The sequence below is a fragment of the Streptomyces sp. NPDC006610 genome (assembly GCF_040611575.1).
In the GTDB taxonomy this organism is placed as follows: Bacteria; Actinomycetota; Actinomycetes; order Streptomycetales; family Streptomycetaceae; genus Streptomyces.
Window position 1 is genome coordinate 168,805 of the sequence record NZ_JBEXOP010000004.1, and the last position, 57,671, is coordinate 226,475.

General features: G+C 69.9%; 51 protein-coding genes, 3 tRNA genes and 1 pseudogene (2 of these 55 only partly in view). 23 read left to right on the forward strand and 32 right to left on the reverse strand.

Features of this window, described 5'->3' with window-relative positions; genetic code table 11:
• The 5 genes from ABZY13_RS05210 to ABZY13_RS05230 all read right to left on the reverse strand — a co-directional run.
• On the reverse strand, positions 1-473 hold the 5' end (the start) of the coding sequence (locus tag ABZY13_RS05210; RefSeq protein WP_356627497.1) for an SUKH-3 domain-containing protein. The gene continues 499 nt to the left of window position 1, outside the view; 473 of the gene's 972 nt are visible here — the first part of the coding sequence; it begins with the start codon at positions 471-473; its stop codon lies beyond the left edge, outside the window.
• Between the two features lie 256 nt (positions 474-729).
• Positions 730-1,062, reverse strand: coding sequence for a hypothetical protein (locus tag ABZY13_RS05215; protein WP_356627498.1), 333 nt, complete (start codon positions 1,060-1,062; stop codon positions 730-732).
• Complete coding sequence (locus ABZY13_RS05220; RefSeq protein WP_356627499.1) at positions 1,059-5,678, reverse strand: RHS repeat-associated core domain-containing protein; 4,620 nt, start codon at positions 5,676-5,678, stop codon at positions 1,059-1,061. The genes ABZY13_RS05215 and ABZY13_RS05220 overlap by 4 nt, the downstream gene beginning before the upstream one ends.
• Positions 5,679-6,628: 950 nt before the next feature.
• Positions 6,629-7,090 (reverse strand): hypothetical protein, encoded by a 462-nt coding sequence (locus ABZY13_RS05225; protein WP_356627500.1) that lies wholly within the window; start codon positions 7,088-7,090, stop codon positions 6,629-6,631.
• Between the two features lie 19 nt (positions 7,091-7,109).
• Complete coding sequence (locus tag ABZY13_RS05230) at positions 7,110-7,757, reverse strand: hypothetical protein (protein WP_356627501.1); 648 nt, start codon at positions 7,755-7,757, stop codon at positions 7,110-7,112.
• A gap of 212 nt (positions 7,758-7,969) precedes the next feature.
• Here ABZY13_RS05230 and ABZY13_RS05235 point away from each other — a divergent pair, with 212 nt between their 5' ends.
• Together ABZY13_RS05235 and ABZY13_RS05240 are read left to right on the forward strand one after the other, a co-directional pair.
• Complete coding sequence (locus ABZY13_RS05235) at positions 7,970-8,917, forward strand: LysR family transcriptional regulator (RefSeq protein ID WP_356627502.1); 948 nt, start codon at positions 7,970-7,972, stop codon at positions 8,915-8,917.
• Positions 8,918-9,011: 94 nt separating this feature from the next.
• Positions 9,012-10,406 (forward strand): carbohydrate-binding protein, encoded by a 1,395-nt coding sequence (locus tag ABZY13_RS05240; RefSeq protein WP_356627503.1) that lies wholly within the window; start codon positions 9,012-9,014, stop codon positions 10,404-10,406.
• Positions 10,407-10,710: 304 nt separating this feature from the next.
• Here the strand turns inward: ABZY13_RS05240 and tuf are convergent, their stop codons facing one another.
• The 7 genes from tuf to ABZY13_RS05275 form a co-directional block, all read right to left on the reverse strand.
• Positions 10,711-11,904 carry an elongation factor Tu gene (gene tuf / locus ABZY13_RS05245; RefSeq protein WP_356627504.1) on the reverse strand — a complete coding sequence of 398 codons (1,194 nt, stop codon included), beginning with the start codon at positions 11,902-11,904 and terminating at the stop codon, positions 10,711-10,713.
• A 156-nt stretch (positions 11,905-12,060) separates the two neighbouring features.
• Complete coding sequence (fusA, locus tag ABZY13_RS05250) at positions 12,061-14,187, reverse strand: elongation factor G (protein ID WP_356627505.1); 2,127 nt, start codon at positions 14,185-14,187, stop codon at positions 12,061-12,063.
• Positions 14,188-14,226: 39 nt separating this feature from the next.
• Positions 14,227-14,697, reverse strand: a complete 471-nt coding sequence (rpsG, locus tag ABZY13_RS05255; RefSeq protein ID WP_003998848.1) for a 30S ribosomal protein S7 — start codon at positions 14,695-14,697, stop codon at positions 14,227-14,229.
• Between the two features lie 2 nt (positions 14,698-14,699).
• On the reverse strand, positions 14,700-15,071 hold the full coding sequence (gene rpsL / locus ABZY13_RS05260) for a 30S ribosomal protein S12 (RefSeq protein WP_003948652.1): 372 nt from the start codon (positions 15,069-15,071) through the stop codon (positions 14,700-14,702).
• Positions 15,072-15,382: 311 nt separating this feature from the next.
• On the reverse strand, positions 15,383-15,724 hold the full coding sequence (locus ABZY13_RS05265; protein ID WP_356627506.1) for a hypothetical protein: 342 nt from the start codon (positions 15,722-15,724) through the stop codon (positions 15,383-15,385).
• A 1,010-nt stretch (positions 15,725-16,734) separates the two neighbouring features.
• Positions 16,735-17,421, reverse strand: coding sequence for a hypothetical protein (locus tag ABZY13_RS05270; protein ID WP_356627507.1), 687 nt, complete (start codon positions 17,419-17,421; stop codon positions 16,735-16,737).
• A 38-nt stretch (positions 17,422-17,459) separates the two neighbouring features.
• Positions 17,460-18,425 (reverse strand): peptidoglycan DD-metalloendopeptidase family protein, encoded by a 966-nt coding sequence (locus ABZY13_RS05275; protein WP_356627508.1) that lies wholly within the window; start codon positions 18,423-18,425, stop codon positions 17,460-17,462.
• A gap of 422 nt (positions 18,426-18,847) precedes the next feature.
• Between ABZY13_RS05275 and ABZY13_RS05280 the strand changes: the two genes are divergently transcribed.
• The 16 genes from ABZY13_RS05280 (at position 18,848) to ABZY13_RS05355 (ending at position 32,259) form a co-directional block, all read left to right on the forward strand.
• Positions 18,848-19,240, forward strand: coding sequence for a DUF6668 family protein (locus ABZY13_RS05280; RefSeq protein ID WP_356627571.1), 393 nt, complete (start codon positions 18,848-18,850; stop codon positions 19,238-19,240).
• Positions 19,241-19,262: 22 nt separating this feature from the next.
• Complete coding sequence (locus ABZY13_RS05285) at positions 19,263-19,508, forward strand: hypothetical protein (RefSeq protein WP_356627509.1); 246 nt, start codon at positions 19,263-19,265, stop codon at positions 19,506-19,508.
• Positions 19,509-19,673: 165 nt separating this feature from the next.
• Entirely contained in the window at positions 19,674-19,955 is a 282-nt protein-coding gene (locus ABZY13_RS05290) for a hypothetical protein (RefSeq protein WP_356627510.1), read from the forward strand.
• A 37-nt stretch (positions 19,956-19,992) separates the two neighbouring features.
• Entirely contained in the window at positions 19,993-20,790 is a 798-nt protein-coding gene (locus tag ABZY13_RS05295; RefSeq protein ID WP_356627511.1) for a hypothetical protein, read from the forward strand.
• A complete protein-coding gene (locus tag ABZY13_RS05300; protein WP_356627512.1) occupies positions 20,780-22,003 on the forward strand; it encodes a hypothetical protein in 1,224 nt (407 codons plus the stop codon). Before ABZY13_RS05295 ends, ABZY13_RS05300 begins: the two co-directional genes overlap by 11 nt.
• Positions 22,004-22,060: 57 nt before the next feature.
• The gene (locus ABZY13_RS05305; protein ID WP_356627513.1) at positions 22,061-22,306 is read left to right on the forward strand and encodes a hypothetical protein; all 246 of its coding nucleotides are present in this window, start codon (positions 22,061-22,063) and stop codon (positions 22,304-22,306) included.
• A 41-nt stretch (positions 22,307-22,347) separates the two neighbouring features.
• Complete coding sequence (locus tag ABZY13_RS05310) at positions 22,348-23,367, forward strand: zeta toxin family protein (protein ID WP_356627514.1); 1,020 nt, start codon at positions 22,348-22,350, stop codon at positions 23,365-23,367.
• Between the two features lie 21 nt (positions 23,368-23,388).
• Positions 23,389-24,882 carry an SCO6880 family protein gene (locus tag ABZY13_RS05315; RefSeq protein WP_356627515.1) on the forward strand — a complete coding sequence of 498 codons (1,494 nt, stop codon included), beginning with the start codon at positions 23,389-23,391 and terminating at the stop codon, positions 24,880-24,882.
• On the forward strand, positions 24,879-26,384 hold the full coding sequence (locus tag ABZY13_RS05320) for an ATP/GTP-binding protein (protein WP_356627516.1): 1,506 nt from the start codon (positions 24,879-24,881) through the stop codon (positions 26,382-26,384). Before ABZY13_RS05315 ends, ABZY13_RS05320 begins: the two co-directional genes overlap by 4 nt.
• Positions 26,381-28,129, forward strand: a complete 1,749-nt coding sequence (locus ABZY13_RS05325) for a TraM recognition domain-containing protein (RefSeq protein ID WP_356627517.1) — start codon at positions 26,381-26,383, stop codon at positions 28,127-28,129. Before ABZY13_RS05320 ends, ABZY13_RS05325 begins: the two co-directional genes overlap by 4 nt.
• Positions 28,129-28,515: a DUF4913 domain-containing protein gene (locus ABZY13_RS05330; RefSeq protein WP_356627518.1), complete on the forward strand. Its 387-nt coding sequence runs from the start codon at positions 28,129-28,131 to the stop codon at positions 28,513-28,515. The genes ABZY13_RS05325 and ABZY13_RS05330 overlap by 1 nt, the downstream gene beginning before the upstream one ends.
• Positions 28,516-28,538: 23 nt before the next feature.
• Entirely contained in the window at positions 28,539-29,909 is a 1,371-nt protein-coding gene (locus tag ABZY13_RS05335; protein ID WP_356627519.1) for a hypothetical protein, read from the forward strand.
• Positions 29,910-29,942: 33 nt separating this feature from the next.
• The gene (locus ABZY13_RS05340; protein ID WP_356627520.1) at positions 29,943-30,386 is read left to right on the forward strand and encodes a hypothetical protein; all 444 of its coding nucleotides are present in this window, start codon (positions 29,943-29,945) and stop codon (positions 30,384-30,386) included.
• Positions 30,383-31,450, forward strand: a complete 1,068-nt coding sequence (locus ABZY13_RS05345; RefSeq protein ID WP_356627521.1) for a tetrahydrofolate dehydrogenase/cyclohydrolase catalytic domain-containing protein — start codon at positions 30,383-30,385, stop codon at positions 31,448-31,450. The genes ABZY13_RS05340 and ABZY13_RS05345 overlap by 4 nt, the downstream gene beginning before the upstream one ends.
• An 82-nt stretch (positions 31,451-31,532) precedes the next feature.
• Positions 31,533-31,697, forward strand: a complete 165-nt coding sequence (locus ABZY13_RS05350; RefSeq protein WP_356627522.1) for a hypothetical protein — start codon at positions 31,533-31,535, stop codon at positions 31,695-31,697.
• 256 nt (positions 31,698-31,953) lie between these two features.
• Positions 31,954-32,259, forward strand: coding sequence for a hypothetical protein (locus ABZY13_RS05355; protein ID WP_356627523.1), 306 nt, complete (start codon positions 31,954-31,956; stop codon positions 32,257-32,259).
• Positions 32,260-32,298: 39 nt separating this feature from the next.
• On the opposite strand, the gene ABZY13_RS05360 is transcribed toward ABZY13_RS05355, so the two are convergent.
• The 12 genes from ABZY13_RS05360 to ABZY13_RS05415 all read right to left on the reverse strand — a co-directional run bounded on the left by ABZY13_RS05360 (position 32,299) and on the right by ABZY13_RS05415 (position 47,142).
• Positions 32,299-32,841 carry a DUF1707 and DUF4190 domain-containing protein gene (locus ABZY13_RS05360; protein WP_356627524.1) on the reverse strand — a complete coding sequence of 181 codons (543 nt, stop codon included), beginning with the start codon at positions 32,839-32,841 and terminating at the stop codon, positions 32,299-32,301.
• Positions 32,842-33,004: 163 nt separating this feature from the next.
• A complete protein-coding gene (locus tag ABZY13_RS05365; protein WP_356627525.1) occupies positions 33,005-36,904 on the reverse strand; it encodes a DNA-directed RNA polymerase subunit beta' in 3,900 nt (1,299 codons plus the stop codon).
• Positions 36,905-36,998: 94 nt separating this feature from the next.
• Positions 36,999-40,484, reverse strand: coding sequence for a DNA-directed RNA polymerase subunit beta (gene rpoB, locus ABZY13_RS05370; RefSeq protein WP_356627526.1), 3,486 nt, complete (start codon positions 40,482-40,484; stop codon positions 36,999-37,001).
• Positions 40,485-41,075: 591 nt separating this feature from the next.
• Positions 41,076-41,465 (reverse strand): 50S ribosomal protein L7/L12, encoded by a 390-nt coding sequence (gene rplL, locus ABZY13_RS05375; RefSeq protein WP_356627527.1) that lies wholly within the window; start codon positions 41,463-41,465, stop codon positions 41,076-41,078.
• A gap of 114 nt (positions 41,466-41,579) precedes the next feature.
• A complete protein-coding gene (gene rplJ / locus ABZY13_RS05380) occupies positions 41,580-42,110 on the reverse strand; it encodes a 50S ribosomal protein L10 (protein ID WP_356627528.1) in 531 nt (176 codons plus the stop codon).
• A gap of 295 nt (positions 42,111-42,405) precedes the next feature.
• A complete protein-coding gene (locus ABZY13_RS05385; protein ID WP_356627529.1) occupies positions 42,406-43,254 on the reverse strand; it encodes a DUF1396 domain-containing protein in 849 nt (282 codons plus the stop codon).
• 48 nt (positions 43,255-43,302) lie between these two features.
• The gene (locus tag ABZY13_RS05390) at positions 43,303-44,154 is read right to left on the reverse strand and encodes a hypothetical protein (protein WP_356627530.1); all 852 of its coding nucleotides are present in this window, start codon (positions 44,152-44,154) and stop codon (positions 43,303-43,305) included.
• 170 nt (positions 44,155-44,324) lie between these two features.
• Positions 44,325-45,050 (reverse strand): 50S ribosomal protein L1, encoded by a 726-nt coding sequence (gene rplA / locus ABZY13_RS05395; RefSeq protein WP_356627531.1) that lies wholly within the window; start codon positions 45,048-45,050, stop codon positions 44,325-44,327.
• 77 nt (positions 45,051-45,127) lie between these two features.
• A complete protein-coding gene (gene rplK / locus ABZY13_RS05400; RefSeq protein WP_003992325.1) occupies positions 45,128-45,562 on the reverse strand; it encodes a 50S ribosomal protein L11 in 435 nt (144 codons plus the stop codon).
• 173 nt (positions 45,563-45,735) lie between these two features.
• Entirely contained in the window at positions 45,736-46,599 is an 864-nt protein-coding gene (gene nusG / locus ABZY13_RS05405) for a transcription termination/antitermination protein NusG (RefSeq protein ID WP_356627532.1), read from the reverse strand.
• Positions 46,600-46,676: 77 nt separating this feature from the next.
• Entirely contained in the window at positions 46,677-46,964 is a 288-nt protein-coding gene (secE, locus tag ABZY13_RS05410; protein WP_356627533.1) for a preprotein translocase subunit SecE, read from the reverse strand.
• A 105-nt stretch (positions 46,965-47,069) separates the two neighbouring features.
• A tRNA-Trp gene (locus ABZY13_RS05415) sits at positions 47,070-47,142 on the reverse strand.
• Positions 47,143-47,423: 281 nt separating this feature from the next.
• Here ABZY13_RS05415 and ABZY13_RS05420 point away from each other — a divergent pair.
• The 3 genes and pseudogenes from ABZY13_RS05420 to ABZY13_RS05430 all read left to right on the forward strand — a co-directional run.
• A complete protein-coding gene (locus ABZY13_RS05420) occupies positions 47,424-48,650 on the forward strand; it encodes a pyridoxal phosphate-dependent aminotransferase (RefSeq protein ID WP_356627534.1) in 1,227 nt (408 codons plus the stop codon).
• A gap of 127 nt (positions 48,651-48,777) precedes the next feature.
• Positions 48,778-49,818: an adenosine deaminase gene (locus ABZY13_RS05425; protein WP_356627535.1), complete on the forward strand. Its 1,041-nt coding sequence runs from the start codon at positions 48,778-48,780 to the stop codon at positions 49,816-49,818.
• A gap of 21 nt (positions 49,819-49,839) precedes the next feature.
• Positions 49,840-49,926: pseudogene (locus ABZY13_RS05430) on the forward strand (epimerase); the annotation flags it as partial.
• Between the two features lie 74 nt (positions 49,927-50,000).
• On the opposite strand, the gene ABZY13_RS05435 reads toward ABZY13_RS05430, so the two are convergent.
• The 8 genes from ABZY13_RS05435 to ABZY13_RS05470 form a co-directional block, all read right to left on the reverse strand.
• Positions 50,001-51,056, reverse strand: coding sequence for a UDP-N-acetylmuramate dehydrogenase (locus tag ABZY13_RS05435; protein WP_356627536.1), 1,056 nt, complete (start codon positions 51,054-51,056; stop codon positions 50,001-50,003).
• 351 nt (positions 51,057-51,407) lie between these two features.
• Positions 51,408-52,796: a DHA2 family efflux MFS transporter permease subunit gene (locus ABZY13_RS05440; protein ID WP_356627572.1), complete on the reverse strand. Its 1,389-nt coding sequence runs from the start codon at positions 52,794-52,796 to the stop codon at positions 51,408-51,410.
• Between the two features lie 243 nt (positions 52,797-53,039).
• A complete protein-coding gene (locus ABZY13_RS05445) occupies positions 53,040-53,618 on the reverse strand; it encodes a TetR/AcrR family transcriptional regulator (protein WP_356627537.1) in 579 nt (192 codons plus the stop codon).
• Positions 53,619-53,828: 210 nt separating this feature from the next.
• A complete protein-coding gene (locus ABZY13_RS05450) occupies positions 53,829-54,257 on the reverse strand; it encodes a MaoC family dehydratase (RefSeq protein ID WP_356627538.1) in 429 nt (142 codons plus the stop codon).
• 4 nt (positions 54,258-54,261) lie between these two features.
• Positions 54,262-54,714: a MaoC family dehydratase N-terminal domain-containing protein gene (locus ABZY13_RS05455; RefSeq protein WP_356627539.1), complete on the reverse strand. Its 453-nt coding sequence runs from the start codon at positions 54,712-54,714 to the stop codon at positions 54,262-54,264.
• Between the two features lie 247 nt (positions 54,715-54,961).
• Positions 54,962-55,126, reverse strand: coding sequence for a 50S ribosomal protein L33 (rpmG, locus tag ABZY13_RS05460; RefSeq protein WP_003948671.1), 165 nt, complete (start codon positions 55,124-55,126; stop codon positions 54,962-54,964).
• Between the two features lie 88 nt (positions 55,127-55,214).
• Positions 55,215-55,287, reverse strand: a tRNA-Met gene (locus tag ABZY13_RS05465).
• A gap of 46 nt (positions 55,288-55,333) precedes the next feature.
• A tRNA-Thr gene (locus ABZY13_RS05470) sits at positions 55,334-55,406 on the reverse strand.
• A 262-nt stretch (positions 55,407-55,668) separates the two neighbouring features.
• Between ABZY13_RS05470 and ABZY13_RS05475 the strand changes: the two genes are divergently transcribed.
• Both ABZY13_RS05475 and ABZY13_RS05480 read left to right on the forward strand, forming a co-directional pair.
• Positions 55,669-56,910, forward strand: coding sequence for an amidohydrolase family protein (locus tag ABZY13_RS05475; RefSeq protein ID WP_356627540.1), 1,242 nt, complete (start codon positions 55,669-55,671; stop codon positions 56,908-56,910).
• 134 nt (positions 56,911-57,044) lie between these two features.
• A protein-coding gene (locus ABZY13_RS05480) for an SDR family oxidoreductase (RefSeq protein WP_356627541.1) crosses the window boundary here: on the forward strand, positions 57,045-57,671 show its 5' portion. The gene runs 30 nt beyond the window's last position; 627 of the gene's 657 nt are visible here — the first part of the coding sequence; the start codon lies at positions 57,045-57,047; its stop codon lies beyond the right edge, outside the window.

Consider the following 57,671-nt stretch of genomic DNA (forward strand, 5'->3'; position numbering starts at 1 on the left):
CGAGCGGCGTCGATCCACAGGCTCGACATCGTGGCCTGCAGGCTCACCAGCGCATCCAGCGCCTGCTCGGTGGTCGCACCCAGCAGTTCCACGCGCCCCCTCGCGAGATACAGGGCCCCGCTCTCCGCCATGCCCAAGTGACTCGCCCCGTTGTCCGCCCGGCCGACGGGGAACAGGACCGTGCCGGCCTCCTCGCTCAGCCTCACGAAGGTGGCGTCCTCCCACTCCGCTGTGAGCGGGTCGAATCGGACGGCAGACTGTGTTGTGATCGCGTCTGCGGGCCACCCGTAGGTCACCAGTCCGCCGAACTCGGCGAGAAACCGGCGGGCCGCCTCGTGCGCCACGAAGCCACCGCGCTCACGCAGGATGTGTTCCCAGGTGTCCGTCCGCACCGAACGACCGGGTTGCCATCCCGCCCTCCTCAGCACGCGCTCGGTCTCCTGGGACCAGCCCTGTGACTGCTCAGAACTCATGCGCTACACCGCCCGAACACCCAGATCGTCGAGACTTCTTGGCAGGAGGCACACGGTGGCTTGGGGGTGCCGTGCACCGGAATTCCTTCCGCGCGGACATTCACAGCAGACACCACGCCGCCCCGCGGGTCCACGCCTGCCTTCACGGCGTCCGACAGTGCCTCCGCCTCCCCGCACTTCCGGTGATGCTCGCGTCATGATCACCCATGGCGGCATCCCCTGATACGAGCGCCGGTCCCGGCTTGTGACTCCGGGCTCATTCCTTGAGCGTCCAGGCAGGCGAGTCGGGCGCGGGTGCAGGGCGGACCTTGAGCTCCGAGAAGTCGATCCGCTCATCGTCGTCCTCGTCGCCGGACGGCAGACGGCCGACCTCGTCCGGGAAGTAGTACAGGCCGTAGGCCCAGTACTCCGGGAACTCGTGGCACATGAGATCTGGATAAGGCTCGATATCGGCTCCTTCATATGCCGCGTTGATGCGCGCCACCGCTTCGGCCCGGGAGATTCCGAACCTTGAAACCATTTCGTCAGCAATGTGTCGGAAATATTGAAGCATACCCTCGTCGAGGCGCATAAGGAATTCTGCTGTCATGACGTTGGAGGCCCCACTCGCCGATGGATGGAATTGGAGAACAGTTGCGCCGCGCGCTCGCCGAAGATGGCGATCTGGTGGCCGTTGAGCACGGGTGGCTCACCCTCCCGTAGGAAGCCGTTCAGGTTCCGGAGCATCGGCCCCTCCACCAGTTCGTAGTTGTGCATGGCGCCCCCTTGGCGGTGGTGCCGGATGAAGTCGGCCACGTCGTCGCCGGGGCCATTGAATATCCTGCTGCTCAGATTGTCCAGCTCCGCCTTCGGCACCCTGAAGTGAATGACAGCAGGTACGCCGCCTTTCCGCTCGGCCAGCTTTTTTGCCCAGTCCAGCGCCTGCCGTGGGTTATTGGTGACATAAAAGCCACCCCGGCCGAAGTCCATCTTGCGAGTCGACGCGTGGATATCGATGCCGTTGGCCAGAATGTTGTCGGCGTGCTGACCGAGCGTGCCGTGGTAGAGATCCACCATGCAGGGTGCTTTCAGCCCCAGCGGATCCTTCCACTGCAAGGGGTTCTTCACATACGCGTAATGGTTGGGGGCCGGTGTAAGTCCCAGCGGATCCGGACTGAGATAGCGCGCGGTACCAGGCTCGTAATAGCGGTGGTGGTTGTAGTGAAGCCCGGTTTCCGCGTCGAAGTACTGGCCCGGGAACCGGAGCGGGCAGTCGACGCGGCGGTCACCGGCCGGTTCCAGTGGAACGCCCCAGAGCGTCGTCGACTGCGTCCAGGCGATGTTTCCGTCCGCGTCGATCAGTTCCGTCGGCGTACCCAGGAGGTCGGTGACGATGGCGTAAAAGCGCTCGTCGATCTCGTGCTGGGAGGTGTCCGGCCCGACGGGACCGGTCTGGCGTACCCGCTGGCTGACGGGGGTCGGGCCGTTCCAGTCCCAAGACGTGCTGACGGTTCCGTCCGTCTGCTCGGCAAGGTCATCCGCGTCCCAGAAGAAGGACACCTGCTCGGTGATCGTCGTGCCGTCGTCCGCCAGCAGTTGCTTCGCCACTCGCCGGCCGACGGGGTCGTAGACGTAGTGCCAGTGGCGGCCGTCCGGCGTCAGGACGTCCGTGAGCTGGTCCTCGGCGTTCCAGGTGTAGCGCCACTCGCGCCTGCCGCCGGACAGCAGCCTGGTGACCCGCCGGACGACGCGTCCCTGACCGTCGTATCGGTAGAACGTACGGCCGGCCCGCTCGACGAGCGTGCCGGAGTAGCTGCGGTCGCCGCGATCGGCGTCCTCCTCGCGCATCGGTGCCGAGGTGTTGAAGGCGGTGAGGTTGCCAAGGGCGTCGTACTGATAGGTCTCGTCCCAGCCGGCCCCGCCCCGCGCGGCCGTCACCCTGCCGGCCCGGTCGAGAACGAAGGTCCGCTCGCCGTGCCGGGAGTCCGTCACGGCCGTCAGGGCACCGTCGATGCGATGCTGGAAGAGGCGTTGCCTGGTCTCTCCGGCGCGCGTGGCGACACTCTGCGTCGTGCGCAGCAGCTCCGCGTCCCGCTGATGGGTCAGGCGCGCGGCATCACCGAGCACCCGCTCGATCTCGCGGCCCGCTACGTCGTATTGGAAGTCGAGCTGATGGCTGCCTGTGCGCTGCACCATCGCGCGCCGCTCCCACTCGTACGTCCACCGAGTGGTCGCGCCGCTCGGCGTCCGGCGGGCGGTGCGCCGCCCAGCGATGTCGTACTCGGTCCTGACCTCCTGGCCGTTCCACGCCTCGGCAAGGAGCCGGCCCGCCGGATCGTGCTCCCGACTTAGTTCGACCTCCGCATTCCGTGCGCGGACGAGCCTGCCGAGCGGGTCGTACTCGTACGTGGTGGTGGTGCCGTCGGCTTCCATGGCGACGACGTTGCCGAGTGCGTCGTGACGGAACCTGGTGGTCTCGCCGGCACCGTTGGTGCGTTCGGCCAACTGACCCGCCGCGTCGTAGCGGTAGGTCAGCGTGCGGCCGTCGTAGTCCGTCTCGGAGACGAGTCGGCCGACGCCGTCGTATGCGTACCTCCAGGTCTGTCCGGCAGCGTTGGTGACGCTTCTCAGTCTCAGCTCGGTGTCGTACTCGAAGCGCTCCAGCGTCCCGTCCTCGTTCTCGCGCAGGGTGCAGAGATCGAAGTGGGTGTTCTCGTACCTGGTGCGGCGGCCGTTCGAGGAGCGGTACTCCCGGGGGTTGCCCTCGGCGTCGTACGACCAGTGCTCGACGGTCCCGTTGGGGAGGTGGCGCCACGAGATCTGGCCTTCCAGGGTCCAGCCGACGCGCGTGACCTGCCCGAAGGTGTCGGTGAGTTTGGTGATACGGCCGAAGGCGTCCCGGACGAATGTGCTGGACGCCCCCAGTGCGTCCGTGGTGGCGACGACGAGGCCGGCGGCATCGTTGACGATGGACTGCCGGCGGTGGCCGAGAGCGTCGGTGATGCCGGTGACTCCGCCGTGCTCGTCGAAGGTGAAGGACGTGGTGGCGCCCAGCGGGTCGACGACCGCCACACGGTTGCCCCGCTCGTCGTAGACCGACTTCCAGGTGCTGCCGTCCGGCTGCGTCACCCTGGTGACCTGACCGTGCTCGTCATACTCCCTGCGGACCAGGCCGCCGTTCGGGAGCACGATCTCCGTGACGTTGCCGTCCCCGTCGTGCCGGTAGCGGGTGGTGCGGCCGAGCTGATCCGTGAGCTCCACGAGACGCCCGGAGTCGTCCCACTTCCGGATTACCGTGTGCCCCAGCGGATCGGTCTCCCGCACAGGCCGGTAGTCCTCATTGAAGGTGTAGACGATCGAGTGGCCGAGGGAGTCCGTCGCCACGGTGGTGCGCGTGTCGTCGTCGTACATGTACGTGTAGGCGAGCACGCCGCTGTCACCGCCCGTGCGGACACAGCGACCTGTGTCGTCGTACGTGTAGCGGTACCAGTCGCCGTTCCTGCTCTGCCAGCCGGTGACGCGCTGCTGGTCGTCGTAGCTGTATCGCTGAGGTACGGAGGACGAGTCGACGACACCGGTCAGACGACCGAGTTCGTCGTACTCGTAGGCCAGCAGCTGCGGCTGGTCCGGGGCACTGAGGAGGGTCAGGGCGGTTACCCGGCCGGAGGCGGTGGTGACGCCGATCCGATACCCACCGTGATGGACCAGCTCGCTCGGCGACCCGTCCGCCCGGTAGTGCACCTCGATGGTGTTGCCGTTGCGGTCCAACACTCCGGCGAGCGGGAGTTCCGCGTCCCGCCCGCCCGGTACTCGCCTGAAGCGCAGTGTCGTACCGCTCTCGGGCTGCCACACGTTGACGTCGGCGTCGGGGGAACCGTTCCAGCTGAGTGGCCAGTCGGGGCCGAGGAGCGGCCTCATCGGCTCACCAGGTTCGGGAATCGCGTAGTACAGCACGATCCCGTCGGCCCCGACGAACCGGATGCCGTCCTCGTCGAGCAGCAGGCGCTGGTCCAGGGTGGACGTCCAGCCGGCCCCGAACCAGCCGCCCGCCTTCACTCCGGTGCGGTGGCTGCGTTCGAGTACCAGAGGCAGTACTCCGGGCATGGCCACGTCGGTGATCGACATGACCATCTGACCGGTGGCCATGTCGATCGGATCACCGCAGGTGAACAGGTTCTTCATCGACCGGCCCAGCCCTTTGAGCCGCGGGCCCAGTCCCTTGAGGCCCATGGCCATGCCCTTGAGGCCGGTCTTTCCGAGGGCTTTGAGGCCCCTGGCGAGGCCGCCGAGGGTGGTCAGCCCCTTCATCCCCGGTATGCACTCCAGCGCGGCCAGACCCACGTCCCACAGGGACGCCTGGCCTTTCGAATATTTGTAGAGCGTGTCGGCGAGGACGACGAGCGCCGCGACCAGCACGATCGCACCGAGGATCGGGCCGCCGACGATCATCACGACGATGCCCAGAACCGCGACGACGACCTTGCAGACCGCGACGATCGTGTCCCAGTTGTCGACGAACCAGTCGCCGACCTCCTCCCACCACGACCGGTTCTGAATCCCCGCGTCCGACGCCTCGTCGATCTTCCGCTTCGCCTCACGGGCCGCCTCGTCACGCATCCTGCGCGCGTCCTCGGCCATCTTCTTCGCCGCGGCCAGCGCGTCCTGCGCGGCCGAGACGTCCGACTGAGCCGCCGTCTGCGCCGACTTGGCGTTCTGCACGTCACGGGTCGCGGCCCGGACCTTCGCCTCATCGGGCTTGTCACCGTCGGTCTTACGCCCGGACGGGTCGTCCTTGTACTTGTCGGCTTCCCTGCCGGCCCGGGTCACCCACGACTCGGCGGACGCCAGCCTCGACTTCGCCGCGGACAGATCCTGCTGCGCCTCCCGCGCCTTGACCAGCGCCCGGTCCGCCAGCGCCTGCGCCCGCTCCAGCTCCGGCCAGAACGCCGCCAGCGCGTCCCCGCACAGCTCGTACGACTTCCTCAGCTTCTTCAGGTTCTTCGGAACACCCGAGAACTGCTCCCTGAACACGGCCGCGGACTTCCCCGCCCACTCCAGCACCGTGTCGTCGTCCGCCATCCCCTTGACCAGGCGCAACGCCTCGGACACGTCGTCGGCGAAATCGTGCAGCTGCTTGGCCAACGACCGCACACGGACCGGATCCCCCGGCGTCGGATCCTCATCCAGATCCAGCGGCTCCCAGTCCCGCGGCCGATAACCCGCCATGCAACAACCCCCGTCACCTGCTCAGCGCCCACCAACAGCCGTGTGCACCCGAAAACTTACAAGGCGCGGCAGACTGAAGGCGGGCCGGCTGCGGGGAGCGGCTCGTAGCGCCTCACGGCCGCGCTCCATATACGGTCCCCAGCGGTATATGAAGATGGTCACGCGAGGCCTTCACGTCCAAGTCCCTGGTCGGCATCGACGACGACAAGCCAACCTTCGCCCAGCGGCACTCGGCACCAGGACCAAACGGGAGACCATCGACCGCGCGCTGACCATAGCGTCCGCAATCAGCGCCGACGACCACGCGCGTGCCCTGCGCTGGCTCCGGGAGAACGCCGACGCGTTCGTGGACTTCGATGTCCTCGCGGATCGAGAACAGGCGGGCCCGTGACGTGTCTGGCGGACGCCTCCGCCGTATGGCGGCTGCTGCGCGGGCAGCTCGGCTCTCCCTGGCCCGACCGCGTGGCACGAGGGCTGGTCGCCATCTGCCCGCCCGTCGAAACGGAGCTGATGCCCGGCCTCCGCTCCGACCGGGACTACGAGCCCTTCTTCACCATGCTGGGCCAGACCTTCGGCTGGGTTCCCGCGCTGGACGACCCTTGGGCAAAGGTCGTCGAGGTGCAGCGGGACTTGGCGAAGATCGGCCATCATCGCGGCCCCTCCCCCATCGACATCCTGATCGCCCTGACCGCCGAGCACCATCGCCTGACCGTCCTCCACGTCGATGACGACGTCGCGGCCATCGCCAGAGTGCGGCCGAACGTGCTCATGGTTCGGGGCGAAACACCAGGCAACGGACCCCGGGGCGAACCTCTCGCAATGCCGAACCGATCAGCGGGTCGGGTTCTGTCGCGATGGGTGCGCTGCACCTGTCGGCGCGTCTGCCCCCATCGGGCACGGGGTGCGGTCGGCCGCTCGCCGGCTACGAGTCCGTTCGCCCGTCGACCGAGTCATGAACGCCTGCGCCGCAACGCCCGCCGGACCCACCCGACCGTCTCCCCGGCGTTCATGCGCCAGACCTCCAGCCTGTTGCGCACCGTCGAGACGACCATCCACCCCTTGAGCCACAGCGGCAGCCGGTTGAAAGGCACATGGTCGAGGACGTCGTCGACGGCGTTCACGGCGATGCTCCTACGGCCCGGACCTGCCGCCCGCAGCGAGGCGTACAGCTCTGGCGTCAACTCGCCATGGCGCCGGGCCGCGACACCCGCGGCGGTGTAGGCGAACCCGCGTTCGGCCGCGTCCGGCAACTTCATGGCCCGGACGATCCGTGGCGACGCCTCCTCCAGGGAGCAGTTGAACGCCAGTCCGATCACCGCCGTTCCCAGACGCCGCTCGCCCCGCTCGTACGCCGCGTCCCACTCGGCCGGGTCGTCGATGCCCAGCAGTCCCTCGCCGCTCTCCCAGTTCACCGAGAGCCTCCCCCTCCCCTCACCCCGTGAACCGAAACGTCGACGTCACCGCGTCGAAGATGTCGAAGAAGGACTCCGCGAGGTCCAGCACCTGGCTGCTCCCCGCCACCAGCGCGACCTTGCCGTCCTGGCCCGGCACCGGGATGAACGTCTGCATCAGCACCGCGCGGACGGTGCGGTTGAGGGCGTCGTCCGGGACGGGGATGTCCTCGATGCCGTACGTCCGGGCCGCCGGGCCCACCCCGGGGATGTCGACGGTCGTCACCTTGCGCCAGGAGTCGCCCTCCTTCTTCGCCTCCTTGGCCGAGAGGCCGGCGGCGATGGCGGCCGGGTCCGTCGACAGCGGCTCGCCGTCCCGGGTGCGGCCGCCGACCAGCGACACCGTCACCGATCCGGTGATCGGCGTCCCGCCGCCGAAGGTCTCCGCCATGCAACCGCAGTACAGCGCCCCCGACTTCCAGGCGTCCGCCGCAGCCTTGCGCAGGAAGGTGAGGTACGTGTCCCGGTGCGGGGCCAGCTCCGGGTGCTGTTCGACGCGTTCGTTCACCATGCGCCGGATCGAGTCGTCCCGCGACTCCGGGCGCACGTCGAACTCCCACCACGATTCCGGCACCTTGATCCGGAATCCGCCGCGCTCGATCGTGAGCGCCTCCATGTAGCGGGCCATGATGTCGCTTCCCCGTTCATCCGTCGGACGGTGCATTCGTTCACGCGGGCGCGTCCAGCACTCAGTGCGTGCACACGCGTACACGCCAGCACGTCATCGCGCGCCGGGGTCATCGTGCCACCGCCGCCGGACACGGCCTTCCGCACACCCGGAAACGCACTGGTCTGAACCAACCCCTTGCCCCCACCCCTCCCCCGCCGCAAGCTCCTGACATGGAGCTGGAGTTGCGGCATCTCAAAACGGTCCGGGCGATTGCCGACGCCGGCAGTCTGACCAGGGCGGCGACGGTCCTCGGGCTCGCGCAGCCCGCGTTGAGCGCACAGCTCAAGCGGATCGAACGCGCCCTCGGCGGCGCCCTGTTCGAGCGTGGCCGGCACGGTGTGCGGGCCACCGCTCTCGGCGAGCTCGTGCTCGAACGCACCCGCATCGTGCTGCCCGCGGTCACCGAACTCCAGCAGGAGGCGGCCCGATTCGCGCGCACGCCCCGCACCAGCGGGCGGTTCCGGCTCGGCGGCACGCACGGTCCGCTGCTCGGGGCGCTGGTGGACCGGCTCGCGGACACCGCGCCCGACGCCCAGGTCACGACCTGCGCCTCCTGGTCGGAGCGCGAGCTGGCCGACCTGCTCACCGAGGGGCGGCTCGACTACGCCCTCGCCGGGACGTGCGGGTCCGCGGCGCCGCCCGGCGGGGAGCACCTGGTCTGGCGGGAGGTCGCCGTCGATCCGGTGTTCGTCATGCTGCCCGACGGACACCGCCTGTCCGGCCACCGCGAGCTGGACCTCACCGACCTCGCGCACGAGGAGTGGGCCTGCGTCCCCGGCGACGGCTGTTTCGGGGACTGCTTCGCCGCCGCCTGCGCCCGCGCCGGGTTCACGCCGCGGCGGATGTACGAGACCGACACCTCGTCGCTCGTGCACCTGGTGCAGGTGGGCCGTGCGGTCGGGCTGTGCCGGGCGACGTTCCCGGACACGCCCGGCATCGTCACCCGCCCGCTCACCGGAACGCCCCTGGCGTGGCGGCATCTGCTGGGGTGGCACGCGGCCACGCAGCAGCCCGGCGCCGCGGGCGGCGTCCTCGCCCAGGCCCGGCTGGCCCACGCGAGCGTCGCCGCCCGCAGCGACACGTACACCGCCTGGCTGGCCGCCCACCGGGTTCCATAACACCGGGGAGGGGGGTCGGCCGACGTCTTACGGGCGTCGCGCGACGCCTCCTACGGTTTCGGCACCTCCCCACCCGAGACCGAGGAGATCCCCCATGCTCCAGCGACACGTCCGAGCCGCCAGAGCCGCGGGCGCCGCCGCGGTGACGACGGCCGCCCTGCTCGTGGCCGGGCTCAGCGGCTCCGCGAGCGCCGGGCCGGCCGTCGTCGGGGCGGCGCCCGCACCCGCCCCGCAGTCCGCCGCCGAGACCCTGCGCGCCGACGCCGCCCCGCCCGCCCTGCTCCGGGCCATGCAACGCGACCTGGGCCTGGACCGGCGGCAGGCGGAGCGCCGCCTCGTCAACGAGGCGGAGGCCGGCGCCACCGCGGGACGGCTGCGGGCCGCGCTCGGCGGGGACTTCGCGGGCGCCTGGGTGAGCGGCGCCGAGTCCGGCAGGCTGACCGTGGCGACGACCGACGCCGCCGACGTCCGCGCGATCGAGGCGAGCGGCGCCGAGGCCGCCGTCGTCGCCCGCTCCCTCGCCGCTCTCGACGCGGACCGGGCCCGCCTGGACAGCGCGGCCGAACGGGTGGGCGCCGCGGACGCGCCGGTCCGGTACGTCGACGTCCGGACGAACACCGTCGTCGTCGAGGCCGTACGGCCCGCCGCCGCCCGCGCCCTCATCAAGGCCGCCGGCGTCGAGGGCGTCCAGGTCCGCAAGATCGCCGAGCGGCCCCGGCCGTTCTACGACCTGCGCGGCGGCGACGCCTACTACATGGGCTCCGGCGGCCGCTGTTCCGTCGGCTTCCCGGTCACCCGCGGCACCCAGCAGGGGTTCGCCACCGCCGGCCACTGCGGTCGCGCCGGCACCAGCACCAGCGGCTACAACCAGGTCGCCCAGGGCAGCTTCCAGGCCTCGACCTTCCCCGGCCGCGACATGGCCTGGGTCGCCACCAACTCCAACTGGACCGCGACGCCGTACGTCAAGGGCGCGGGCGGCCAGAACGTGCAGGTCACCGGCTCGGCCCAGGCGGCCGTCGGCGCGTCCGTCTGCCGTTCGGGCTCCACCACCGGCTGGCACTGCGGCACCGTCCAGCAGCTGGGCACCAGCGTCACCTACCCCGAGGGCACCATCTCCGGCGTCACCCGCACGAGCGTCTGCGCCGAGCCCGGCGACTCGGGGGGCGCGTACATCTCCGGCAGCCAGGCGCAGGGCGTCACCTCGGGCGGCTCGGGCAACTGCAGCAGCGGCGGGACGACGTACTTCCAGCCGCTCAACCCGCTCCTCCAGTCGTACGGGCTCACCCTGAAGACCACCGGCAGCGGCCCCGGCGAGCCCGGTGAGCCCGGTGAGCCGGGCGAACCCGGCGGCACCTGGGCCGTCGGCACCGTCTACCAGGCGGGCGCCACGGTCACGTACGGCGGCGCCACCTACCGCTGCCTCCAGGCCCACCAGGCCCAGCCGGGCTGGGAGCCGCCGAACGTGCCGGCGCTCTGGCAGCGCGTCTGACCGAACCACCGCCGACCGACCGGCCCGGGCGCCTGAGGGGTGCGCCCGGGCCGGTCCGCGTCATGCGTCGGGGCCTCCCCCGCACGCGCACTCGCCCCGCACCCGCCCCGCCCGTCGACCGGTCGGCCCGATCGACCGGTCGGCCCTCGCTCAGTGCCCGCGCCCACCGGCCGCCCTCCCCCCTTCGCCCGGGCTTCACCCGGCCGCACCGGACCCGGACATGCGAAAGGGCCCGTACGACCGGAGTCGTACGGGCCCTCTCAGGCTTTCAGGTCAGCAGACCCAAGAGGCCGAGCAAGCGGACTTACTTGACGATCTTGGTGACCTGGCCGGCGCCGACGGTCCGACCACCCTCACGGATGGCGAACTTCAGGCCCTCCTCCATGGCGACGGGCTGGATCAGCTCGACGCGCATCTCGGTGTTGTCGCCCGGCATGACCATCTCGGTGCCCTCGGGGAGGTGCACGACACCGGTCACGTCAGTCGTACGGAAGTAGAACTGCGGGCGGTAGTTGTTGAAGAACGGGGTGTGGCGGCCACCCTCGTCCTTCGACAGGATGTAGGCCTGGGCCTCGAACTCGGTGTGCGGGGTGACCGAACCCGGCTTGATGATGCACTGGCCGCGCTCGACGTCCTCGCGCTTGATGCCACGGAGGAGCAGACCGACGTTCTCACCGGCCTGGCCCTCGTCGAGCAGCTTGCGGAACATCTCGATGCCGGTGACCGTGGTGGTGGTCTTCTCGGTCTTGATGCCGATGATGTCGACGGTCTCGTTGACCTTCAGGACACCACGCTCGATACGGCCGGTGACGACCGTACCGCGACCGGTGATCGTGAAGACGTCCTCGATCGGCATGAGGAACGGCTTGTCGACGTCGCGCTCCGGCTGCGGGATCGACTCGTCGACAGCCTTCATCAGGTTGAGGACGGACTCGACCCACTCCTGCTCGCCCTCGAGGGCCTTGAGCGCGGAGACGCGGACGACCGGCAGGTCGTCGCCCGGGAACTCGTACTCGGAGAGGAGCTCACGGACCTCGAGCTCGACGAGCTCCATGATCTCCTCGTCGTCCACCATGTCGGCCTTGTTCAGGGCGACGACGATGTAGGGGACGCCGACCTGGCGGGCCAGGAGCACGTGCTCCTTGGTCTGCGGCATCGGGCCGTCGGTGGCGGCGACCACGAGGATGGCGCCGTCCATCTGCGCCGCACCCGTGATCATGTTCTTGATGTAGTCCGCGTGACCCGGGCAGTCGACGTGGGCGTAGTGACGCGCCTCGGTCTGGTACTCGACGTGCGCGATGGAGATGGTGATACCGCGCTGACGCTCCTCGGGCGCCTTGTCGATGTTGTCGAACGGGGTGGCCTCGTTCAGGTCCGGGTACGCGTCGTGCAGCACCTTGGTAATGGCGGCCGTGAGGGTCGTCTTACCGTGGTCGATGTGACCGATGGTGCCGATGTTGACGTGCGGCTTAGTCCGCTCGAACTTCGCCTTCGCCACTGGGGTCCTCCTGTGGAGTGGTTCTGTACGCCTTACTTCATCGGCGCCAGGTGATCTTTGCTGTCAAAACCCGGAACCCGGGGCATTCACCCGGGAATGCGGGGGAATGCCCCGTGAGGCTCCGGAGTCAAGCCTACGGCGTGGACGCGAGGTCCGTTACTCGCCCTTGGCCTTCGCGATGATCTCCTCGGCGACGTTCCGCGGAACCTCGGCGTAGGAGTCGAACTGCATCGAGTAGCTTGCGCGACCCGACGTCTTGCTGCGGAGGTCGCCGACGTAGCCGAACATCTCCGACAGGGGCACGAGGCCCTTCACGACACGGGCGCCCGCCCGCTCCTCCATGGCCTGGATCTGGCCACGGCGGGAGTTGATGTCGCCGATGACCTCGCCCATGTAGTCCTCGGGCGTGGTGACCTCGACGGCCATCATCGGCTCCAGGAGCACGGGGGAAGCCTTGCGCGCGGCCTCCTTGAAGGCCTGCGAACCGGCGATCTTGAACGCGAGTTCGGAGGAGTCGACCTCGTGGTAGGCGCCGTCGAGAAGCGTGACGCGAACGCCCGTCATCTCGTAGCCCGCCAGGATGCCGAACTGCATCGCTTCCTGGCAGCCGGCGTCGACCGAAGGGATGTACTCCTTCGGGATGCGACCACCGGTCACCTGGTTCACGAACTCGTAGGACGCGTCGCCGCCCTCGATCGGCTCGATCGCGATGATCACGCGAGCGAACTGGCCGGTGCCACCCGTCTGCTTCTTGTGGGTGAACTCGACCTTCTCGACCGACTTGCGGATCGTCTCACGGTACGCGACCTGCGGCTTGCCGACGTTGGCCTCGACCTTGAACTCACGGCGCATACGGTCGACCAGCACCTCGAGGTGCAGCTCGCCCATGCCGCCGATGATGGTCTGGCCGGTCTCCTCGTCGGAGTGGACCTGGAAGGACGGGTCCTCCTCGGCCAGGCGCTGGATCGCGACGCCGAGCTTCTCCTGGTCGCCCTTCGACTTGGGCTCGATGGCGACCTGGATGACCGGGGCCGGGAAGTCCATGGACTCCAGGATCACCGGGGACTTCTCGTCGCACAGCGTCTCACCGGTCGTGGTCTGCTTCAGACCCATGACCGCGACGATGTCGCCGGCGCCCACCGACTCGATCTCCTCACGCTTGTTCGCGTGCATGCGGTAGATCTTGCCGATGCGCTCCTTGCGGCCCTTGACGGAGTTCAGCACGGCGGTGCCGGACTCCAGACGGCCGGAGTACACGCGGACGAAGGTGAGCTTGCCGAGGTGCGGGTCGCTCATGATCTTGAACGCCAGCGCCGACAGCGGCTCGTCGTCGGACGGCTTGCGCTTGACGACCGTCTCCGGGTCCTTGACGTCGTGGCCCTCGATGGCCTCGATGTCGACCGGCGACGGCAGGTAGCGCACGACCGCGTCGAGCAGGGGCTGGACGCCCTTGTTCTTGAAGGCGGTGCCGCAGAACACCGGGGTCACCGTGGTGCCCTGGCCCTTGCCGGAGGCGATGGTGATACGGCGGATCGCCGCGTACAGCTGCTCCTCGGAGGGCTCGGTGCCCTCCAGGTACAGCTCCATCATCTCCTCGTCGTTCTCGGCGACGGCCTCCAGAAGCTTGCCGCGGTACTCCTCGGCAGCCTCCGTGTGGGTGTCCGGGATGTCGACGACGTCGTACATCTCGCCCTTGGTGGCCTCGGCCGACCAGACCAGGGCCTTCATCGTCACCAGGTCGACGACGCCCTTGAAGTCCGCCTCGGCGCCGATCGGCAGCTGCATGACCAGCGGCTGCGCACCCAGGCGGTCGGAGATCATGTCGACGCAGCGGTGGAACTCGGCACCGGTGCGGTCCAGCTTGTTGACGAAGCAGATGCGCGGAACGCCGTAGCGGTCCGCCTGACGCCACACCGTCTCGGACTGGGGCTCAACGCCGGCGACGCCGTCGAACACCGTCACGGCACCGTCGAGCACGCGCAGCGAACGCTCCACCTCGACGGTGAAGTCGACGTGGCCCGGCGTGTCGATGATGTTGATGGTGTGGTCGACGTTCTCCAGCGGCCAGTGGCAGGTGGTGGCAGCAGAGGTGATCGTGATGCCACGCTCCTGCTCCTGCTCCATCCAGTCCATGGTGGCAGCGCCGTCGTGGACCTCACCGATCTTGTAGGACACACCGGTGTAGAACAGGATCCGCTCGGTGGTGGTCGTCTTGCCCGCGTCGATGTGGGCCATGATGCCGATGTTCCGCACCCTGGCCAGGTCAAGCGAAGTGGTAGCCATAAGGCTTTCGTCTTCTCTCGGTCTCGATGTGGGTAGCGACTACCAGCGGTAGTGCGCGAAGGCCTTGTTGGACTCGGCCATCTTGTGCGTGTCCTCGCGCTTCTTCACAGCGGCGCCGAGGCCGTTGCTCGCGTCGAGGAGTTCGTTGAGCAGACGCTCGGTCATGGTCTTCTCGCGACGGGCGCGGGAGTAACCGACCAGCCAGCGCAGCGCCAGGGTGTTGGCACGGCCGGGCTTGACCTCGACCGGGACCTGGTAGGTGGCGCCACCGACACGGCGGGACTTGACCTCGAGGGTCGGCTTGATGTTCTCCAGAGCGCGCTTGAGCGTGATGACCGGGTCGTTGCCGGTCTTCTCGCGCAGGCCCTCCATGGCGCCGTAGACGATGCGCTCGGCGGTGGAGCGCTTGCCGTTCAGCAGCACCTTGTTGATCAGGGAGGTCACCAGAGGGGAGCCGTAGACCGGGTCGATGATGACCGGACGCTTCGGGGCGGGGCCCTTACGAGGCATTCTTACTTCTCCTTCTTGGCGCCGTAACGGCTGCGAGCCTGCTTGCGGTTCTTGACACCCTGGGTGTCGAGCGAGCCGCGGATGATCTTGTAACGAACACCCGGCAGGTCCTTCACACGGCCGCCGCGCACGAGCACGATGGAGTGCTCCTGCAGGTTGTGTCCCTCACCCGGAATGTAAGCGGTGACCTCGATCCCGCTGGTCAGACGCACACGCGCGACCTTACGCAGGGCCGAGTTCGGCTTCTTCGGGGTGGTCGTGAACACACGCGTGCAGACGCCGCGACGCTGAGGGGAACCCTCGAGTGCGGGCGTCTTGTTCTTCTCGACCTTGTCCTGCCGGCCCTTGCGGACCAGCTGCTGGATCGTAGGCACTACTTCTCCGGTTTCTGTGTGCCGATGGGTACAGCTAACCTGGAACGTCGCCGACCCACGCGGTCGGGTGTGTCGAATCCCGCGGACTCCCGCCGCTAGGCGAAAAGAAGCGCAGATTACGGTGGCCGGTAGCAGCCCCACGTGCGGTTTCAAGGCACGCACGAGGGCCAGGGCACACCCCAGGCACAAGGTCTGAGCGTACCCACCGCATCGACCTGGGTCAAAAGAAGCGGTTCCCGGTCGACGCACCGGGCTGATCGGCCAGGAATTCGTCACAGACAGTGGCGGATGTTCCGGATGATACCGCCGCCCTAGGCGGAGCCGGCCCTCCGCTCCAGGCGGATCATGCGCGCCCGCACCGACTCCAGCTGGGCCTGGTCCGCCGCGGGCAGGGTCGTCCAGAGGGCGACCAGCTCACGGCCCATGCGGAGGCCCTCGACGGGGTCGGTGACCTGAAGCCAGGCAGCCGCCGCGTTCCGCACGCTCTGCAGCGCCTGGGGGTCGTCGCGGTCCCTGCGGTCACGGGCTATGTCGAGAGAGCCTTCGAAGGCTCGCCGACTGTCGCCGGCGACGAACGCGACGTACGCGCTCAGCTCGCGCAACCGCAGTACCTCGGGCGACTCGCGTCCCAGCCGCTCGGTGGCCTCGGTCACGCTCTGCCGCGCGAGAGTGGCGGCCCATTCGATACGACCGGACTGAAGCGCCTCATGAATCCTTGCCGCCGGACCGGCGACCGGATCATCCGCGAACGGCGCGGGCGAGGGGGCCGCGGGCGGTGCGGACGCTACGGCGGGCTCGGGCGCGGGGGCCTGAACCGGCGCTTGGGCGCGCGCGGGGGCCGGGTCCGGGGCTGGTCCCGGGTCGGGAGCGGGGGCAGGTCCCGGGTCGGGAGCGGGTGCCGGGTGCGGAGCGGGTGCCGGGTGCGGAGCGGGTGCCGGGGCAGGTCCCGGGTCCGGGGCAGGTCCCGGGTCCGGGGCAGGTCCCGGGTCCGGGGCAGGTGCCGGGTCGGGAGCGGGTGCCGGTGCCGGGGCAGGTCCCGGGTCGGAAGCGGGTGCCGGAGCCGGGTCGGAAGCGGGTGCCGGGGCCGGGGCAGTTGCCGGGGCCGGGGCGGGAGCCACGGCTGGGGCGGCCGTCGCCGGATCCGACGGCGGTGCCGCGGCCGGTGCCGAGGTCGGTACCGGGACCCTGGCCGGCCCCGGTACCGAGGGCGGGGTCGTCGGAAGCGGCTCCGCCCTGTCCGCCGGACGGGTGTTTCCGGGCTGTGGTGCGGTCATGGGCGCCGGGGCGGAGACGGATGAGGGCCCCTCTGCCGCCGGGCGGGGCCGGGACACGGGCTCGCCCGGCATCGGCACCGGCCGAGCCAGGAAGCGGCTCGACCCGTCCTCCAGCACCTGCAGGGGCACGATGGCCCCGATCCGCTCGTCGTACACCGTGGCCGACACCGGCTGCCCCGACGTCAGGGCGAGCCGGTACAGGTAGTCGAGGACAGCGTCCTGCGGTTGCTCCCCCACCCCCGCCACGACAGGACGACCGCCTATCTCCGCGTACCCGTCGGCGTGCACCCGCACGTCGACGGCAACGGGCCCGGGAGCCGGCGGCGGAGTCCCTTCCGGAGTCCCTTCCTTCCGCTTTCGACGGTTGAACACGGACATGGGAGCCTCACTCAGTTCTTTCGCACGGGCGGAGACGAAGCGGACGCGGGGGAGGAAACGGAGGGGGACGGCACTGCCGCCACGGTCACTTTCACGTCCGCGACCCGCCAGGGGCCGCCACCCGAACGGGACAACTTGACCGAGGCCATGAGCCGAGGGCCGTCGCCGGTCCAGCCGTCCCGGCCCCGTGCCCTGCCGTCGACGAAGACCTCCCGGTAGGTGACGGACGCGGTGTCGGCCGGTACGTCGCCGTCGTCACCGTCGTCGAAGGTCAGCCGCACCGTTGTCCATGCCTTGTGCTCCGCCCAGACGCTCCACTCGCTTCCCGTGCCGCCGGCCGGTGTGTGCTCGCGTTCGGCGGCGGCGCGTTCGGGGACGAGATAGCGGGAGCCCCGGAGCACCGCGTCCTGCGGCCCCGCGTCGTACGCGGTGTCATGGCTGTACGTGAGGATGGCCCAGGCCCGGGTGACGGAGGTCGGGTCCTGGTCGTCCACCCGCGGCGGGGAGGGGACCCTGGCTCCCTCGTCGAGCGGCTTGCCCCGGGGGACGGGAGCCTTGGGCGTGAAGCTGCCGGAGACCGCCGGGTCCGGCCCCGCACCCGTGCCGTCCGTCTCGTCCCCGAGGCTCTTCAACCCGCAGCCCGTCAGCACGGCCGAGCCGACGACGGCCACGACTGTCACGGCGATGGCCTTCCGCACGATCCCCCTCCTCCTGTCCGCGCCCGTCCGTCGCCCGCTCATTTTCCGATCCAGGGGGCGGGGTCGACGTACTCTCCGTTCACCTGTACCTCGAAGTGCAGGTGGGCTCCGGTGGAGTAGCCCGTGCTGCCGACGAGTCCGACCACCGTGCCCACGCCGACCCGCTGTCCCTTGGCGACGCTGATGGCGGACAGGTGGTTGTAGGTCGTCGAGACTCGCTTGCCCTCGATCGTGCCGTGGGACACGACCACCCGGTTCCCATAGCCACTCGTCATGCCGGCGAAGGTGACGACGCCTTCCTCGGCGGCGAGTACCGGCACCCCGGCGGCGACTCCGAAGTCGATTCCGGAGTGCAGTTTGTAGACCCCGGTGACAGGGTGCACGCGCATACCGAAGGGGGAGGTCACAGGGGGGTTGCCGGACAACGGCATGGCCATCGCCTGTCCGGCGGGGACGGTGCCGGTACCGGGTCCTGAGCTGATCGCCGTGTATTTCGCCATGAAGCTCTTGATCTTGACGACGTAGCCCTGGGTCTCCTGGTACGGGGGTATGCCTCCGTACTCCAGCACCGCACCCGGGCCCGCGTTGTAGGCGGCGAGAGTGAGGTCGAGCGTCGGGCCGCTCGCCCGGCCGCGAGCCTTGTAACCCTCGACGTCCTCGGCCAGGGCACAGTCGTAGCGCCCCTGGGCCATGATCGCATCTCCCGGGTCGAAGGGGTCCACTCGCCCATTGCCGTCGTCGTCCCGGCCCCAGGTGGTCCACGTTCCGGGCATGAACTGTGAGAGTCCCTGGGCCCCCGCGGGCGAGGTCCGCCCATTGATCCAGGCCGACTCGGCCTCGATCTGGGCGGCGATGACGGGCGCGGTTATCTGGGGGCACATGGAGCCGGCCTTCAGCACCCACGGCAGGTACTCCGGGGGTACGTGCTTCGGGTTCAGCGTGCCGCCGGTGACACCCGACATGTCGGGGCCCGTGTCCCCCGCCCCGACACCCACGAACAGCATGACCGGCATGACGACCAACGCGAAGGCACCGCCCGCGAGCCACGCGGCAGTGCTTCCCCCTTTGCCCGACATCGCTCCCCCGTAGACATGATCCGATGTCCCCCACAGGCCGGTACGGCGACCGCCCGACGACATCACATGGCCGATGCAGTCAACACCCTTTGATTCGCAGTACGTTATCGGTGTCGGACGCTACGCGAGAGAGTTGACGGACGTCGACACAGGGGGAGCAGGGACGCATGCAGCAGCACATCACCGAGGGAGTTGAGATCTGGCTCCGCGGGCCGGTGAATCCATCCGCCCCTCCGCTGCCGTCCCCGAATACGGTATTCCTGCACGATTCGTCGCCAAGTTCCGTGCGAGGCGCGGAGGTTGTTCCCGCCGCCTCGCTACCGACGCCCGCTCAGGCCCGACTCACTTGGATGAACGCCCATGGAGGCGCTGGGACTTCCACCCTGGCGCAGATATTCGGAGGTCATGACTCCGGCCTCTCCTGGCCCGACCCCGCAGCCGGGGAACCCGGGAACGTCATGCTCGTGGCCCGTACCCACGCCTCGGGGCTCCAGGCGGTGTCCAGGGTCCTCAACGCCGTTCGCCAGAATGAAGTCCCGGCAGATGTCACCCTCTGCGCGGTCGTCCTCGTCGCGGACGCACCCGGCCGCCTGCCGAAAGAGCTGAACCGCAGAATCAAGGTGATCGGCTCGGCCGTCGCCGTCCACCGGGTGCCCTGGGTGCCGTCCTGGCGGACCGGCGACCTCTCAGGGCCTCTGCCGCGTGAAGTCGCCGCGCTCGGACGAGTCATCACCGGCAACTGACTTTTATGACAGAAGGTTTGAGATGGCAGCGCCAGCACGCGTCGGACCGGAGTCCGACGTCACGGATCCCCTCAACGAACTTCTCGACATGATGGCCTGGCTGGTCAGCGCCGCGTGCGTCGTCGGCCTCCTGATCGTCGGGGCACGGATGGCCATATCGCTCCGATCGGGAAATGGGGAGGAGCACGTGACGCAGTTCGCGACCGTCATGGGGGCCTGCATCATCGGGGCGACCGCAGGTCCTGTCGTCACGTTCCTCCTGGAGTAGGCGGTCTTTCGAGACAGATGTGTTCCGAAACCGGTCACCGACGAGGCCGGAAACGGACGCACAGCGATCTGGCGCTGTCATGATGCAGCGTCAACATGGCTGCACACGCAGTCACTGTCAGGAGAGTGAGCGTAGACCGCTCACTTGCACGGGGGGAGATTCTCCATGTTGAGCAAGCTTCACGGCATCGTCCTCGCCGCCGACGTGCCCACGCCGGGCATGGACGCGCCGGAGGAACTCACGGACAAGGTGAACAGTGTCCTCGGCATCGTCGCCTGGGCCGGAACCGCGGCGGGCGTCGCGGGCGTACTGATCACCGGGGCCATGATGGCGATTTCGATGCGCCGGGGCGAGGGGTCCGAGCACATGGGCCGTCTCGGCATGGTGCTGGGCGGCTGCGTCCTGGTCGCCACTGCCGGCCCGCTCGTCTCCTTCGTCTTCGCCTGACCCCGACCCCGACCCGAACGTGAAGGGAACCCGACTGATGGTGGTTTCGGGAAGGCAGCGCGGCAGCAGCGGGGAGTGGGAGAAGCCCTTCTGGCAGCAGCGGGGCTGGCAGATTTCGGCCGCGTTCCTGATCGCGATGGCCCTGATCGGTGGCGTGGCGCTCCTCTCCGGCGGAGGCGACGACAGCGGGGCGCCCGCGGCCAAGCCGTCCGCGGTGCAGTCGTCCGCGGACGGCGGTGAGACGTCCGCGCCCTCGCAGGCCACCGGTGAGGGCCGGCCTGCCGGTTGCCGTACGGACGACAGTGACCAGGACACTCGGCCGAAGCCGCCGGCCGACGTCCAGTGGCGCCAGCTGAACTCCACGCTGGTCCCGGTGTCGGAAACCGCGGGCCCGGTGAAGTTCGACGGGCCCGCGTGGTCCTGTTTCGCGCACACTCCCATGGGCGCGGTCCTGGCGGCCCACGTCATCCCCAACCAGTTCGACGACTCGAACTGGCGGGACGTCGTGGATCGTCAGATGCCTCCCGGGGCGGCCAGGGACGCGTACATCCGCAAGCGTTCGAAACTGCCCGACGACTCGGTGGTCAAGGCTCCGCCCGGCAGCAGGGGCACCTACGCCGCCTACTCGATCGTCTCCTACTCCGAGGAGCAGGCCACAGTGATGGTCGTGATGCAGATTCCGCGGGGGGGTTACGGTGCCGGCACGGTGACCGTCGTCTGGGACGACGGCGACTGGAAGCTCCGGCCCACACTCTCCGGGTCCCTCTTGGAGACGGCCACCCCCGTGGGCGGTCTGGAGGGTTTCACGGAGTGGGGCACACCTGATGCTTCGTGAGCTGCCCGGCCCCGGCGACATAGTCGACTGCGCCACAGATCTCAGCGGATGTCTGGGCGATGCCACCCGGGGCGCAGGTGAGGCAATAGCCGACTCGGCGGTCGGCGCCTTCGCGAACGCCATCGGCTCGGCCGCCTCCGAAGTGCTCAAGTCACTGAACGGCGTCTGGCTGCAGGCCGGAAGCCCGAGCTCCCTCAACCCCCAAGGGCAGACCGGGCTCAACGGCATCCTCAACGAGACGCAATGGATCGTCGGCTACGTGGCCGTCGCCTCGCTCCTCGTCGCGGCGGCCAGGATGGCGTACGAGCGCAAGGGCCAGCCCATGCAGCAGGCGCTCCTGGGCATGTGGAAGGTCATTCTCGTCTCGGCCGTCGCCCCCTTGATAGCCGGCAAGCTGTACGAGGCCTCGGACGCGTACGCGGCGGACGTGTACGAGAAGGCCCAGCTGGGTGAGAACGCCGAGACGATGCTCGGTTTGACCACTCTCACCAGCCCCGGCCTGATCCTGATCTTCGGCCTGCTGATCATGCTGGCCGGGTTCGTCCAGATCATTCTCATGTACATCCGGCTCGGCGTGCTCATCATGCTGATCGGCACCCTTCCCATCGCCGCCGCGTCCTCGATGACGGGCTGGGGCGAGGGCTGGTGGAAGAAGCATCTCGGCTGGCTCATCGCCTGGCTCCTCTACAAACCGGCCGCCGCACTGATCATCTACTCGGCCACGGCCATGACGCAGGACGACCGCGCCGTTGCCTTGGAGAACACCATCGCGGGCATGGGCATGCTGATCCTGTCCGTGTTCGCCCTGCCCGCCCTGCTCAAGCTGATCGTCCCGGCGACAGCCGCGCTCGGCAGCACCTCGGGCGGCACGGTCGCCATGAACTTCGCCAACAACATCGCCACCGGTGCCATCAACATCGCGAGCGGCGGCATGTCCTCCTCCGGTGGCGGTGGAGGAGGCGGCCGGAACACTGCTTCCCAAGGGCCGGCCGGCTCGCCCTCCACGGGTGCTGGCTCGCCCCCGGGCGGCACGGGCGGTGGCGGCGCGGGGACGGTCGGTGGTGCGGCCTCCGCCGGTGCCGCAGGGGCCACGGCCGGCGCGACGGTCGCCGTCCAGGCCGCTGCGACGGTCGCACAGGCCGGCCTGACCGCGGCGAACGAAGTGACCAACTCCCTCGACGACAACGACGGAAACAAGGGCCACAACCAGTAGGAGCCGATGGGGGAGGCGCATGCCCGGCCTCCCACTCTGCCGAGGAGAGGAAGATCCATGTCCGAGCAGCGTTCCCTGCGCGAGTACCTCCAGCGCTACGCGGCCGGCGAGATCCCGCGCGACGAGATGATCGAAACCGTCGCCGCCTGGGAGTTCGAGGAGTCGGACTGGGAGGAGGGGCACATCGAGCCGTCCCACCAGGACAACACCCTCGAAGTCGTGGCCGGCGCCTCCCTCCTCGGTGACATCACCAGGGAGGACCTGGAGGAGATCCACCGCCGCCGCACGGCCCGCCACGGATGAACGGCGAGTACCAGCCGCTCTACCAGGAGTTACAGCGGCGCATGGGCCCTGGAGGCGATCTCTCCCCCGGCCCCCGGGACACCGTCAGCCACCACTTCCGGGACGGCCTGTGGACCAGGGAGCGGGAACAACTGCACCGGGCGATCCTGGAACAGTTCAAGGACCAGTACCGTGACCGCCCCCGGGACGGCCAGGCCGTCCTGCTCACCGCCGGTGCGCCCGGGGCGGGCAAGGGCGGCGCCCAGGCCGGCCTCGCCCGGTGGCAGGGCCAGGACACCGGGCTGGGGCGGGAACTCGCCCGCGCCCACGGAGTGAACCTCGACCTGTACGTCGTCCTCGACCCGGACCAGTTCAAGGTGGCCCTCTTCGAGCACGGCGGACTGCCCCGGCTGGACGCCCGGGCCATGGCCCTGCCCTTCGGCCGGGAGCTGGCACCCTCCGAAATGGCCTCGCTGATCCATCGTGAGTCCGCGTTCCTCCAGGACCAGTTCGAGGTATGGGCGCGCCGCGAGGGCTACAACCTCCTCTACGACGCCACCCTGAAGAACCTCGACAAGAACATCCGCCTCCTCACCGACCTCCAGCACCAGGGCTACGACCAGCGCGTCGTGCTGTCCGTCGAGGTCCCCCTGGAGCAGTGCCTCGCGCAGAACGCGGCCCGCTGGGAGAGCGGCCGCATCCGCTACGAGCAGGGCCTGGACGCCTACGGCGGCCGGATGGCGCCCGAGGGCACGATCCGCGACCTGTACGCGCAGAGCACCTCGGGCCGCGGTTACTCCATCGGCCGGGAGAACGCCGAGCGCCTTGCCGACAAAGGGCTCGTCACCGCGCTGATCACCTCCGACCGGGGCGACTTCGACCCTGGCGCCGCCGCGCGGAGCCCGCTCGTCCAGGCGCGGACCTTCCAGCAGGGCGACAGCGTCATCCGGATATCGGCGGCCGGGCGCCTGCGCTCGGGGCGGGGCGACGCCGCGCCGCGGCCCACCGCCGTCCCCGGAACGGCTGCCCCCGCCACGCCCCGCACTCCGCGCCGGCCCCCCGGCCCCGGAAGAAGCCTCTGACACACCCCGGAAAGGAAACCCATGTCCTCCGACGCCATGACGCGTCCCACGTACGGGAACTGGCGGCGTCCCCGTCGGCCCGGCCTCGGCCCCCTGGGCCTGCTCGGTACCGTTGTCGCCTTCGGCGGACTCGTGGTCGTCCTGCTCGCCTCGCTGGTCTCGCTCGCCGCGGCCGTCGTCGTCCTCGTCCCGCTGGCGCTGTTCCTCGGCCCGCTGGCGCTGCGCACCGCGGACGGCCGCAACGTGTACCAGCTGCTGGCCGTCCGGATCGGCTGGATGAAGCGCAAGGCCAACGGCTCGCACACGTATGTCTCGGGCCCGCTGTCGCGGCGCCCCGGCGGCCACTTCACGCCGCCCGGACTGCTCTCCCGGGTGAAGATGCGGGAAGGCAGGGACGCGTACGACCGCCCCTTCGGAGTGCTGCACCACCCCGGCCGCAACCTCTACACCATCGTGCTCACCTGCGAACCCGACGGCGGTTCGCTGGTCGACCCCGAGCAGGTCGACATCTGGGTCGCCTCCTGGGGCGACTGGCTGGCCCGGCTGTCGCACGAGCCGGGGCTGCGCGGCGCCCAGGTGGTCGTCGAGACCGCCCCGGACACCGGCACCCGCCTCGCCGCCGAGGTGCTCCCCCGCATCGTGCCGGACGCCCCCGCCGCGGCGCGCGCGGTGATGGAGGAGGTCGTCCAGCGCTACCCCGCCGCGTCCTCCGAGATGCACACCTACATCGCGCTCACCTACGGCACGGTCCCCGGCCCGCGGCGCGACCCCGAGGACGTCATCACCGACCTGTCGATGCGCCTGCCGGGCCTGCTGGCGGGCCTGGTCGCCGCCGGCGGCGGCTCGGCCTCCCCGCTGTCCGCGGAGCGCATCGCCGAGATCGTGCGGGTGGCGTACGACCCGGCCATCGCGCCCGACGTACTGGCCGTCCGCGCCCAGCACGCCGGCACGGGCCTGGACTGGAAGGACGCCGGCCCGGCCGCGGCCGTGGAGACGATCGACGCCTACAAGCACGACTCCGGGGTGTCCCGCACCTGGATGCTGACCCTCGCCCCGCGCGGCACCGTACGGTCCAGCGTGCTGCGCGGCCTGCTGGAACCCGCCCACGGCACGCGCCGCAAGCGGGTGTCGCTGGTCTACCGGCCCATCGACCCGGCGACCTCCGCGCGGATCGTGGAGGCCGACCGCAGGGCGGCGCACTTCATGGCCGGCTCCCGCCGGGGCCTGGTCCAGGCGCGTGCCTCGTCCGAGATGCGCGCGGCCGAGCAGACCGCGGCCGAGGAGGCCGCCGGCGCCGGTCTCGTGGAGTTCTCCCTGATGGTGACGGTCACCGTCGACAACGAGGAGGAGCTCCAGGACGCCTCCATCACCGTGCGCAACCTCCAGGCGTCCTCCCGCATCCTGATGCGCCCCGCGGACCGCATGCAGGCGTCGGCGTTCAGCTGCACGCTGCCCGTCGGCCTGCTGCCGTGGGAGTACACGCTCATCCCCTACCAGCTGAGGGAGACCCTGTGAGCAGGCGACAGCGTCCGGCCGCCCGACCGCCGCGCGAACCCGTCGTGCCGGCTCGGGGATGGCCCGGCCCGGGCGGCGGCCAGGTCGGCCACCTGGACCCGCCGACCATGTGGCGCGCGACCACCGTGCAGGCCTGCGGCCTGTGGCCGTTCGCGGCCGGCTCGGGCGCGCCGATGACGGGCGTGCCCCTCGGGCAGCATCTGCACACCGGCGCGACGGTGTGCGGGGACCCCATCTCCTGGTTCACCCGGGCCCGTTACATCTCGAACCCGTCGCTGTTCATGCTCGGCATGCCCGGCCTCGGCAAGTCCACCCTGGTCAACCGGATGCTGATCGGCATGACGGCGACCGGGATCGTGCCGCTGGTGCTCGGCGACCTCAAGCCCGACTACGCCGACACCGTGCGGGCCCTGGGCGGCCAGGTGATCTCCATCGGACGCGGGGTCGGCGGCATCAACGTGCTGGACCCCGGCGCCATGGGCGAGGCCGCGGCCCGGATCGGCGGCGACGCCGGCCGGGTGCTGGCGGCCGAGGCGCACGGCCGGGTGCTGAACATGGTCGCCGCCCTCGTCACCATCGTGCGGGGCCGACCGATGGACGATCACGAGCAGTCGGTGCTGTCCGCCTGTCTGCACCACCTCAACGAGCGCGGCAAACCCGGCCGAGCACCGCTCCTGCCCGATCTGCTGAAGGTCCTCGACGAGGGGCCCGACCGAGTGCGCGCGGTGACGCTCGACCGCGGCGACATGGTGCGCTACCAGCAGGCGGTGGACCCACTGCACCGCTCGCTGCTCGGCGTGCTCGACGGCCCGCTCGGTGACACCTTCGCCTCCGAGACGTCGACCCGGATCGACCCGAACTCGCCCGCCGTGTGCGTCGACATCTCCCGGATCGGCGAGGCCGACACCCAGCTCACCGCGGCGGCGATGCTCGCCGCCTGGTCCGACGGGCTCGGCACGGTCGCCGCCGCCCACGCCCTGGCGGACGCCGGGCTCGGCCCGCAGCGCTGGTTCTTCACCGTCCTGGACGAGCTGTGGCGACCGCTGCGCGCCGCCTCCGGCATCGTCGAGCGGATCGACGCGCTCACCCGCCTCAACCGCTCCCTGGGGCTCGGCGACGCCAAGATCACCCACACCCTCAAGGATGCCGAGGCGCTCGGCACCGAGGCCGACCGGGCGAAGGCGCGCGGCTTCGTCGAGCGGGCGGGCATGGTCGTCTGCGCCGGGCTGCCCCGTGCCGAGATGCAGGAGCTCAGCAAGATCGTCGGCATGTCGGAGCGGGAGATCGAACTGGTGTCGTCCTGGTCGTCGCCGCCGGGCTGGGCCGGCACGGACGGCAACGCCGAGCCGCCCGGCCGTGGCCGCTTCCTCATCAAGGTCGGCGGCCGGCCCGGCATCCCCATCAAGGTCGCCATCACCGACACGGAGCGCGCCCTGCACAACACCAACACCCGCTGGACCGGCACGGAACAGGCCGTGCAGCACGGGGAGGGGCCACGATGAGCGCGCGCAGGGGCAGCGCCGGCGCCGACGACTTCCTGCCGTGGATCATCGTCGTGGTCGCGGCGCTCACCGGCTTCGTCTTCTTCGCGGTCTGGCTGGGCGGCACGCTGGGCGCGGCCACCAGCGGCGGTGGCTGGGATCCCCCGCCGTTCGCCCTGTCGACCTTCGCGACCCTGACGCAGGACGGGCCGGAGGCGCTGTGGCCGGGCTCACCGGTCGGCGCCTTGCTGGCGGGTATGACCGTGGTGCTCGGGGTGTGCGTCGCGCTGCTCGTCGTAATGATCATGCTGGTGCGCAAGGGGTCCGCCCGGCCGACCGGTCTCGCCGGACGCCGGGAGCTCGCGGCCATGCTCCCCAAGGGCGCCGCCGCCCGCGCCCGCGAGCTGCGTCCCTCACTGCCGAGGACGGGACGGCTCCACCCGGACGACACCGGAAACCTGCTGGGCGACCTGGAGCCGAACGGCCCCGAGCTGCGCTCCAGCTACGAGGACGTCGAGCTGGACCTGATGGCCCCGCGGGCCGGCAAGTCCACCGGCATCGCGGTGCCGCGGGTGCTGCGCGCCCGGGGCAGTGTGCTGCTGACCTCCAACAAGGCCGACGTCTACAGCGTCACCCGGGCCGAACGCGAACGGCACGGCACGGTATGGACGTTCGACCCGCAGGGCATCGCGCACACCCCGCGCGCGATGTGGTGGGACATGCTCGCCGACGCGGCCACCATCGAGGGCGCCCGGCGGCTGGCCGGTCACTTCGTGGGCGCCGTCAACGACGACGCCTCCAAGCGCGACTTCTGGATCTCCGCGGCCCAGAACACCCTCACCGCCCTCTTCCACGCCGCCAGCCGGGGCGGGCGGCGGATCGACGAGGTGCTGGCCTGGCTGGCCGACCCGGCCGACCGCACACCGATCGACCTGCTGCGCGACGCCGGCATGACCGCGCTGGCCGACCAGCTGCGCGGCACCATCCAGGGCGCGGTCGAAACCCGGGACGGCATCTACGAGACCGCACGCCAGTGCGTGGCGTGCCTCCTCGACCCGCGGATCGCCGCCTGGGTCAGCCCCGACCCGCGGCTGCCGCAGTTCCGGCCCGACACGCACGTGCTCAGCCGTGACACCCTCTACCTGCTCTCCAAGGACGGGGGCGGCTCGGCCGCCGGAGTGATCGCGGCCGCCGCCGACTCGGTGCTGCGCGCGGGCGTCGTCGCCGCCGAACGGATGGGCGGGCGCCTCGACCCGCCCATGACCGCCGTCCTCGACGAGGCGGCCAACGTCTGCCGTATCTCGGATCTCCCCGACCTCTACAGCCACTTCGGCTCCCGCGGCATCAACATCGTGACTTTGCTGCAGAGTTATCGCCAGGGCGTACGGGTGTGGGGCGAGCCCGGCATGGACGCCCTGTGGGGCGCCGCCACGATCAAACTGCTCGGCGCGGGCCTGGACGACGCCGACTTCGTCGAGAAGATCTCCCGGCTGGTCGGCGAACACGACGTGAGCACGGTCAGCTACTCCAGGAGCAAGGACGGCAGGTCCCGCTCGACGTCCTACCGGCTCGAACGCATCCTGCCCGCCGACCGCATCCGCGCCCTGCCCAAGGGCACCGCCCTGCTGCTCGCCACCGGGGTCAAGCCGGCCCTCGTCCGGCTGCGCCCCTGGTACCTGGAACCGGACGCCGACCGGATCCGGGCCGCGGCCCAGGCGGAGGTCCAGGCGATCACCCGCCGCGCCGGCAAGGAGACCATCCACTGATGACCGAGCACCTCCCCCACCAGGTGCCGCAGTCCCCGCCGTTCATCCTCTACCTAGACGGCGACGCGTACGTCCAGGAGCTGCGGCTGCTGGCGACCTGGGTGAACTCCCTGCTGCTTCCCGTCTACGGGCGGGAGACCCACTCCGGCTCGCCCTGGTGCCCGCGCTGGTGGGAGCACCTGGAGGCGGTGGCCCGGCTGCACGCGCTGTGGCTCGCCTGGCAGGAACTCACCGATCCCGCCGCGGGCGCCGTCGGTCCCTCCGTATGGCAGCGTGATCACCTGGGACCGGCGCTCAGCGAACTGCGGGACCCCGCCGGGCCGTTCGCCGGCTGCAAGGAAGGCTCCCACCGGGCCAAGGCGGCCCCGGTGGTCGAGCCGTACTGATCGACCGAGAGGACACACAGCACATGCCCAAGACGAAGGCAGCGGCGAGCGCCCTGCTCGCGGGGCTGCTCCTGGCCGGCTGCGGCGACGGCTCGTCGCCGGACTCGAAGAACGAGCACACGGCGTCCGCCGGCCCGTCCGCGAAAGCCTCCCCCACCCCGGAGGGCCCGTCGGTCCTGTTGACGGTCCCCTCCCAGTACGACCCGGGCAAGGGCTGGCAGCAGACGCTCTCCTGGATGCCGAAGAACTACTCGGCGCAACCGCTGGTGGCCGTGGGTACCCGGAGCGACACCGTCGCCCATGTGAACACCACGGAGGACGGGTACGTCGTCCAGGTGCGCGACGCGACGACGGGGAAGATCCGCTTCACGGGCGAGCCGTGGGAGCCGCCTGCTCCCAAGGAGAAGACGAACTCGCTGTTCGGGCACTCGGTGCAGCTGCCCTCCGTGTCGACCACCGTCCAGAACGGCCGCGAGTACGTCGTGCTGTGGGCCCACGGCGTCCTCGGCGCAGACGCCCTCGACAAGGGCAAGGAGATCGTCCGCCTTCTGGTCTATCCGATGAATGCCTCCGGCAGCGCGGTGGCCCCTACGCGCGAGATCGACATCCCCGTCGAACTGTTCGCACTCGGTCGCGACTACCTGAGGGTCGTCGACCTCGGAACGGGCTTGCAGGTTCACTGGGAGGCGCGCAACACGGACAAGGAAGCCGTCGCCGTGAACGTGACGAACGGGACGCTCGACCACTGCGCGGACGCCTGCTCCGAGAGCATCGGACGCCTCTGGACCGACAAGGGATGGGTCGTCTCCGACTACTCCCAGGACACCGTGTCGATGCCCAAGTCGTGGCACATCACCGACGACGCCCCGCCCGGCGCCAAGTACGCACAGGACTCGGCGTCCGGGAACGGCGCGTACGTGGGAATCACCGGCGGCCATCTCTTCACCCGGTGGAAGGCCGAATCCGGCAGCGTCATGCACCCTCTCACCGCCCTGCACGACGCCGCCACGGGCAAGCTGGAGACCAGCATCGTCTGCGACCGGCCGTCGGAGGGCGACACCGTCTCCTCCCCCAACGGCCGCTTCGTCGCCTCCGGCACCGTCGCCTTCGACCTCCAGCAGCGCAGCGGCTTCTGCCTCGACGCCGGGAAGGAGCGGAAGGCCAGCGTGTACATCCGGTCGATCACCGACGAGGGGATCGCGTACGGAGGGCTCGATCACACCCCCCGTGAGGGAGAGGAGACGGCCGAGGTCGACCTCTCCTCCGGCACCGCCGCCCCCGCACTCCTCCCCGAGGGCACCGTCCTGCCCCACCTGACCCTGAAGAACACGGGTGTCTTCCTGACCCCGAGCCCCGACGACGGCGTGCTGATCTCGGTACTCCGCCACAAGTGACGGCCCTCGGCCGACCGATTCCGGGAGAGGTACATGTCCCTTCCTCAGCTCACCCAGGTGCTCCACTGGCAGAACCGCTGGTCCGGTCCCGCGCACACGCTCCTGCGCGCCTTCCACGATCCCACCGCCCGGGAAACCGTGGTCGTCGTGTCCGAACTGGCGGACAACCCGATGGAGCGCGGCATCACCGGCGACTTCCAGAGCGTCGCGGACGCCGCCCTCCCCCTGCTGCGCCGGCATCTGTCCCCCGACCTCGGCCACATCGTCTGGATCGCGCACTTCGGAGACTTCTCCTCCTACGACCCCGGCGGCCCCGAGACCTTCACCCGCATTGCCGTCACCGAGACCGACGGCGTCCACGAGGAGAACCTCCACGAAGACCGGCGGCTTACCGCACAGCAGGTCACGGAACTGCTGAAGGGCCGGACGCTGACCCCCGTGCCCGAGGTCCTCGCACAGTTGGGCCACCCGAAGTGACCGAGCTGGTCTCCGGCAGGGACGTGCTCGCACAGGCTCGTGCGCTGTACCAGGGCTACCGGTCGGCCATCGAGCCGACCGGCATGCGTGTTGCCATCATCCGCTTCACGCCCTCGCCCGAGGACCCCGCGGACTGGCATGCGCGGCTTGAGGCGTCCAGGGTCTCCGCCGAGCAGAAGGTGAAGAGCTTCGAGTACCTCGGCTTCCGAGCCGAGCACGTGGTCCTGCCACCGGGGGCGCACCGCTGGCAGTTCGCCGATGTCCTCAACCACTACAGCCAGGACCCGAAGACACGGGCGATCATCGTCCAGTACCCGCCGCCACAACAGTTGGCGCCTCTTGTCGCCCGGATGGACCCCGCCAAGGACATCGACGCCCTCCTCAAAACCCGCTCCCCCTACCCGGCCTGCGCCACCGCCGAGGGCATCTACCGGGTGGCCGAGCCGTTCGCCGAGGACGCCCCGGCGATAGCCGTCGTCGGCAGCCGCGGCTTCGTCGGACAGGGCGTGGTCGAACTGCTCCGCAACAACGGCCACGACCCGATCACCCTGGACGCCGGCGACGACCTCAGGCACGTACGCGACGCCGACATCGTCATCTCCGTCACCGGCAACCCCGGTATTCTCGGCCCCGACCACCTGCGTCCGCACCACCGCCTGGTCATCGACTCAGGCTTCGTCCCCCAGCGCGACGGCACCGTCCAGGGCGATGTACGCCGGGAGATGTACGGCGTTCCCCAGCACCTCACACCGGTGCCCGGCGGCATCGGACCGGTCGAGATGGCCACGCTCATGGAACGGGTGATCCGCCAGGAGGTCGACCCCCAGGTGACACCGTGGAAGGTCGAACCACGCCCTTACCTGACCAGAGACCAGATCACCACAACCGGCCTTCCAGCACCCGCCCCCGCCTCTCTCGCCGAAGCAGCCCGCCTGCGGGCACCCCGCATCACAGCCCCCACCACCACCCAACCCCCGGCCGGACACCACCCGACGTCGGCACACCCGCAGGTGCCCACCCAACGCCCGTCGACACCCCCACGCCCCGGCGGCCCCGGACGCTGAACGGCCCCCGCATCCGCCCGCCGTACCCCGCGAAACCATTCCAGCGCCGGCGCGCCCGGTCTACCGACCTCCGGAGAGATACGTGTCCCTTCCCCAGCTGACGCGTTCGTTCCTCCGGCAGCGCCCGCTCCACGGAGAGGCGTTCTCCCTGCTGCGCGCCGTCCAACGGTGGCGCGAGACGTTCACCGCGATCGCCCTGAAGGTCACGGGACCGGCTACCAGGACGACCACCGGGACCGAAGGCTGACCGCCGACGAGCTCATCCGCCTGCTCGGCGGACAGCCCCTCGCCCCGGTGCCCGACGTATTGGCCGGCCTGGAGCCCCGCACGTAACGGAACTGGCGTCCGGCCGGGACGTTCCGCGTCAGGCTCGCGAGCTGCACGCGCACTACCGACCGGTCGTCGAGCCGACCAGGATGGGGGGCGGGTGGAATCCCCGGCCTGCCGATCCCGAGGGGCTACGCGCTCCGCACCGCCCCCACCGCACACCGGAAAGGAAGACCATGTCGCACGACGGCATCTCGATCACGCACCGATTGGACCCGCACGAGTGGTCCAACGAGGAGACGGCCGCGTATGAGGCGGCCATCGAGGCGGTCAACGGAGCGGTGGCCGCCTACAGCGCCGTCATCGCCGCCGAGGAGGCCAAGTCCGCGCCGGACGGCGCAGTGATCGAGGCCGCTGTGGCCGCGCAGACCCGGCTGGCCCGGGAACGCGAGAGCCTGCGCTCCTCCGACCACGAACAGATCGCTGCGGCCCGAGCCCACTACGCCCGGCTCGCCCATGACGTCATGGCGGGCCTCGCCTGATCGGCCCGCGGAAGGTGACGGGCGGGCGGGATGCCGCCGTCAGCCCCCCGACCCCGCCGCCGCAGCGAACACCATGATCAGGACCATCAGAAGAGCCAGGCCGGCCACGGAGAGCCAGCCGAGGATCAGGCCGGTCAGGGCGAAGCCGTCGCCGGCCTCACCGGTGCGGCGGATCTCGGCGCGGGCCATGTGACCGAGGACCACCGCGGGGATGCCGGTGATCCCTCCGGTGAACACCGTCAGGATCCCGCACACCATCGATCCGACCGCCTTGCCGTTCTGCCCCGGCTGAGGCGCGGGCAGGAACGTCTGCGGCACCGGGCCGGCCATGGCGACCGGCTGCTGCATCTGCGGCCCCTGCGGCAGATCCGCGACGAGCAGCGCCAGGTCGGCGATCGAGCGGGCCTGATACGCCCGCGCGATGCGCTTCTCGAACTCGGCATGGTCCAGCCGCCCCTCGCCGTAACCGGCCCGGAGCACGTCCACGGCGCGCTCCCGGTCGGCATGCGACGCGAGCATGGGCGGCGGGCCGAACGGCCCCTGCATCGGCGGCTTGCCCTGCCACGGTGTCGGGTACGACACGGGTGCCTCCCGGGCGCCGGTGAACGGTCTCGAAGACTCGAACGCTCCATACCCACCGTTTGGTTCCGGGCACCCTCGCGAAACCAGCGGTTTGTGACACTGCCGTCACACGACAAGCCGAAGGGCGGCCACCCCTCGGGATGACCGCCCTTCGTACCACTGCCTACTGGTTGTACGGACCGTAGTCGTAGTCCTCCAGCGGAACGGCCTGGCCGGAACCCGTGCCGAACGGCGAGTAGTCGATGTCGTCGTAGCCGACGGCCGAGTACATCGCGGCCTTGGCCTCCTCGGTCGGCTCGACCCGGATGTTGCGGTAGCGGGACAGACCCGTACCGGCCGGGATGAGCTTACCGATGATGACGTTCTCCTTGAGGCCGATGAGGCTGTCGGACTTGGCGTTGATCGCCGCGTCCGTCAGCACTCGGGTCGTCTCCTGGAAGGAGGCGGCCGACAGCCAGGACTCCGTCGCCAGCGAGGCCTTGGTGATACCCATCAGCTGCGGACGACCCGAGGCCGGGTGACCGCCCTCCTGGACCACACGACGGTTCTCGTGCTCGAAGCGCGAACGCTCGACCAGCTCGCCGGGCAGCAGCTCGGCGTCGCCGGACTCGATGATCGTCACACGGCGCAGCATCTGCCGGATGATGATCTCGATGTGCTTGTCGTGGATCGACACGCCCTGCGAGTTGTACACCTTCTGGACCTCGCCGACCAGGTGGACCTGGACGGCGCGCTGGCCCAGGATGCGCAGCACGTCGTGCGGGTTGGTGGCGCCCACGGTGAGCTTCTGGCCCACCTCGACGTGCTCGCCCTCGCTGACCAGGAGCCGGGCGCGCTTGGAGATCGGGTACGCCGTCTCGTCGCTGCCGTCGTCCGGAGTGATGACGATCTTCTTGGTCTTCTCGGTCTCCTCGATCCGGACGCGGCCGGAGGCCTCGGAGATCGGGGCGACGCCCTTCGGGGTACGGGCCTCGAAGAGCTCGACGACACGCGGCAGACCCTGGGTGATGTCGTCACCGGCCACACCACCGGTGTGGAAGGTACGCATCGTCAGCTGGGTGCCGGGCTCACCGATGGACTGGGCGGCGATGATGCCGACCGCCTCGCCGATGTCGACCAGCTTGCCGGTGGCCAGCGAGCGGCCGTAGCACATGGCGCAGGTGCCGACGGCGGACTCGCAGGTCAGGACCGAGCGGGTCTTGACCTCCGCGACGCCGTGCGTGATCAGCTCGTCGATGAGCACGTCGCCCAGGTCGGTGCCGGCCGGGGCCAGCACCTTGCCGTCCACGACGATGTCCTCGGCGAGGCAGCGCGCGTACACGGACGTCTCGACGTTCTCCGCCTTCAGCAGCGAACCGTCGGCGCCGCGCTCGGCGATCTGCAGACGCAGGCCGCGCTCGGTGCCGCAGTCCTCCTCGCGGATGATGACGTCCTGGGAGACGTCGACCAGACGACGGGTGAGGTAACCCGAGTCGGCGGTCCGCAGAGCGGTGTCCGCCAGACCCTTACGGGCACCGTGGGTGGAGATGAAGTACTCCAGCACGGACAGGCCCTCACGGAACGACGCCTTGATCGGACGCGGGATCGTCTCGTTCTTCGCGTTCGACACCAGACCACGCATACCGGCGATCTGACGCATCTGCATCATGTTGCCTCGTGCACCCGAGTTCACCATCATGAAGATCGGGTTGGTCTTCGGGAAGTTGTCGTTCATCGCCTCGGCGACCTCGTTGGTCGCCTTGGTCCAGATCGCGATGAGCTCCTGCGTGCGCTCGTCCTTGGTGATCAGACCGCGCTCGTACTGCTTCTGGACCTTCTCGTCCTGCGCCTCGTAGCCCTTGACGATCTCCCGCTTGGCGTCGGGGACGACGACGTCGGAGATGGCGACGGTGACGCCGGAACGGGTGGCCCAGTAGAAGCCGGCCGCCTTCAGGTTGTCGAGCGTCGCCGCCACGATGACCTTCGGGTAGCGCTCGGCCAGGTCGTTGACGATCTGGGAGAGCTGCTTCTTGCCGACCTCGTAGTCGACGAACGGGTAGTCCTCGGGCAGCAGCTCGTTGAAGAGCGCACGGCCCAGCGTGGTCTTCAGCGTGAAGCTGTCACCCTGCTGCCACTCCGGCTCGCCCTCCTCACGCGCCGGCGGCTCCCAGCCACGCGGCGGGATGGTGCCCACCGGGAAGCGGATGTCGACCGGCGCCTGCAGCGACAGGTCGCCGGCGTCGAACGCCATGATCGCCTCGGCGACCGAGGAGAACGGACGGTCGGCGCCCTTGATGTCGCGGCCCTCGGCGTCCGTGGTGAGGAAGTACAGACCCAGCACCATGTCCTGGGTCGGCATCGTCACCGGACGGCCGTCGGCGGGCTTGAGGATGTTGTTCGAGGACAGCATCAGGATGCGGGCCTCGGCCTGCGCCTCCGCGGACAGCGGCAGGTGCACGGCCATCTGGTCGCCGTCGAAGTCCGCGTTGAACGCGGTGCAGACGAGCGGGTGGATCTGGATGGCCTTGCCCTCGACCAGCTGCGGCTCGAAGGCCTGGATGCCGAGGCGGTGCAGCGTGGGCGCACGGTTCAGCAGAACCGGGTGCTCCGCGATGACCTCTTCCAGCACGTCGTACACGACCGTGCGGCCGCGCTCGACCATGCGCTTGGCGCTCTTGATGTTCTGCGCGTGGTTCAGGTCGACCAGGCGCTTCATCACGAACGGCTTGAACAGCTCCAGCGCCATCGCCTTCGGCAGACCGCACTGGTGCAGCTTGAGCTGCGGACCGACGACGATCACGGAACGCGCGGAGTAGTCCACGCGCTTGCCGAGCAGGTTCTGGCGGAAGCGGCCCTGCTTGCCCTTGAGCATGTCGGACAGCGACTTCAGCGGACGGTTGCCGGGGCCCGTGACCGGGCGGCCGCGGCGGCCGTTGTCGAAGAGCGCGTCGACGGCCTCCTGGAGCATGCGCTTTTCGTTGTTCACGATGATCTCGGGCGCGCCGAGGTCGAGAAGCCGCTTCAGGCGGTTGTTGCGGTTGATCACGCGGCGGTACAGGTCGTTCAGGTCGGAGGTCGCGAAGCGGCCACCGTCCAGCTGCACCATCGGACGCAGGTCCGGCGGGATGACCGGCACGCAGTCGAGCACCATGCCCTTGGGGCTGTTGCTGGTCTGCAGGAACGCGGAGACGACCTTGAGGCGCTTGAGCGCACGGGTCTTCTTCTGGCCCTTGCCGGTGCGGATGATCTCGCGGAGGCGCTCGGCCTCCTCCTCCAGGTCGAAGGACTCCAGGCGCTTCTGCAGCGCCGCGGCGCCCATCGAGCCGTCGAAGTAGGTGCCGAAGCGGTCGCGCAGCTCGCGGTAGAGCAGCTCGTCGCCCTCCAGGTCCTGGACCTTGAGGTTCTTGAACCGGTTCCACACCTCGTCGAGGCGGTCGATCTCGCGCTGGGCGCGGTCGCGCAGCTGCTTCATCTCGCGCTCGGCGCCCTCGCGCACCTTGCGGCGCACATCGGCCTTGGCGCCCTCGGCCTCCAGCTCGGCCAGGTCGGTCTCGAGCTTCTTGGCCCGGGCCTCCAGGTCGGCGTCGCGGCGCTGCTCGATCTGCTGGCGCTCGACGGAGACGTGCGCCTCCAGCGAGGGCAGGTCGCGGGTGCGGCGCTCCTCGTCGACGTACGTGATCATGTACGCCGCGAAGTAGATGACCTTCTCGAGGTCCTTGGGAGCCAGGTCGAGCAGGTAGCCCAGCCGGCTGGGGACGCCCTTGAAGTACCAGATGTGCGTGACGGGGGCGGCGAGCTCGATGTGGCCCATCCGCTCACGGCGCACCTTGGCGCGCGTGACCTCGACGCCACAGCGCTCGCAGATGATGCCCTTGAAGCGGACGCGCTTGTACTTGCCGCAGTAGCACTCCCAGTCCCGGGTCGGACCGAAGATCTTCTCGCAGAAGAGTCCGTCCTTCTCGGGCTTGAGGGTGCGGTAGTTGATGGTCTCGGGCTTCTTGACCTCGCCGTGGCTCCACTGACGGATGTCGTCAGCGGTGGCCAGGCCGATCCGGAGCTCGTCGAAGAAGTTGACGTCGAGCACTATGCGTCAATCCCTCTCAGGGTCGTAAGTCTTGGGGTCTGAAACGGGGTCCCGGGGTCGGCGGGCCTTCTCGGGGAAGGCCCGCCGGACTCCGTCAGACCTCTTCGACGCTGCTCGGCTCGCGCCGGGACAGGTCGATGCCGAGCTCCTCCGCAGCGCGGAAGACGTCCTCGTCGGTGTCACGCATCTCGATGGACATACCGTCGCTGGACAGCACCTCCACGTTCAGGCACAGGGACTGCATCTCCTTGATGAGCACCTTGAAGGACTCGGGGATGCCGGGTTCGGGGATGTTCTCGCCCTTGACGATGGCCTCGTAGACCTTCACGCGGCCGGTGACGTCGTCGGACTTGATGGTCAGCAGCTCCTGGAGGGCGTAGGCCGCTCCGTACGCCTCGAGTGCCCACACCTCCATCTCGCCGAACCGCTGACCGCCGAACTGGGCCTTACCGCCCAGCGGCTGCTGGGTGATCATCGAGTACGGGCCGGTCGAACGGGCGTGCAGCTTGTCGTCGACCAGGTGGTGCAGCTTCAGGATGTACATGTAGCCGACCGAGATCGGGTCCGGGAACGGCTCACCGCTGCGGCCGTCGAACAGCCGCGCCTTGCCGGACGGGAGCACCATGCGCTCGCCGTCGCGGTTCGGGATGGTGTGCTGCAGCAGACCCGCGAGCTCGTCCTCGCGCGCACCGTCGAAGACCGGGGTGGCGACGTTGGTGCCGGGCTCGACCTTGTCGGCGCCGATGACCTGGAGGCGCTGCGCCCACTCCTCCGCGAGGCCGGAGACGTCCCAACCGCGGCTGGCGAGCCAGCCGAGGTGGATCTCCAGGACCTGTCCCGGGTTCATTCGGGACGGGACGCCCAGCGGGTTGAGGATGATGTCGACCGGGGTGCCGTCCTCCAGGAACGGCATGTCCTCGATCGGCAGGATCTTGGAGATGACGCCCTTGTTGCCGTGGCGGCCGGCGAGCTTGTCACCGTCGGTGATCTTGCGCTTCTGCGCGACGTACACGCGCACCAGCTGGTTCACACCGGGGGGAAGCTCGTCGCCCTCCTCCCGGTCGAAGACGCGCACGCCGATGACCTTGCCGGTCTCGCCGTGCGGCACCTTCAGCGAGGTGTCGCGGACCTCACGGGCCTTCTCGCCGAAGATCGCGCGCAGCAGGCGCTCCTCGGGCGTCAGCTCGGTCTCGCCCTTGGGCGTGACCTTGCCGACCAGGATGTCGCCGGCGATGACCTCGGCGCCGATGCGGATGATGCCGCGTTCGTCGAGGTCGGCGAGGACCTCCTCGGAGACGTTCGGGATGTCCCGGGTGATCTCCTCGGGGCCGAGCTTGGTGTCACGGGCGTCGACCTCGTGCTCCTCGATGTGGATCGAGGAGAGGACGTCGTCCTGCACGAGGCGCTGCGACAGGATGATCGCGTCCTCGTAGTTGTGGCCCTCCCACGGCATGAACGCGACCAGCAGGTTCTTGCCGAGCGCCATCTCGCCGTTCTGGGTGGCCGGGCCGTCGGCGAGGACCTGGCCGGCGATGATCCGGTCGCCCTCGTTGACGATGACCTTCTGGTTGACCGAGGTGCCCTGGTTGGAGCGGGCGAACTTGGCCAGGCGGTACGTGATGTACGTGCCGTCGTCGTTGGCGGTGGTGATGTAGTCGGCGGAGACCTCCTGGACCACGCCCGGCTTCTCGGCCTTGACCACGTCGCCGGCGTCGACCGCGGAGCGGTACTCCATGCCGGTGCCGACGAGCGGGGACTCCGCCTGGATCAGCGGAACGGCCTGGCGCATCATGTTCGCGCCCATGAGGGCGCGGTTGGCGTCGTCGTGCTCCAGGAAGGGGATCATCGCGGTCGCGACGGACACCATCTGGCGCGGGGAGACGTCCATGTAGTCGACGTCGTCGCCGGGGACGTAGTCGACCTCGCCGCCACGGCGGCGGACCAGGACCCGGGACTCCTCGAACCGCATGTCGTCGGTGAGCGTGGCGTTGGCCTGCGCGATGACGAAGCGGTCCTCCTCGTCGGCGGTCAGGTAGTCGACCTCGTCGGTGACCCGGCCCTCGACGACCTTGCGGTACGGCGTCTCCACGAAGCCGAACGCGTTGACGCGGCCGTAGGAGGCGAGCGAACCGATCAGACCGATGTTCGGGCCTTCCGGGGTCTCGATCGGGCACATGCGTCCGTAGTGGGACGGGTGCACGTCACGGACCTCGAAGCCGGCCCGCTCACGGGACAGACCACCCGGGCCGAGCGCGGACAGACGACGCTTGTGCGTCAGCCCGGACAGCGGGTTGTTCTGGTCCATGAACTGGGACAGCTGGCTGGTGCCGAAGAACTCCTTGATGGAGGCGACGACCGGCCGGATGTTGATCAGCGTCTGCGGCGTGATCGCCTCGACGTCCTGGGTCGTCATGCGCTCGCGCACGACGCGCTCCATCCGGGCCAGACCCGTGCGGACCTGGTTCTGGATGAGCTCGCCGACGCTGCGCAGACGGCGGTTGCCGAAGTGGTCGATGTCGTCGGTCTCGACGACGACGGTCTCGCCGCTGTCGCCGACCGTCTCGGTCTCGCCGGCGTGCAGCTTCACCAGGTACTTGATCGTCGCGATGATGTCCTCGACGGTCAGGATGCCCGCGTCCAGCGGGGTGTCCGTACCCAGCTTCTTGTTGACCTTGTAGCGGCCGACCTTGGCGAGGTCGTAGCGCTTGGGGTTGAAGTAAAGGTTCTCGAGCAGCGTCTGCGCGGCCTCGCGGGTGGGCGGCTCGCCCGGACGCAGCTTGCGGTAGATGTCGAGCAGCGCGTCGTCCTGGCCCTGGGTGTGGTCCTTCTCCAGGGTGGCGCGCATGGACTCGTACTCGCCGAACTCCTCGAGGATCTGCTCGGTGGTCCAGCCGAGCGCCTTCAGAAGGACGGTGACGGACTGCTTGCGCTTGCGGTCGATGCGGACGCCGACCATGTCGCGCTTGTCGATCTCCATCTCCAGCCAGGCGCCCCGGGAGGGGATGATCTTGGCGGAGAAGATGTCCTTGTCGGACGTCTTGTCGATGGAGGAGTCGAAGTAGACGCCGGGCGAACGCACCAGCTGCGACACGACGACACGCTCGGTGCCGTTGATGACGAAGGTGCCCTTGTTGGTCATGAGCGGGAAGTCGCCCATGAAGACCGTCTGGGACTTGATCTCGCCGGTCTCGTTGTTGGTGAACTCGGCGGTGACGAAGAGCGGGGCCGCGTACGTGAAGTCGCGCTCCTTGCACTCGTCGATCGAGTTCTTCGGCGGCTCGAAGCGGTGGTCGCGGAAGGTCAGCGACATCGACCCGGAGAAGTCCTCGATCGGGGAGATCTCCTCGAAGATCTCCTCGAGCCCGGACTTGGTGGGGACGTCCTGACCGTTTTCCAGAGCCTCCTCGACACGAGCCTTCCACGCGTCGTTGCCGAGCAGCCAGTCGAAGCTCTCGGTTTGCAGCGCAAGAAGGTTCGGAACCTCGAGGGGCTCCTTGATCTTTGCAAAGGAGATGCGCAGCGGGGCGGTGCTGGCAGCGTTGTTCGTATTCGCGGTCGAGGCAGTGCGCGAGGCGGCCAAGAGGGGGTCCTTCCGAGGGCTCGGACTCACTACGCGCGTACCGGTCCCTCACCGTCGCACAGGGACAGAAACCTTGGGATCCGGCCGAAAGGCCAGCTCGGAAAGGTCCGGTCATCTGTGCTGGAGCGAGGGCATGCCCCTGGTGACGGGCAGGGGACAGCTAACAGGCAGCGCAAAGGGTCAGTGTAGCCACTTGGCACACTGATGTCCAGTGCGGGCTTTTTGGAACCCTCGTTGCCCTCGTTGTCCTCAACCCCTGCGACAAGGCCACGCCCTCAACGCACGTTGATACTGCCCTCTTCGTCGCCGATCCATGCCTCGGATTCGGATCCTTGTGACGACGCGTCCTGAGAATTGCGCGCTGCGTGCGGTTCGTCAAGGCCCCGCCGGTCCGAACCGGGTGCCGCCCTCGTCACGTGCGGGCCGCAGCGGGCCGCCGGGAGGCACGACGAAGATCACCCTACCCCCCGCCCCCACCGCCGCAAGGCGGCGCAGCCGGGCCCCCACAAACGCCGAAGAGCGACCACCCGGTTGGGTGATCGCTCCTTGGCGCTCGAGCGTTACAGCAAGGTCCGGCGGAGCCGGAGAACCTTACTTGACCTCGACGGAGGCGCCGGCGCCCTTGAGGGCCTCGGCGGCCTTGTCGGCGGCGTCCTTGGCGACCTTCTCGAGAACGGGCTTCGGGGCGCCGTCCACGAGGTCCTTGGCCTCCTTCAGACCCAGGGAGGTCAGCTCGCGCACGACCTTGATGACCTGGATCTTCTTGTCGCCGGCACCGGTGAGGATGACGTCGAACTCGTCCTTCTCCTCGACGGCCTCGGCAGCGCCGGCGCCACCGCCGGGACCGGCCATGACGACCGGGGCGGCCGCGGCGGCGGTGACGTCGAACTTCTCCTCGAAGGCCTTCACGAACTCGGAGAGCTCGATGAGGGTCATCTCCTCGAACTGCGCGAGCAGGTCTTCCTGGCTGAGCTTCGCCATGATGGCGGTCCTTCCACTAATTCGGCAGGTGCCGGATGTACTGGGTGCGGCGGGCGTACGTCGGGCCCGCGTCGGCCCTCGCCTCAGGCGGCGAGAACCGGAAAGCGAGCCGAATTACTCGGCACCGCCCTGCTCGTCCTGCTTGGCACGGAGCGCGTCCACGGTGCGGACGAGCTTCGACGGCAGCGCCTGGAAGACGGAGGCAGCCTGGGACTGCTTCGCCTTGAAGGCACCGGCCAGCTTGGAGAGCAGAACCTCGCGGGACTCGAGGTCCGCAAGCTTCTTGATGTCATCGGCGGACAGCGCCTTGCCGTCAAGGACACCGCCCTTGATGACGAGATTCGGGTTGTCCTTGGCGAAGTCGCGCAGACCCTTCGCCGACTCCACCGGGTCACCGGTGACGAAGGCGACGGCCGTCGGACCAGCGAAGAGCTGGTCGTCAAGCGTGATCCCGGCCTCGTTGGCCGCAATCTTGGTCAGCGTGTTCTTCACCACGGCGTACTGGGCGTTCTCACCGAGCGAACGGCGCAGCGTCTTGAGCTGCGCCACGGTGAGACCGCGGTACTCGGTCAGCACGGCGGCGTTGGAGCTGCGGAACTTGTCCGTCAGCTCGGCAACCGCGGCAGCCTTGTCGGGCCTCGCCATAGAGCCTCGGCCTCCTTCCGGGTGATTCGGACCGCGCGGACCCGAAGGAGGACTGGGGAAAACGAAACGCCCCGGCGCAGGCGCACGGGGCGTGGCTCGACCTGAGAGGGTTCCGCACGAGCGGAACCGGTCCGGGAGCAACATTCCACAGTCACCTGCGCGGGTCGTCCGCAGTTCAGCGGATCCTTCGGCCACCGAGCCCTCTTGCGAGCGCACGGCAACGACCAGCGGTCTTTGGCTTCTGTGGAAGCGTACGCGACCGGATCGCCACGAGGCAAATCCGGTCGTACGGGGCTCAGCTCTCGGCCGTCTCCAGCTCCTTCATCATCTCCGCGAGGTCGACGGTGTCGTCGGCCGGCGGCGCCTTCACGGTGACGGGCTGGTTGAAGTCGAGGAAGGTGATGGTCATGTCCAGCGGGCCCTTGTCGGCGTCGGCGCGCATCCGGACCTGCTTGGTGTGGTCCTCGCCGTCGATCCACATGTCCATGGCCAGCTCGTCGACGCCCATGTCCTCGTACTGCTCGAGGCTCTTCTCGCGCATCTCGCGGGTCTTCTTGTCCTCGCCCTTCAGGCTCTCGCGCATCTGGTCGAGGGTGAGGGTGCCCTTGTAGTGCGTGGTCTGCACGCCGTCGACCTTCTCGGAGCCGACCTTCTCCAGGTCGTCGGAGCCGGTGAGGAAGCCTGTCTCGGCGGCCGGGTTCTTGTCGGGGCCGAAGCCGCCGGTGTCGGCGCCGAGGCCCGCGCCGGCGCCGCCCATCTGGGAGGCGTCGAACTTCATCCAGCTCTTGCCGTCCATCTGCTCGGCCATCGCCTCGCCGCCGATGTACACCTGCCCGCCGACCATCCGCATCTCCACGTCGCCCTGGAGCTCCGGGTCGTCCGGCACGGACATCGTCATGCTCATGGCCTGGGGCTTCATGCTCATGGCGGCCTCGCCCTCGACGCGGCCCTCGCCCGGTATCTCGCCGGTCATCCGGAAGCTGAGCGAGGTGATGTCCTCCGAGTTCTCGGCGGCCTTGGCGACCGCGGCCGCCGGCGTCATCTCCGGCGACTGCTCGGCGCCGCAGCCGACCGCTCCGGCGAGCAGCAGCGCCGCGAGCCCGGCTCCGGCCGCCCCGCCCCGTCCACGTACAGATAGCCCCATCGAATGCCCCCAAGAAGTGCATGGCCGATACACAGCAGGACGGCGAGCCTATCCCAGCGGTTCCGGGGGCTCCGTGGAATTCGCCCGCCGGTCCAGCAGCTCCCTGACGTCCTGGGTGTCGTGGGCCGGGGGTTCCTCGGCGCGGACCTCGGCGCCGTAGTCGCTGTAGTAGGCGGTCTGGGTGGACTCGCCGGTGGCCGTGCGGCCCTTCTCGACCTTCTTGACGAGCAGGTCGCGCTCGTTGATCCACAGGTCGACGGTCTGCGCGGCGAGGCCGTCGTCCTCGGTGTCGACGGTGCCCGCGTAGCGCGTGGTGCGCTCGCCGCGGACGGTCTCCGTGCCGACCACGCGCACGTCCCCCGAGTCCAGCAGCAGCCGCACGGAGCGGTCCGGGGTGGTCTGCCGCATCTGTTCCTGGAGCTGGGCGCCCTGGCTGCCCGCCAGCTCGTCCAGGTCGTCGTAGGCGTACTTCACCCAGTGCCGCCCACCGGCCTGCGCGGCGAACGCGTCGCCCATGCGCGCGTAGTACGCGTCGGACAGGTAGCGGGCCTCCATCGAGGTGCTGCCGAGGCGGCGCATGGTGTCGGCGACCGTGCCTCCGGTGTAGGTGAGGGTCAGGGTGCCGGTGATGCCGTCGCTCCAGCCGAGGACACCGTCGGCGGACATGGTCATCAGCGAGCCCATCGCGGTGACCGACCGGACCCGGGCGGACGCCGCCCGCTCGGTGGCCCGCTCGGCGGCGCGCAGGGCGGCGGTCGCGGCGGCGGAGGGGGCACTCGCGCGGGTGGCCCTGTCGTCTCCGGCCCGCTGCTCGTCGGCAGAGGTGCAGCCGCCGCTCAGCGGCATCAGCGCGGCGACCATGGCCACGGCCAGGGCCGTACGCGCACCCGTCCTCGTCATGCGTCCCCCGTCCCCCGGCAGGTCCGGCCGGCTCGTCCGTGGGAGCACGCTAACCCAGCACGCCGACAACCGGAGCCCGGCGGCGGCGGAAAGGGAAGGTGGCCGAAAAGGGACGGGCCCCGCACCTCGGAAGGTGCGGGGCCCGTGACCGGTTGGGCGAGCCGTCGGGCTCAGACCGCGGCCGGGTCCTCCTCGACGAGGAGGTTGCGGGTGCGGTTCGGGTCGACCGGAATGCCGGGACCCATCGTGGTGGTGATGGCGGCCTTCTTGATGTACCGGCCCTTGGCGGCGGACGGCTTCAGACGGAGGATCTCCTCCAGCGCGGCGCCGTAGTTCTCCACCAGCTTGGTGTCGTCGAACGACGTCTTGCCGATGATGAAGTGCAGGTTCGAGTGCTTGTCGACGCGGAACTCGATCTTGCCGCCCTTGATCTCGGTGACGGCCTTGGCGACGTCGGGAGTGACGGTGCCGGTCTTCGGGTTCGGCATCAGACCACGCGGACCGAGCACGCGGCCGAGGCGGCCGACCTTGCCCATGAGGTCCGGGGTGGCGACGACGGCGTCGAAGTCCAGACGGCCCTTCGACACCTCGTCGATCAGCTCGTCGGCGCCGACGATGTCGGCGCCCGCGGCACGCGCGGCCTCGGCACGGTCACCGGTCGCGAAGACCAGGACCCGGGCGGTCTTGCCGGTGCCGTGCGGAAGGTTCACGGTGCCACGGACCATCTGGTCGGCCTTGCGCGGGTCGACACCCAGACGGAAGGCGACCTCGACGGTGCCGTCGAACTTGGTCGTGGAGGTCTCCTTGGCGAGACGGACGGCCTCGAGCGGGGCGTAGAGCTTCTCCCGGTCGATCTTGGCGTCCGCAGCGCGGAGAGACTTGCTGCGCTTGCTCACTACTGCTCCTGGGGTTCTTAGGAGTCGTGGTCCGGGCCGAGCAGGCCCTGCCACTACTGCTGATGGAAGGTTGGGGCTCAGCCCTCGACCGTGACGCCCATGGAACGGGCGGTGCCGGCGATGATCTTCTCGGCGGCGTCCAGGTCGTTGGCGTTGAGGTCGGGCATCTTGGTGGTGGCGATCTCGCGGACCTGGTCGCGCGTGATCTTCGCGACCTTGGTCTTGTGCGGCTCGCCGGAGCCCTTCTCGATGCCCGCGGCCTTCAGGATCATCTTGGCGGCCGGCGGCGTCTTGGTGATGAAGGTGAAGGAGCGGTCCTCGTAGACCGTGATCTCCACCGGGATCACCCAGCCACGCTGCGACTCGGTCGCGGCGTTGTAGGCCTTGCAGAACTCCATGATGTTCACGCCGTGCTGACCCAGCGCGGGGCCGACCGGCGGGGCCGGGTTGGCGGCGCCGGCCTGGATCTGGAGCTTGATGAGCCCCGTGACCTTCTTCTTCTTGGGAGGCATGGCTCTCCGGGTCCTTTCGATTCGGGTCCTGCCCGCGCCCGGAAAGACTCCCCCGGATGCAGGCATACCGCACAACGATAACGGGTATGGATGCGCGGCCAAAAACCGAGCAGGTCAGGCAGGCTCCGAGAGCCCGCCCGACCTGGCCGGAAGCGGTGGGTGGTCCAGAAGGGCTAGTTCTTCTGGATCTGGTCGAAGCTCAGCTCGACCGGGGTCTCGCGGCCGAAGATCTCCACGAGGCCCTTGACCTTCTTGGAGTCGGCGTTGATCTCGTTGATCGTGGCCTGGAGCGTGGCGAACGGGCCGTCGGTGACGGTGACCGAGTCGCCCACCTCGAAGTCCAGCACCTGGACCTCGACCTTGCGCTGCGGCGCCGGCTTGCCCTCGGCCTCTGCGGCCTCGCGGGCTGCCTTCTCCTCGGCCTCCGGGGCGAGCATCTTGACGATCTCGTCCAGGGTCAGCGGGTACGGGTCGTAGGCGTTGCCCACGAAGCCGGTGACGCCCGGCGTGTTGCGGACGACGCCCCAGGACTCGTTCGTCAGGTCCATGCGGACCAGGACGTAACCCGGGAGCTTGTTCTGCTTGATCGTCTTGCGGTCGCCGTTCTTGATCTGGACGACCTCTTCCTGCGGCACCTCGGCCTGGAAGATGTAGTCCTCGACGTTCAGCGAGACGGCGCGCTGCTCCAGGTTGGTCTTCACCCGGTTCTCGTAGCCGGCGTAGGTGTGGATCACGTACCACTCGCCGGGCAGGGTGCGCAGTTCCTCGCGCAGGGCGGCGACGGGGTCGACGGGCTCGGCGGGCTCTTCCTCCTCGGAAGCGGCCTCGGCCTCGGTCTCGTCGTCGTCCTCGGTCTCGTCGTCCTCGACGGACTCGTCCGCGTCCTCGACGTGCAGGGCGTCTTCCTCCGCGGGCTCCCCGGCCTCGGCGTCGGCAGCCTCGAACTCGTCCAGGTCGTCCGCGCCCTCGACGATGTCGAGCTCGTCATCCACCGACGCATCCGGCTCGATTGCGTCGTTCAGGTTCGGGTCAGACACTGTGGCTGCTTCTTCCTGGATACATAGGGGTGGAACACGCGAAAGGGGCGCCGGTCAGGGCGCCCTTCGCTCTTGGCTCAGCCGAAGACGTACTTCGCGGCGTGGTCGAGCCCGTAGTCGATCAAGGTTACCAGGCCGATCATGATGACCACGAAGATGATCACCACGGTCGTATACGTGGTCAGCTGATTCCGGCTGGGCCATACGACCTTGCGAAGCTCGGCGACGATCTGCCGGTAGAAGAGCGCGAGGCGCTTCAGCGGGCCCTTCTTGGCGCGCTTGCCGCCCTTGCGGGTCTTCTTCTGGGACTCCGGCGCCTCGTCCCGTGCATCAGGCGTATCGATGGAGCCCACGGCGTCCGTCATGCATCCTCACCTGATCCCGGGTCGTGGCCGTGCCGCGCCCGGTCTGAGCCGCACGGCGGTGCATTGCTGTACGTACCTGCGCACACATCCTGGCGGTGTGTGGAGCAGGGCCGGAGGGACTTGAACCCCCAACCGCCGGTTTTGGAGACCGGTGCTCTACCAATTGAGCTACGACCCTTTGTCTGCCCACCAACGTACCGCATCCGACCGGGTGCTCGATGTGCACCGGCTGAGTGCGGCCGCCGAAGGCCAACGAGGTGAGAGTGTACGTGTTCCTGGGCCGGGCGTCGAACAGAAAGTGCCCGTGAGAACCGCGCGGGGCGAAGATCGGCCGTACTTGGGCGGAAGATCACCCAGGCCACCGAATGGTTCCGGACAGTTGTTCAGTGGTTTGCCCGGAGCTGTTCAGTCCGTGAAACCCGTGTGCCGGGCGCGTTTCGGGTCTGGAACGATGGCCCCATGAGCGCTGCCAACCCTCCCACCGAGCGCCGGGTCTCCGCCCGCGTCGGCTCGATCTCCGAGTCCGCCACCCTCGCCGTGGACGCCAAGGCCAAGGCACTGAAGGCCGCCGGTCGGCCGGTGATCGGTTTCGGCGCCGGTGAGCCCGACTTCCCGACTCCGGACTACATCGTCGAGGCCGCGATCGAGGCCTGCAAGAACCCCAAGTTCCACCGTTACACGCCGGCCGGCGGCCTGCCCGAGCTGAAGTCCGCGATCGCCGCGAAGACGCTGCGCGACTCCGGCTACGAGGTCGACGCGTCCCAGATCCTCGTCACCAACGGCGGCAAGCAGGCCATCTACGAGGCGTTCGCCGCGATCCTCGACCCGGGTGACGAGGTCATCGTCCCGGCGCCGTACTGGACGACGTACCCGGAGTCGATCCGGCTGGCCGGCGGCGTCCCCGTCGAGGTCGTCGCCGACGAGACCACCGGCTACCGCGTCAGCGTGGATCAGCTGGAGGCCGCCCGCACCGAGCGGACGAAGGTCGTCCTGTTCGTGTCGCCGTCGAACCCGACCGGCGCGGTGTACTCCGAGGCCGAGACCGAGGCCATCGGCCGCTGGGCCGTGGAGCACGGCCTGTGGGTGCTCACGGACGAGATCTACGAGCACCTGGTCTACGGCGACGCCGTCTCTGTGTCGCTGCCCGCGCTTTTGCCCGAGCTGCGCGACAAGTGCATCGTCGTCAACGGCGTGGCCAAGACGTACGCCATGACCGGCTGGCGCGTGGGCTGGATCATCGGCCCGAAGGACGTGGTCAAGGCCGCGACCAACCTCCAGTCGCACGCCACCTCCAACGTCTCGAACGTCGCCCAGGCGGCGGCGCTCGCCGCGGTCTCCGGCGACCTCGACGCGGTGGCGACGATGCGGGAGGCCTTCGACCGCCGCCGCCGGACGATCGTCCGGATGCTCAACGAGATCGACGGCGTGGTCTGCCCGGAGCCCGAGGGCGCGTTCTACGCGTACCCGTCGGTGAAGGGCCTGCTGGGCAAGGAGATCCGCGGCAGGCGTCCGCAGGACTCGGTGGAGCTGGCCGCGCTGATCCTGGAGGAGGCCGAGGTGGCGGTCGTCCCGGGCGAGGCCTTCGGCACGCCGGGTTATGTGCGGCTGTCGTACGCGCTCGGTGACGAGGACCTGGTCGAGGGCGTGAGCCGGATCCAGAAGCTGCTGGCGGAGGCGCGGGACTGACGTCCGCCGCCACCGCGGGAGCACTCGGGCCGGTCTCGGTCCCGGGTGCTCCCGTTTTTTGTGCGAGCACGCGCACGTACGGGGAAAGCGGTACCCGGACACGGTCGTCGTACGGCAGGATCTGGGAATGGAGCGTGTACGTGATGTCTCTGAGCTGCCGAAAGCCCATCTGCATCTGCATTTCACCGGATCGATGCGGCCCGGCACCCTGCTGGAACTGGCCGACAAGCACGGGGTGCGGCTGCCCGACGCGCTGACGGACGCGCTGGCCAAGGGCGAGTCTCCGCAGCTGCGGGCCACGGACGAACGGGGCTGGTTCCGCTTCCAGCGGCTCTACGACGCGGCGCGGTCCTGCCTGCGGGAGCCCGAGGACATCCAGCGGCTGGTCAGGGAGGCCGCGGAGGAGGACCTCAAGGACGGTTCGGGCTGGCTGGAGATCCAGGTCGACCCGACGTCGTACGCGCCCCGGCTGGGCGGTTTGATCCCGGCGCTGGAGGTCATCCTGGACGCGGTGGACACGGCGGCGCGGGAGACCGGTCTGGGGATGCGGGTGCTGGTGGCCGCGAACCGGATGAAGCACCCCTTGGACGCGCGCACGCTGGCCCGGCTGGCGGTGCGGTACGCGGACCGGGGCGTGGTCGGCTTCGGGCTGTCCAACGACGAGCGGCGGGGCATGGCACGGGACTTCGACCGCGCGTTCGCCATCGCCCGTGAGGGCGGGCTGCTGTCGGCCCCGCACGGCGGCGAGCTGACCGGCCCGGCGTCCGTCCGCGACTGCCTCGACGACCTGCACGCCCACCGGATCGGCCACGGGGTGCGGGCGGCGGAGGACCCCCGCCTGCTGAAGCGGCTCGCCGACCGGAGCGTGACCTGCGAGGTCTGCCCCGCGTCGAACGTCGCCCTCGGCGTCTACGAGAAGCCCGAGGACGTCCCCCTGCGCACCCTGTTCGAGGCGGGCGTTCCGCTGGCCCTCGGCGCGGACGACCCGCTGCTGTTCGGCTCCCGGCTGGCGGCGCAGTACGACCTCGCGCGGGAGTGCCACGGCTTCTCCGACCAGGAACTGGCGGAACTGGCCCGGCAGTCGATCCGCGCCTCCGCGGCGCCCGAGAAGACCAAGGCCGAGCTGCTGGCCGGGGTGGACGCCTGGCTGACCTCGCCGGTGGGGTGAGGGCGCGGCGCGGGCAACCTGGTGGGCCGAGCCGACGTGGCGCACGCGATGCTGTCGATGATCGACGACCCGGCGACCGTGAAACAGGGGGTGGGGGTGGCTTACTGAGCCGCGGGCGTGGCGTTCTGAGGGCGTGGTCTCGCTCCCGAGGGCGTGAGGCTGCTCCTCAAAGGCGCGTCGGCTCAGAGGCTCGCGCCGACCGTCACCGGCTCGTTGACCAGGATGATCCCGAACGCCTCGCGGACGCCGGCGACGACCTCGCGGGCCAGCGCCAGCAGGTCCTCGGTGGACGCGCCGCCGCGGTTGGTGAGGGCGAGGGTGTGCTTGGTGGAAATGCGCGCGGGTCCGCTGCCGTACCCCTTGGTGAACCCCGCCTTGTCGATCAGCCAGGCCGCGGAGGTCTTGGTGTGCCCCTCCCCCGCCGGGTAGGCGGGCGGCTCGGCGTCCTCGCCCAGGCGCTCCTTCACGCGCGCGCGGAACGCGGCGAACTGGGCCTCGGTGAGGATCGGGTTGGTGAAGAACGACCCGGCGGACCAGGTGTCGTGGTCCTCGGGGTCGAGGACCATGCCCTTGCCCGTGCGCAGCTTGAGGACGGTTTCGCGAGCGTCGGCCAGCGGCACGCGCTCGCCGGGCTCGACGCCGAGGGCGCGGGCGGTCTCGGCGTACTTCAGGGGCGCGGACAGCCCTCCGGCGTCCTCCAGTTCGAACCGGACGCGCAGGACGACGTACCGGTCGGGCTCGGCCTTGAAGCGGCTGTGCCGGTAGGAGAACGCGCACTCGTCGTTCGACAGCGTGACCGTCTCGTGGGTCCGGCGGTCGTAGGCGATCACCTCGGTGATCGTGGACGACACCTCCTGGCCGTACGCGCCGACGTTCTGGATCGGCGTCGCGCCCGCCGAGCCGGGGATGCCGGCGAGGCACTCGATGCCGGCGAGCCCGGCCTCCACGGTGCGGGCCACCGCGTCGGTCCACACCTCGCCGGCGGCCAGCTCCAGCCGCGTGCCGGCCAGCTCGACGCCGCGCGTGGCGATCCGCACGGCGGTGCCGGCGAACCCGGCGTCGCCGATGACCAGGTTGGACCCGCCGCCGATGACCAGCAGCGGCGTCCCGGCCGCGTCGGCCTCGCGCACGGCCGAGACGACTTCGGCGTCGGTCGTCGCGGTGACCAGCCGGTCGGCGGGTCCGCCCAGCCGGAAGGTGGTCAGCGGGGCGAGGGGGGCGTCGTGAAGTACGTGCACGGGCCAAGACTACGAGACGGGACTGACAGGCTTGCGGGGTCGGGCTGGGGGGTGAGGGTGACCTCGTGGGGAGGCCGGCCGCGTTGGGGGGCCGGCCGCGGGGTGAGGCCGACTGCGTTGGGGGGCGGCCGCAGGGTGAGGCTGAGGGTTGAGGAGTACGGGCCGCGGAGTGGGGCGTGGGCGGCACGGCGCGGGAGGGCGCGGAGGGGCGCGGCGCGGAGGGCGCGGAGGGGCGCGGCGCGGAGGGCGCGGCAGAGCATGGCGCGGTGGGCGCGGCGGGGGGACGGGCGGCGACCGGAACCCCGGCCCCGCACCCGGCCTCCCCCACCCACACCCCGGGCAGGCGCCCGCTCAGCGCCCCACCGCCTCCATCTCCACCGCCTTCCGCCCGGCACCGCCCTCGGACCCCGACCCGGCATCGGTGGACGCGCCACCCCGCCGACCGGGTATGACCAGCGCCGCAACCCCCGCCAGCGCGACCACCCCCGCGCCCACGGCGATCGCCGGGCGCAGTCCGTCGACGAAGGCCTGGGACGATTCGTAGCCCCCCTGCGCCGCGAAGATCGACGACATGATCGCGATGCCGAGCGCGCCGCCCACCTCGCGCAGCGCGTTGTTCGCGCCGGAGGCGATGCCCTGCTCCGCGGGGACGACGCTGGACATCACCAACGCCGAGGCGGGCGCGAAGTACAGGGCCATCCCGATGCCGCTGACGACGAGGCCGGGCAGCTGGGAGGCGTAGGAGGCGTCGGCCGTCGCCACGAGGGCGAGGTAACCGAGACCCGCCGCCTGGAGGAAGAGGCCCGCCGCGACGACCGGCCGGCCGCCGATCCGGTCGGACAGGATGCCCGCGATCGGCGCGACCAGCATCGGCATCCCGGTCCACGGCAGCATGCGCAGCCCCGCCTCGGTGGGCGAGTAGCCGAGGACGCCCTGCATGTACTGGCTGAGCAGGAAGATCGACCCGAACATGCCGAGGAACATCAGCAGACTCGCCGCGTTGATCCCGGCGAAGGCTCGCGAGCGGAACAGTCGCATGGGCAGCATCGGGTTGCGCCCGTGGACGCCGTGCAGCACGAACCCGGCGAGCAGGGCGGCGCCCGCGAACAGGCCGGTCAGGACGACCGGGTCGGCCCAGCCGTCGGCCGGCCCGCGCACCAGCCCGTACACGATCCCGAACAGACCGCCGCTGGCCAGCAACGTGCCGGTCACGTCGAGCCGGGCGCCGGCGCCGTACGACTCGGCGAGCCGCAGCCGGGCCAGCGGCAGCAGGGCGATGCCGAGGGGAACGTTCAGCCAGAAGATCCACTGCCAGGAGATGTGCTCGGTCAGGGTGCCGCCGATCAGCGGCCCCGAGGCGACGGCGAGCCCGTTGACGGCCCCCCAGATCCCGAACGCCATCCCCCGCTTGTCGGCCGGCACCGCCGCCGTCAGCAGGGTGAGCGTCAACGGCATCATCACGGCCGCGCCGACGCCCTGCACCGCGCGGGCGGCGATCAGCGAGTCGATGCCGGGCGCGAGGGCCGCGGCGGCGGAGGCGGCGGTGAAGACGGCGAGGCCGACGAGGAACAGCCGGCGCCGGCCGAAGCGGTCGCCGAGCGCCGCGCCGAACATCAGCAGCACGGCGAAGGTGAGCGTGTAGGCGCTGACGGTCCACTCGAGGTCGTGCAGGGCGCCACCGAGGTCCTCGCGGATGGAGGGCAGGGCGGTGGTGACGACGAGATTGTCGAGGCTCGCCATGAAGCCGGCGACGCTGGTGATCACCAGGGCCCAGACGGCTCGGGCGCGTTGTTGGGCGGTGGTGGTGTGTGCGGCGGTCTCCGATCCGGCTGACCCGGCTGGTCCGGCTGATGCAACTGGTGACATGGCTCCCCCAGAGCTGATTCGGTCGACTGTTCTTGTTAGTTATTAATGACTAACTTTTATGGCCGCGGAAGGACCCGAAGGACTCACGCGCCGTGGACCAGGCGCGCCGACGACGGACTACCCCTGCCCCTTCTTGAGCTCCCCGGTGACCCGCGCGGAGGGGTAGAGCCCTTCCCAGACCCGATGGTCGGGCGGGAACCCCATGGCCGCGAGGGTGTTGACGAGCATGCCGAAGGCCATGAAGGTCGTCGTCTCCTTCGTGTCTCCGCCCAGCGGCACGTGCACGGTGTCCCAGAGCTCCATCCAGCTCCGCCGGACCATCTCACCGAACTCGTGATCCCCGGCAGCCTCCGCCGCAGCCACGGTGACGTACGTCTGCAACTGCATCTGGAGCCGCTCGGGCTGCTCCGCGATCAGCCGCGTGTACGCGTCCGCCATGGCATGCAGGGCGTCCTCACCCGTCCGCTCACCGGCGGCCTCGGCGAAGAAGTTCCGCATGTCCGCCATGCAGCGCTGGGCCGCCGCCAGGAAGATGGCCTTCTTTCCGGGGAAGAGCCGGAAGAGGTACGGCTGCGAGACCCCGACGCGCTTGGCGATCGCCTCGGTGGATGTGCCGTAGTACCCGTTCCGCGCGAACTCGGAGATCGCCGCTCGCACGACGCTCTCCCGTCGCTCATCCGCGCTCATCCTGACCATGGGAACAGAGTTAGTGCTCAATCACTAACGGAGTCAACAGGAGCAGTGGGAGGACAGAAGGAAGCGGTCGAGGACAGACGAAGCCGTCGAAGGACAGAAGGAGCCGTCAAGAACCGACGGATCGGCCGAAGGGCAGACGGGTGCAGGCACGGGTAAGGGGCGCCGGCCATTCCCGACGCCCCTTACCTCGCACACCTCGCACCACTCGGGTCAGGCCAGCCGTACGACCGCCCGCGACATCCCCAGCACCTTCTGGCCGGCGCTGGTCGCCGTGAGGTCCACGCGGACCGTGTTGTCGTCGAGCTTGGCCGCGACCTTGCCGCTGACCTCGATCGTGGCGCCCTGATCGTCGTTCGGGACAACCACGGGCCGGGTGAAGCGGACACCGTACTCGACCACCGCACCCGGGTCGCCGATCCAGTCGGTGACCACGCGGATGGCCTCGGCCATGGTGAACATGCCGTGCGCGATGACGTCCGGCAGGCCCACCTCCTTGGCGAACTTCTCGTTCCAGTGGATCGGGTTGAAGTCCCCGGATGCGCCCGCGTACCGGACGAGTGTGGCCCGGGTCACGGTGAAGGTCTGCGCGGGCAGTTCGGCGCCGACCTCGATGTCGTCGTACGCGATCGTGGCGGTCATCTGCTCACGCCTCCTCGGCCGCGCGGGCCACCAGCTTGGTCCAGGCGGTCACGACGTGCTCGCCGGACTCGTCGTGCACCTCGCCGCGGATGTCCAGGATGTCGTTGCCGGCCAGGGACTTGATCGCCTCTATGGTCGAGGTGACGGTCAGCCGGTCACCGGCGCGCACGGGCCGGCTGTAGACGAACTTCTGGTCGCCGTGCACGACCCGGCCGTAGTCGAGGCCCAGCTGCGGGTCGGCGACGACCTGCTCCGCCGCCCTGAAGGTGATGGAGAACACGAAGGTGGGCGGCGCGATCACGTCGGGGTGGCCGAATGCCTTGGCGGCCTCGGGATCCGTGTACGCCGGGTTGGCGTCTCCCACCGCCTCCGCGAACTCACGGATCTTCTCCCGGCCCACCTCGTAGGGGTCGGTGGGCGGGTAGGTCCGCCCCACGAAGGACTGGTCGAGCGCCATGGCTCGGCACCTCCTGGTGTCTGCTGGTTGGCCGGGAACACCGTATAAAAGGGCGGGCGCGACGCCGCAGTGCGCCCGGGGGCCGCGCTGACCGAAGGGTGGCCGGGAACGCCATCAGGCCGCCCCCGAAGTGCGGGGGCGGCCTGATGAACGTCGTACTGGTTACGTACGTGATGTACGTGACGTACTGGATCGAGACGTACGGATTGAACTGGTGTTCTGTACGACCGAGATGTACGGGCCTGCGTCAGCGCGTTTCGCGGTGAGCGGTGTGCGCGTTGCAGCGGGGGCAGTGCTTCTTCATCTCAAGACGATCCGGGTTGTTACGCCGGTTCTTCTTGGTGATGTAGTTCCGCTCCTTGCACTCCACGCAGGCCAGCGTGATCTTCGGGCGGACGTCGGTGGCAGCCACGTGAGTGCTCCTTGACGAACGGGTGGTTAATTCAACGCAAGAAAGAGTAGCCGATCGAAGGACCGACCCCGCAATCGGCTACTGTCAGTAGCGGTGACCGGACTTGAACCGGTGACACAGCGATTATGAGCCGCTTGCTCTACCGACTGAGCTACACCGCTGCGATGCGATCGGATCCCGCCTTGCGACGGGAACCTCTCACACCAGAGCCCCAATACGGAATCGAACCGTAGACCTTCTCCTTACCATGGAGACGCTCTGCCGACTGAGCTATTGGGGCGAGCGATGAAGACATTACACGCTCGGCAGCCGTTCACCCAAATCCGTTTCCCGCCCTCCGCGGACCCCCACCGCACCGCCGCGCCCCCGGTACGACTATTGCCCTCCTCCACGCCCCGCGCCCACCTCCGTCCTAGGCTCGACTCACTCTGCGTGATCTTGCGAAGGTCCCTCCCCTCCCCCTCCCCGTCCGTCCCACGACAGCCCCGCCTCAGAACCCAGCCCCCGAACCGAGCCCCCCGGAACTGAGCCTCTGGAGCACGATGCCCGACAGCCGGCCCCGGCCACCCCACTTGTCGTCGTCCTCGGGAGACACGGCCGCCCTGTTGCTGTGCGGGGCGCGCCTGACCGACGGCCGGACCGTGGACGTACGGCTGAGCGGCGGCCGTATCGAGGCCGTGGGCACGGCGGGCAGCCTGGCCGGGGCGCGGGGCGCCGGAACCCGGGTCGACCTGAAGGGCTATCTGCTCCTCCCGGCGCCCGCCGACCCGCACACGCACGCCGACACCGCGCTGTCCGCGGACGCCGGCCCGGTCTCGTACGACCCGCGGGACGTCCAGCGCCGGGCCACCGAGGCGGCGCTGCTGCACCTCGGGCACGGGGCCACCGCGGTGCGCGCGCATGTGCGCCTGGGCGAGGTGCACGGGCTGGGCGCGCTGACCGCCGTTCTGCGGGCACGCCGGTCGCTGCGGGGCCTCATCGACCTGACGACGGTGGCGATGCCGAGGGTCCTGACGGGCGTGGCGGGGGCCGACGGGCTCGCGATGCTGCGGGACGCGCTGAAGATGGGCGCCTGCGCGGTGGGCGGCTGTCCGGATCTGGACCCCGATCCGACCGGATACGTGGAGGCTGTCCTGGAGGTCGCCGCCGAGCACGGCCGTCCCGTCGATCTGCACACCGACGCCGCCGACCCGGCGCGTCTGGCCCGGCTCGCCGCGATGGCCGGCGGGCTGCGTCCCGGCGTGACGGTCGGCCCGTGCGGCGCCCTGGCCCGGCTGCCCGAGACGGCCGCCGGACGCACGGCGGACCGGCTGGCCGCCGCCGGAGTGACCGTGGTGTGCCTGCCGCAGGGCGGCTGCGGGGGCGTTCAGGAGCGCGGAGCGGCTCCCGTACGGTTGCTGCGCGCCGCGGGCGTGCGCGTTGCCGCCGGCAGCGGCGCCCTGCGCGACGTGTCCAACCCGGTCGGCCGCGGCGACCCGCTGGAGGCGGCGTACCTGCTGGCCTCCCGTGAGGGGCTGAGCCCCGAGGACGCGTACGACACGGTCAGCGCCTCGGCCCGCGCGGCGCTGGGCCTGCCCGAGGTGCGCGTGGAGGCGGGCTTCCCGGCGGAACTCCTGGCCGTGCGCGGCGACGGGCTGGCGGGGGCGTTGTCCCTGGCGTACAGCCGGATCGTGGTGCACGGGGCGCGTGTGGTGGCGCGGACGAGCGCGGTGCGGGAGTACTGCGACTCTGCCGCGGCGGCGGAGCTGGGGCTGCCGCGGCAGGGGCGGGGCGAGGTGTCGTAGGCGGAAGCGCCACCCCCTCGCCGGTCACCGGCTGCGACCGTTGCGGCGTCCGACGCACGGTCCGCGACAGGCCTGGCACAGGGTTCGGGACAGGCGGACGGCACACGGTCCGGGACAGGCGTACGGTCGGAGGCATGCGCATTGTCATCGCTGGTGGTCACGGACAGATCGCTCTCCGGCTGGAACGGCTGCTCTCGGCGCGGGGCGACGAGGTGGCCGGCGTCATCCGGCGCGCCGAGCAGGGCGACGATCTGCGGGAGGCGGGCGCCGAACCGGTCGTCCTGGACCTGGAGTCGGCCACGGTCGAGGAGGTCGCCGAGCGGTTGCGCGGCGCGGACGCGGCGGTGTTCGCCGCCGGCGCCGGGCCCGGCAGCGGGGTCGACCGCAAGGCCACGGTGGACAAGGGCGCGGCGGTGCTGTTCGCGGACGCGGCCGTCCGGGCCGGCGTACGGCGCTTCCTGATCGTGTCGTCCATGGGCGCGGACCCGGACCACGAGGGCGACGAGGTCTTCGACGCCTACCTGCGCGCCAAGGGCGAGGCGGACGCCCACGTACGCGGCCTGGACGGCCTGGACTGGACGATCCTGCGCCCGGGGATGCTGACGAACGACGCCGGCACGGGCCTGGTCCGGCTGGAGGCCCGCACCGGCCGCGGCCCAGTCCCGCGCGACGACGTGGCAGCTGTGCTCGCCGAACTGCTGGAGACGCCGGCGACGGCGGGGCTGGTGCTGGAGCTGGTCTCCGGTTCGACGCCGGTGTCG

Coding starts and splice junctions, on each gene's coding strand:
- ABZY13_RS05215 (WP_356627498.1), bottom strand. CDS start 1,062: ATGACAGCAGAATTCCTTATGCGCCTCGACGAGGGTATGCTTCAATAT.
- ABZY13_RS05220 (WP_356627499.1), bottom strand. CDS start 5,678: ATGGCGGGTTATCGGCCGCGGGACTGGGAGCCGCTGGATCTGGATGAG.
- ABZY13_RS05230 (WP_356627501.1), bottom strand. CDS start 7,757: ATGGCCCGCTACATGGAGGCGCTCACGATCGAGCGCGGCGGATTCCGG.
- ABZY13_RS05235 (WP_356627502.1), top strand. CDS start 7,970: ATGGAGCTGGAGTTGCGGCATCTCAAAACGGTCCGGGCGATTGCCGAC.
- ABZY13_RS05240 (WP_356627503.1), top strand. CDS start 9,012: ATGCTCCAGCGACACGTCCGAGCCGCCAGAGCCGCGGGCGCCGCCGCG.
- fusA (WP_356627505.1), bottom strand. CDS start 14,187: ATGGCTACCACTTCGCTTGACCTGGCCAGGGTGCGGAACATCGGCATC.
- rpsG (WP_003998848.1), bottom strand. CDS start 14,697: ATGCCTCGTAAGGGCCCCGCCCCGAAGCGTCCGGTCATCATCGACCCG.
- ABZY13_RS05275 (WP_356627508.1), bottom strand. CDS start 18,425: ATGCTGTTCGTGGGTGTCGGGGCGGGGGACACGGGCCCCGACATGTCG.
- ABZY13_RS05280 (WP_356627571.1), top strand. CDS start 18,848: ATGAACGCCCATGGAGGCGCTGGGACTTCCACCCTGGCGCAGATATTC.
- ABZY13_RS05285 (WP_356627509.1), top strand. CDS start 19,263: ATGGCAGCGCCAGCACGCGTCGGACCGGAGTCCGACGTCACGGATCCC.
- ABZY13_RS05290 (WP_356627510.1), top strand. CDS start 19,674: ATGTTGAGCAAGCTTCACGGCATCGTCCTCGCCGCCGACGTGCCCACG.
- ABZY13_RS05295 (WP_356627511.1), top strand. CDS start 19,993: ATGGTGGTTTCGGGAAGGCAGCGCGGCAGCAGCGGGGAGTGGGAGAAG.
- ABZY13_RS05300 (WP_356627512.1), top strand. CDS start 20,780: ATGCTTCGTGAGCTGCCCGGCCCCGGCGACATAGTCGACTGCGCCACA.
- ABZY13_RS05305 (WP_356627513.1), top strand. CDS start 22,061: ATGTCCGAGCAGCGTTCCCTGCGCGAGTACCTCCAGCGCTACGCGGCC.
- ABZY13_RS05310 (WP_356627514.1), top strand. CDS start 22,348: ATGGGCCCTGGAGGCGATCTCTCCCCCGGCCCCCGGGACACCGTCAGC.
- ABZY13_RS05315 (WP_356627515.1), top strand. CDS start 23,389: ATGTCCTCCGACGCCATGACGCGTCCCACGTACGGGAACTGGCGGCGT.
- ABZY13_RS05325 (WP_356627517.1), top strand. CDS start 26,381: ATGAGCGCGCGCAGGGGCAGCGCCGGCGCCGACGACTTCCTGCCGTGG.
- ABZY13_RS05330 (WP_356627518.1), top strand. CDS start 28,129: ATGACCGAGCACCTCCCCCACCAGGTGCCGCAGTCCCCGCCGTTCATC.
- ABZY13_RS05335 (WP_356627519.1), top strand. CDS start 28,539: ATGCCCAAGACGAAGGCAGCGGCGAGCGCCCTGCTCGCGGGGCTGCTC.
- ABZY13_RS05340 (WP_356627520.1), top strand. CDS start 29,943: ATGTCCCTTCCTCAGCTCACCCAGGTGCTCCACTGGCAGAACCGCTGG.
- ABZY13_RS05355 (WP_356627523.1), top strand. CDS start 31,954: ATGTCGCACGACGGCATCTCGATCACGCACCGATTGGACCCGCACGAG.
- rplL (WP_356627527.1), bottom strand. CDS start 41,465: ATGGCGAAGCTCAGCCAGGAAGACCTGCTCGCGCAGTTCGAGGAGATG.
- rplJ (WP_356627528.1), bottom strand. CDS start 42,110: ATGGCGAGGCCCGACAAGGCTGCCGCGGTTGCCGAGCTGACGGACAAG.
- ABZY13_RS05385 (WP_356627529.1), bottom strand. CDS start 43,254: ATGGGGCTATCTGTACGTGGACGGGGCGGGGCGGCCGGAGCCGGGCTC.
- ABZY13_RS05390 (WP_356627530.1), bottom strand. CDS start 44,154: ATGACGAGGACGGGTGCGCGTACGGCCCTGGCCGTGGCCATGGTCGCC.
- rplK (WP_003992325.1), bottom strand. CDS start 45,562: ATGCCTCCCAAGAAGAAGAAGGTCACGGGGCTCATCAAGCTCCAGATC.
- secE (WP_356627533.1), bottom strand. CDS start 46,964: ATGACGGACGCCGTGGGCTCCATCGATACGCCTGATGCACGGGACGAG.
- ABZY13_RS05420 (WP_356627534.1), top strand. CDS start 47,424: ATGAGCGCTGCCAACCCTCCCACCGAGCGCCGGGTCTCCGCCCGCGTC.
- ABZY13_RS05425 (WP_356627535.1), top strand. CDS start 48,778: ATGGAGCGTGTACGTGATGTCTCTGAGCTGCCGAAAGCCCATCTGCAT.
- ABZY13_RS05440 (WP_356627572.1), bottom strand. CDS start 52,796: ATGGCGAGCCTCGACAATCTCGTCGTCACCACCGCCCTGCCCTCCATC.
- ABZY13_RS05445 (WP_356627537.1), bottom strand. CDS start 53,618: ATGGTCAGGATGAGCGCGGATGAGCGACGGGAGAGCGTCGTGCGAGCG.
- ABZY13_RS05450 (WP_356627538.1), bottom strand. CDS start 54,257: ATGACCGCCACGATCGCGTACGACGACATCGAGGTCGGCGCCGAACTG.
- ABZY13_RS05455 (WP_356627539.1), bottom strand. CDS start 54,714: ATGGCGCTCGACCAGTCCTTCGTGGGGCGGACCTACCCGCCCACCGAC.
- ABZY13_RS05475 (WP_356627540.1), top strand. CDS start 55,669: ATGCCCGACAGCCGGCCCCGGCCACCCCACTTGTCGTCGTCCTCGGGA.